We start from the raw sequence: 57,671 nt of genomic DNA on the forward strand, positions 1-57,671 counted from the left end.
CAATCATATTTATAACATCTACAGTAACTTTTATTCAATGGTTTAGAAGAGCCTACTACAACCTGAATATCAGAGCAAAAACAAACCACACAGATGGATGGGCTGCTGGAAGTTGGTTTGTACCTATAATTTCATTGTATCGTCCGTATCAGATAATGAAAGAAATGTGGGACAAAACAACACGTTTAATTAAAGTTGAAGACTCTAACTATTTAGACAGCAATACTACAGTTATCGGAATTTGGTGGACATTATGGATTGTATCTAACTATATAGGTAATTATGTACTTAAGAGTATCTTTAAAGAACAGACTATTGAGACTTTAATGAGTAGTACTATTGCAGACATGGTTATGTCAATATTAGGAATACCGCTAGCTATCGTGACCGTAACTATTATCAAAAACTATTCGTCTAAAGAAGAGAAAATTTCAAGTTTAGAAAAACAAAAATCTATTTTGTAGATAGCATAACTCAACTAAATCATGGATATCATCGCATTAGAAAAGAAAAGACTAGAATGGTCTCTTAGAACATTTACTGAAGCAACCCCAATGGGATCGCTTCAAAAAGCTAAGGAAGAGATAAAAGAAATAGAAGACGATATTACCAATGACATTAAAAATCCAGTTGAATATGCAGATGCCATCATGTGCATATTTGACGTAGCAGCTAGAATGGGAATAAGTGCAGAAGATGTCATGATTGCCTATGAAGAGAAGCTTGCCATTAATATGAAGCGAACTTGGAAGAAGAATTCAAATAATAGCTATTCACATATAAAGTCATAATTTTAAGCTTTCTTATAGGTATACTTTTGGCTAAGAAATCAACTTTATAAACGACTACAGAACTGTAAAAATTTTAATAAAACTCAATCTTCCTTCAGCTCAATGACAACCCTACCCCAACAATTAGAAAACCCTGTCTGGTATTCTTTACGTGAAACACATAAAAAGTTTGCAGTTACTTTTGATGGTGTTCTGTTTTATAATCCCGCGGTATGTACGTTTGGGGCTTTCTTTGATGAGACAAAGACTGCAAGCGCTTCTAGGGAATATATAAATACTAGAAAAGATTTCTTCTTCGTCACAGAAAACCAAACACCCCATATAGATGACACAAAAATTGTTCTAAACAGAAAAATTGATGGTTGCCAGATGGTGTTAAAAAAATTAAGTGACGTTGTAATCAAGGAAGAGATCATATTATTGGACGAGTCTTATATTGATGAGATTTATGAGCTCGTATGGTTAGTAATGCCTGGTTTCTATCAAAAGCGCAGTTTTGAAATGGGCAATTTCTATGGAATTATTAAAAACGGCAAACTAGTTGCCATAGCTGGACAACGCATGCAAACCAATCTGTTTGTAGAAATAAGCTCCGTAGTTACCCATCCAGATTACACCAAGCAAAAGCTAGCTAGTCAGCTCATTGCTTACAATGCCAAAGAGATTTTAAGAGAAAACAAAACACCCATTTTACATACCAATAAAGGAAACCTTGCAATCCCACTGTATGAAAAATTAGGATTTGAGGTTACTAGAGATATGAACTGGTGGTTATATTCTAGAAAAGAGTAAATACTATGAAACAACTTTTTATCTTATCAATCATTTTATGTTTTAGTGCCAGCGACACCTTGTTATATGCTCAAGAAACTAATTTTATAATCGACTATATACAGCGTTTAGAAAACTCCCAAGAATATCTCAATCTCGTTGCAGAAGCTATGCCTATTGAGAATTATGGCTACAGAGTTACACCAGCCTCTAGTAGTTTTGAAGAAAACTTAATGCACATCGCATGGGCGATGGACTGGCACAGTGAATCACTTTTAAATGGTCGTCCAGCAAGGAACTGGGAGACAGATAGCGAACTTAAAGTTGCTTCCAAAACTAAGGAGGAAATGATTGCTGCTGTAAACAAGACTTTTGAACACACTGCCAAATTAATCCAAGAGCTTGATACAACCCAATTAAATGACACAGTAGCTTACGGCAATCTGCAACGCACAAAGCGCCAAGTGTTACTTATCCTCACCGATCACATTACGCACCACAGGGCACAAATGCTAGTTGCATTACGTCTTAATGGCTTAGTACCGCCTAGATATATGTTGTATCAGTAGTATAAGACAGAACATATTTGAAAAGTTATTATCAGAATTCTAAAATGAAAATCAGTACAAATAAATTTCAATAATGAACGATTTAATTAAACTTGGAAAGAAAAGAACATTGCTTATTTCACTAAGTATTCTACTTGTCTCCATACATACTATTTATTTTTACAATGTGAGTGTAATAGAGGTAGAACCTACCAAACTGCTTCAACAATTCATACGCTTTTTATTAACTATTGGGCTACTACTCATGGTTTATAAAGGAAAAAATTGGGCAAGGATTATTGCTATAATTCTATTTGCTTTTGGAATATTAGGAGCCATTTTTGGATTCATTACAACCGATACTTATTTTCTAAACAAAACGCCGTTCTTAGTAATGATTTTCGTCTATGGAATGGCGGTTTATCATTTCAGCTTTTCAAAAAGTTTTAAGGCATTTTTTGAATCTCAAAAAACTAACATTACCCAAGCTCCCGGCTTATACGAGAGACAGATGCAATTAGATAAGTTCTGGCAAATCGTTGAGACTAGTAATATTAAAAGTCATGGTGATTATGAACAGCAGCAAGAGCAATTAAAAAAAGAATTACTACTTCTTAATCCTCCAGAAATTGTTGCTTTTAATAACACCTTTAAGTTTTTAAAAGGAAGCATTTACAATTGGGACTTTTGGGCAGCTGCGTATATAATTAATGGAGGGTGCTCTGATGATTGCTTCTCAGACTTCAGAGGTTGGTTAATAGGCAGAGGAAAACAAATCTTTGACAATGCAGTTCAAGATATTGAAAGCCTAGCTACTCTTGAAGATACTAATGATGGTGATTGGGAAGGCTTAAGCTATGTACCAAGTATTTCCTTTGAAGAGAAGACAGGAATAGATATGCCTATAGGAATTCGACAAAACATGATTATTTCTGGTGATGAATGGGATGAAGAAGGAGATGATTTGAAGAATAAATATCCTAAACTATGGATGACTTTTGAAGAAAATTAAAAAAGCTGTTACACGTTCAGACACTATTAAAAACACCTTGACAAACTAGTTGATGAACTAGTCAGAGGTCGTTCTATGGAAAAAATCTTACGCACACTATAACATTTTCGCTTTAAGCTTGTGACAAAATAATTCATGAGGGAATATTTTTTGATCACCGCCTACTCTTAATAGTGGCGGGCAATTTTGTAACGCAAATTCCTGATGCCCTTATCTTGATATTTAGAGGATAATTATCACCTACTTTGCACATTTTTGGATTTAAATCATTGCAAATAAACTTTTAAAATTACTCGATAAAACATCGATTGCAAATCGACGCTAAAAATACTATTTAGAATTATTATAAATAATTTGGTCATTTAAAAAGACATGGATATGTTTGCATCAAATTTACTATTTATATTAAGTCTAAATAAAAACAATGAAACAATTTTTACCAATCTTAAGTCTCATATTGCTTACTAATGTGGCTATTGCACAACAAGGCTCCATCACCGCTACTGTAGTAGATGCAAATCAATCTAATTTGTATGGTGTTAATGCTACTCTCAAAACATCTAAGCAAGGAGCACAAACAGGAAATGATGGAACTTTTATTATTCAAAATGTGAGTGATGGAACTCATGTTCTTAGAATCTCATATCTAGGTTTTAAAACAAAGGAATTTACAGTTACGGTGGCTAATGACCTACCAACTAACTTAGACACAATCACGCTGTATGAAGGAAATGAAATCCTATCTGAAGTAATTCTAGAAGGTGAACGACGCAATAAATTTTCAAGAAAGAAAACTGCTTACGTTTCCAAACTACCTCTAAAGGACATTGAAAACACGCAAGTCTATAGTACTATCACAAATGAATTATTAAAATCTCAAGTAATTACAAACTTTGACGATGCCCTTAAAAATGCAACAGGTGTTGAACAATTATGGACTTCTACAGGTCGTGGTGGTGATGGTGCAGGATATTTTTCCTTACGAGGTTTTTCTGTGCAACCACAGTTAGTTAATGGATTACCGGGTCTTACAAATGGAACTATAAACCCTGCAAACATAGAGCGCATAGAAGTCTTAAAAGGTCCCTCTGCTACACTTTTTGGTAATGCAGTAAGCTCTTATGGAGGCCTTATAAATGTAGTTACTAAAAAACCATATGCAGGGACTGGTGGAGAATTATCTTTTACTTCTGGAAGCTACGGACTCAATCAGATTGTAGGTGATTTTAATACTCCTCTAAGTAAGGATGACAATCTATACTTTAGACTAAATACAGCATATACTACTGAACAAAGCTTTCAAGATGCAGGTTTTAGAAAATCATTTTTTGTTGCTCCTTCTCTATCATATAAGGTAAATAACAAACTGTCATTTTCATTCTATGGAGAAATCACCCAAGCAGAACAAACAAATCCAACATTTCTATTCTTAAATAGAAGCGCTCCTACCGAGGCATCTAATCTTGATGAATTAGAATACAATAACAAATTATCATTTACGAGTAATGAGCTTACTCTAGAAAACCCAACACAAAACTATAGGGTTGAGATGGACTATAAGTTATCTGAGTCATGGCAATCCCAAACACTTTTATCAAAAAGTGCCACATCTACAAAAGGCTATTACTCATACCTATTTGATTTTGGCATTCTTGGTAATGACACATTCTCTCGATTTATCAATAAACAAAATGCAAACACCCAAACTACAGATATACAACAGAATTTTGTGGGTGATTTTAAAGTAGCATCTCTTAGAAACAGAGTGGTAATAGGTGTTGATTACTTCAATGCAACCGAAACTAACAATAGCTCAGGTTATGCTTTTTATGGTAATGTAACTCCAGATGGCGGAATTAATAATGACAATCCATTTACGGCAGATGTTGAAGACACTCCGTTTCCATTATCTACATCTGCCGTAGATGCGGCTATTGCAACTCAAGGTATAAGTAACATCAAATCAAAATATCACATCTACAGTCTATACGCATCTGATGTACTTAACCTAACGGAATCGCTATCTGCGATGGTGGGATTACGATTAGACCATTTTGATAATGAAGGTGATCTAGCAAATGCAGATGATGATTACAATCAAACTACACTCTCGCCTAAGTTCGGCCTATTATATCAACCTATAAAAGATGTTCTTTCCGTATTTGGGAACTACCAGAATGGTTTTACAAACGTAGCTCCACAACTCGTAGGAAATCCAGAAGATGGACCGCAAACTCTACAAACTTTTGATCCAGAACAAGCTAATCAAGTTGAATTTGGTTTAAAAACAAATCTTTTTAATAATAAGCTTAACGCTACCCTAAGCTACTATGACATTACGGTAAAAGACCGCGTAATTACTGACCCGTCCTCGCCATTCAATAAAGTTCAAGGTGGAGAAGTTACAAGTAGTGGTTTTGAAATTGAAATAAATGCAAATCCGCTAAAAGGATTAAATATTAGAGCCGGATACAGTAATAATGATAGTGAAACCACAGCTTCTGATAACGCCGAAATTCTCAACCGTAGACCACTAGAAGCTGGACCCGAAACACTTTATAACTTCTGGACAAATTATGAATTTCATGAAGGAAGTCTTGATGGTTTTGGTATAGGCCTAGGATTTAATGGAGCTAGTGAGCGACTTGCAATAAACTATGCATCAACGGGAACGTTTACACTTCCAAGTTATGTCATTGCAAATGCCTCAATTTTCTACCAAGCAGATAAATATAGGATAGGTCTAAAGGTTAATAATGCTTTTAATAAAGAATATTATAAAGGCTGGACAACCATCAACCCACAAACGCCAAGAGCAGTAATGGCAAACATTTCATATAATTTTTAATTAGCCCACTAAAGAGGATATGACCACCTGGTCATGTCCTCTTTTTTAAATTTCTGATAATGACTAACAAAAAAATCATATTTCAAATTCATAAAATACTTGGTCTAGCTACAGGCTTAGTTGTTTTTATAGTTGCTATTACAGGGTGTTGCTGGGCTTTTAGAGAAGAGATTGAGCACCTTTATGATGATTATAAAACGGTCACACCTCAAGATATGCCTATTCTTACTCCTACCGAGGCAAAGATGCTTGCACAAGAAGTATTTCCAGAAAACACAGTGCACGGAACCGTATTTAAAAAAGCTGGTAACGCTGTAGAAGTAATATTTTATGATGCCGAACCAGAATTTTATCAAAGTGTATTTCTCAACCCTTATTCTGGTAAGGTTATTCAAGTAGACAATCACCTTACAGGTTTCTTTGCCTTTATACTTAAAGGGCATATGCGCCTATGGCTACCTAAAAATATAGGAGAGCAAGTAGTTGGTGTATCCATACTACTATTTATTGCCATCATTATTTCGGGCTTTATCTTATGGATTCCTAAAAAGCGTAAAAATATAAAACAACGCATGCGTTTCGACTGGAAAAAAACAACGAGATGGAAGCGCAAAAACTTTGATTTACACACAGTCGTAGGTTTTTACATTTGCTCCTTAGCATTAATTTTAGCTTTTACAGGATCAATGATGTCGTACAATTGGCTTAAATATGTAGTCTATAAATCAACAGGTGGAGATAAGGAGGTTCAGTTTATAATTCCAGATAACGTAAATAGTAGTCAAGACTCTCTAGGACTATTACCTATAGACAACCTCATTGTAAAATTACTTAAGGAAAATCCAGAAGCAGAAGCTTTTGAACTACATTACCCTCAAGCCTCACATGAAAGTATTTATGTGGAAGTATCTAACAGTAAGGGTCTCTATTATGATGCAGATTTTAGATTTTTTGATCAACATACTCTTGAAGAGTTAACTACTCCAAGTATTTATGGAACGTATAAAAATACTAGTGTTGCAGATAAAATTCAGAGAATGAATTATGACATACATATAGGTGCCATAGGCGGTATCGCAGGTAAAATAATAGCATTTTTAATAAGTTTACTTACAGCTACTTTACCTATAACTGGAATATTACTATGGTATGGAAGAACTTATAAAAAGAGACCTAACTCATAGTTTAATCAAAATATTACAACGTAAACCCAATCCTAATACCTCCCCATTTATAAGAGCTACCAGTTGCAAATTCCTTTGTGATTACGGAGCGAGTGTATTCAAAATAGAGCGTTTTTGTTTTAAGAATAATTCCGTAATCAAACTGTCCCGTAACTCTTTGCACATCTCCAGACTCAATGGTGTATGGACTATCGCGATTAATCAATCCTCCTTGTAATGTAGCGTCATAACCAATGACACTCACCATAGGAGCGGCATAGGCATATAGTTTGAAACCGCTACGCTCTGATAGTGATGAAAATGAATTATTAATAATTCCCACAGTACTATTTACTCCTAATGATCCATTAGTAAAAAGGGTTCCTACCTTTACATTTGCACTCGCTTGAAGCGAAAATAGATCTTCATATCGCACAAGTTGCTTCTCATATCCTATTTCGTAGTTCAGTACGAGATCATTTTTAATTTGGTTTTTCCACCCCAGCGGGATTTTATTTCCAGTAGCCTCATGAATTCCTCGCTGCATTTCTTTTCCAAACGCTCCCGGACCTATAATTCCAATACTTAAACCACTACTAAATATACTTTTTGCAGAAACATCTACCGCAATCATGGAGCTCTTGAGCATTATTGCTGCAGCAAATGGCCTGTCGCCCACTTGTATTTCTGGGAGCTCATAATGATTAGGTGTAAACCCTATATGCTCGATGGATAATCCATAGCGACGCTCGGTGTTTTCAGGTATATAAAACAGCTTATTAACAGGGTTTTTAGCTAAGAATGGTGCTACCAATTCAAAACTATAACCTTGGGTATAATTTTCATCTGTTGCAGCAAAGTAGTCATTGTCATAGCTAAACCTAAAATAGTGATTCGCGTTTATTGCTCTATAAGAAGTGGTATTATCAATTTTTTGGCTCCAAGAATACTGACTTGAAAGCGATAACATAACTAGTAGACAACACAAATTCTTCATACTAAGTATACGAGAAACTTGTATTCAAGGTTTTCAAAATAAGAGCCAAATTTTATATCATAAAAGATATGATCACCATGCACGCTTTCGCGAAAGCGTAATAAATAATATCTTGTCATAAAACTACTTAGATGACTACTTCACAATTACTAGGCGTTCACCTACAGCAAATCATTACAGGGCCTAATCTGACGGGATCACATCTATCGCAGCACCTAGATGATGTTTCTGTAGATGAAGCCATCACGAGTCTCTATGGACTCAATAGTATAGCGCAGCTAGTATTTCATATTCACTACTACATAAATGCTGTGGGAGACGTACTAGAAGGCAAACCACTTCTTGCTAAGGATTCTTTAAGTTTTAATGCTCCCTTGATCAATACGGAAGCAGCATGGCAATTACAAAAAGAACAACTCTATGCGGCGACACATCGCTGTGCACAACTAGCAAAAGATTTTCCTCAAGAGAAACTAAAGGAAGAATTTGTGTTGAAAAAATATGGCAGTTATGAGCATAACTTAGTAGGCCTACTAGAACACTCACATTATCATTTTGGCCAGATGGTGATTATAAAGAAAATATTGCGAGCCCAATTAAAGTAATCTACCGCTACCATCTAAATCAAAAAAATCTCGATATTGCTATCGAGATTTTTTAAAAATTATTCTTGTTCTTCTGGCTTCATAACAAAGTCTTCCATAAACTTCGTTGTATAATTACCAGCGATATAATCTGGATGATCCATTAACTGTCTGTGAAAAGGAATTGTTGTTTTAATACCTTCTATTACAAACTCATCAAGAGCACGTTTCATTTTATTAATTGCCTCTTCTCTAGTTTGCGCAGTAGTAATCAACTTTGCAATCATAGAGTCATAATTAGGAGGAATCATATAACCACTATAAACGTGAGTATCTATACGTACTCCGTGACCACCTGGTGCATGTAAATTAGTAATGCGCCCTGGTGATGGTCTAAAACCGTTATAAGGATCTTCTGCATTTATACGACACTCGATAGAGTGTAACTGTGGGTAATAATTCTTTCCTGATACTGGTACTCCAGCCGCAACAAGTATTTGCTCACGTATTAAATCGTAATCTACTACTTGCTCTGTAATAGGGTGCTCTACTTGGATACGAGTATTCATTTCCATGAAGTAGAAGTTGCGATGCTTATCTACAAGAAACTCTACCGTACCTGCTCCTTCATACTTAATATATTCGGCAGCTTTTACAGCAGCTTCTCCCATACGCTCACGAAGGTCATCTGTCATAAATGGTGACGGAGTTTCCTCAGTAAGTTTTTGGTGACGTCTTTGTACAGAGCAATCTCTTTCAGAAAGGTGACACGCTTTACCGTTACTGTCTCCTACAATCTGAATCTCGATATGGCGTGGCTCTTCAATAAGCTTTTCCATATACATCCCGTCATTACCAAATGCTGCAGCACTTTCTTGACGAGCACCTTCCCAAGCTTTAAGAAGATCTTCTTTCTTCCATACAGCACGCATACCTTTACCACCACCACCGGCAGTAGCTTTAAGCATTACAGGGTAACCAGTTTCTTCTGCTAGTTTCTGGCACTCTTCAAAGTCTTTTATAATTCCGTCAGATCCAGGTACACACGGTACACCAGCTGCTTTCATTGTTTTCTTTGCAGTTGCCTTATCTCCCATTTTAGAAATCATCTCTGCAGATGCTCCTATAAATTTGATATCGTGCTCCTCACATATTTTTGAAAACTTTGCGTTCTCAGATAAGAAACCATATCCTGGGTGAATTGCATCTGCATTTGTAATCTCTGCAGCAGCAATAACATTAGACATTTTAAGATAAGACTCTGCACTAGGCGCAGGTCCTATACATACGGCCTCATCTGCAAACTTCACGTGTAAACTCTCACGATCTGCAGTAGAGTATACCGCTACGGTTTTGATTCCCATCTCCTTACACGTGCGTATAACACGGAGTGCGATCTCACCACGATTTGCTATAAGTATCTTTTTAAACATAGTGTTTATTTTTTATTGTGGTACGTAAAAATGAGCAGTAAGATTACGCTTTCGCGAAAGCATACTACCACAATACCTCCTCAATGATTAAAATACCCGTAGGGGATTATGACGGATCTACCAAGAATAATGGTTGATCAAACTCTACAGGAGAAGAATCATCTACAAGAATCTTTACGATTGTTCCAGATACTTCACTTTCGATTTCGTTAAAAAGCTTCATCGCTTCAATAACACAAAGTACATCTCCTTCTGAGATTTGTTTTCCTACTTCAACAAACATAGGCTTGTCTGGTGCAGGTTTTCTATAAAAAGTTCCAATAATAGGAGACTTTATAGTGATATATTTTGAATTTTCATCCTCTGCTGGAGCAGCTGGTGCTACAGGAGCCGCTGCTTCAGGAGCAGGAGCTGCTGCTACTGGCGCTTGAGGAGCCATTTGCATTGCAGGCATTTGCTGTAAGAAAGTAGTAGGTGCCTTATCATCTTCGCCAGTCTTGATAGTGATTTTTACGTCATCCATTTCAAGTTTTACTTCGCTCGCGCCAGACTTTGCAACAAATCTGATCAGGTTTTGAATTTCTTTTAAATCCATAAGTGTTTGAATTTAGCTTGTTTAGTTTTAGTTGGAGTCATATGCCCACTTGAAGTAAATAGAACCCCAAGTGAATCCACCACCAAAGGCAGCAAATATAATATTATCTCCTTTTTTTAGTTGGTTTTCGTAATCACTCATCAGCAAAGGTAAGGTAGCTGACGTGGTATTTCCATACCTATGTATATTAATAAGTACTTTATCATCATCAAGACCCATTCGTCTTGAGGTAGCATCTATAATACGCTTGTTTGCTTGATGTGCGATAAGGAAGTCTACGTCGTCACCCGTAAGGTTATTACGCTTCATTATTTTATCACTTACATCTGCCATATTAGACACTGCAAATTTAAAAACAGTCTTCCCATCTTGAAAAACGGTGTGCTGTTTATTATCTATAGTTTCTTGTGAAGGAGGTAATATACTTCCTCCGGCATCAATCTTAAGATACTCTCTACCTATTCCATCAGATCTTAATAGCTCATCTTGCAATCCTAATCCTTCTTGATTAGGTTCAAACAAGACAGCACCAGCACCATCACCAAAGATGATACAGGTTGTTCTATCTGTATAGTCTATAATAGAGGACATTTTATCTGCCCCGATAAGAAGTATTTTTTTATAACGACCAGACTCTATATAGCTCGCTGCTGTAGACATTCCATAAAGAAAGCTAGAACATGCAGCCGAAAGATCAAATGCAAATGCATTTACGGCTCCTATTTGAGTTGCAGTATATACTGCTGTGGATGCAACAGGCATATCTGGTGTCGCAGTCGCAACTATGACCATATCAATTTCTGAGGGGTCTAGTTGTCTTTTTGCAAGAAGGTCTTGGGCTGCCTTTATGGCTAGAAACGAAGTTCCCTTTCCCTTTTCCTTGAGGATTCTACGTTCTTTAATACCAGTGCGAGAGGTTATCCACTCATCATTAGTATCTACCATGCCTGCCAGTATTTCATTGGTCAAGACATAGTCTGGAACGTAAGCGCCTACAGCTGTAATTGCCGCTGAGATTTTACTCATTTGTTTCAGTTAGATTTTTTCGAATATTGACGATTATAGTCAAAAACGAGGGGAAAAATACTAAAAATTGATCAAAACCAGCCTTTAATTAACTTTTTTTGATCAATTGTGAGCATAAAAAAAACTCTCACAACGTGAGAGTTCTATTTTATAAAAGCAAAGCTTACGCCTCTACTTCTTCCGTCTTATCAATAACTACTTGACCTCTATAGTACAACTTCCCTTCAAACCAGTGTGCTCTGTGGTAAAGGTGTGCCTCTCCAGTTGTTGGATCTACAGCTATTTGTGGTATAGCAGCTTTGTAATGCGTTCTTCTTTTATCTCTTCTTGTTTTGGAGATTTTTCTCTTAGGATGTGCCATTACGTACTCTTATTTATCTGTTAATAGTTTTTTTAAAGAATCCCATCTAGGATCTGTATCTTCTTTTTCTTCTTTTACTTTTTGATCTGGAATACTTAATTCTTCCAGCTTATCTAATATATCTGACTGCAATGTTCCGTCCTCAATACCAGGGTGAACCCTTTTATTAGGCAGTGCTAATATAATGAGTTCATAAATATACTGAGCGACATTTACTTCATACTCACCGTAAGGCAAGATTAAAATATCTTCAATATCATTATTAAACTCTTGACCAAACTTCACTACAAGAGTGTAGACATCTTCTACAGGTTGATCATAAGGCTCATTAGTAACATCACAATTTACATTGATGGTACCTGAGATTTTAAAATCAAACTCCATAAAAGTAGACTTCTTTGTTAAGAGAAGTGTAGCCTCAATGTTTGAGTCATTAAAGTCATCATATTCAAAAAGATCAAAGAACGATTTTGTAATCGTGTAATCAAATGTATGCTCTCCTTCTTTTAAACCTACGTATTGTATGGTGTATGGTTTCAATCCTTTCATCACATCAGCCGTTTGGAGCGTGCAAAGATACATAATTTTTTATATCACAAAGCACAAGCTCAATTTTATTTTAATTCTCTACAAATACTAAAATTGCTCTTTAGTATCTTATCTTTTTGCTGGCGGCCTGCCTGATCGCTCTCTACCAGCACGTCTAGGAGAAACCTTAAGTACATCCTTTGTAATCTCCTGATATTCTTTTCTTTTATTATAAATTTTTACCGCAGAAAATACAGACTCTCTAAAAGAGCCCTCATCTGCAGTACCTTTTCCTGCAATCTCATAAGCTGTGCCGTGATCTGGAGAAGTACGAACCTTATCTAATCCCGCAGTATAATTTACACCCTTACCAAAAGACAATGTCTTAAAAGGAATCAAGCCTTGATCATGATAAGCAGCCAGGATAGCATCAAAATTTTTATAATTTCCTGACCCAAAAAAGCTATCTGCAGCATAAGGCCCGTAAACTAACTGACCATTTGCACGCATTTTTTCAAGCGTAGGTATCAATACCTTATCATCATCATCTCCTATAACCCCGTTGTCTCCCACATGTGGATTTATACCCAATAAGGCAATTTTAGGCCTATCTACACCAAAATCTTGCTTCAAGGCATTATATAATGTATTTACCTTCTTAACAATCACCTCTGGCGTTATCTCACTAGCCACATCTTTTACAGGAACATGATCCGTTAGTAAACCTACTTTAAGCGTATCTGTAATCATAAGCATCATCGCATCACCCTCTAGCTCTTGTGCTAGATAATCTGTATGACCCGGGAATGCAAAATCTTCTTTCTGAATATTAGCCTTATTTATAGGAGCGGTTACAAGTACATCAATATCTCCATTTTTCAGCGCCTTAGTAGCTTCCACAAAAGACTTCAAAGCATAATCGCCTGCTGTTTCAGTCGCCTCTCCCCATTTAATTTCTACAGGCTCCTTCCATAAATTATAGACGTTTATTTTGTTATCTAACGCTTTCGCGAAAGCGTCTATCCCATGAAACTCTGCTTGTAAACTCAAAGACTTCTTGATATAAGAAAGTGTCTTTGCCGAAGCAAAAATTATAGGCGTACAAAAATCAAACATCATCACTTCTGAAAATGTCTTTATCACAACCTCTGCCCCTATTCCATTTAAATCTCCAATAGAAATCCCTACACGTACTTTTTGATCTTTATTCATGTGATGCTTCTAGCGTTTTGTATTTTTACAACACAAAAGTAACCAAATAAAATCCATTCATGTTTACAGGTATTATCGAAGATCTTGCTACCATAGTTTCTATTGAAAAAGACCAAGAAAATATACACTATACCGTAAGAAGCGTTATCACTAGCCAACTTAAAATTGACCAAAGTGTTGCTCACAATGGTGTTTGCCTCACAGTAGTTGCCATAAAGGATGACACTTATAGAGTTACTGCCATACAAGAAACACTTGACAAAACAAATCTTAACAGCCTCGCTACTAGCGACACTGTAAATCTAGAGCGCGCTATGCAACTAGGTGCACGTCTTGACGGGCATATTGTACAGGGCCATGTAGATCAAGTAGGAACTTGCACTAACATTGAAGAAGAGGATGGAAGCTGGAGATTTACATTTAAATATGACACCTCACTTGGAAATGTAACTATTGAAAAGGGTTCTATCACTGTAAATGGAACAAGCTTAACCGTTGTAGACTCTACAGAAGGAGGTTTTAGCGTAGCTATTATTCCCTACACATACGAAAACACCGTATTTAAAGACTTTAAAGTAGGAACGGAGGTAAACTTAGAGTTTGACGTGATAGGAAAATACGTAAAACGACTTACGCAGGGCTACTAGACTTAGCTTTGTTATTCTTGTAAGCATAAAAAGCTCCTGCTAGAATACCAAAAACCACTAATACAATAATATTATCGTCTATAGGCATAACAAGACCTGGTAGCGAACTAGTTCGCGTATCAGGTGGTGGCGGTCCATCTTGCGCATAAGCGCATAATCCCATAAATGACAGGAAGATAGTTGCAATGAAAGTTCTGAGATTGGGGCTCATAATAATTCAAAAGTAATACTCTTTGGCTGTAAATTGATTTTATCAGCTTCAAAAGTTTAGGTTGGGTGTATTTGTGTATTTCGACATCAATAATACGCATTTAAACGGAACTACAAGCAAATTACTTGTAATTTTAATTTAATATAAGAACATACCGAAATACCAATTAGATAGGTTATCTAATTAATATATTACAGTAAAACGATAAAGATTGTGAATTTAGTATTCTTACTAAAAAAAGTGGTCCCACTTGGGCTCGAACCAAGGACCCTCTGATTATGAGTCAGATGCTCTAACCAGCTGAGCTATGGGACCGTTGTTTTCTATGTTTCTCAGATGAGGTTGAAAACGGCTGCAAATTTAGTATAAATCTTAACCCAACCAAAGGTTTTTATTACAAATTATCAATTTCTTGACATAATTCTACTAGAACACCTCCAGCAGTCTTAGGATGCACAAAGGCAACCAGCTTATTATCAGCTCCTTTCTTTGGTTTTTCATTTAATAAAATAAAGCCTTCTTTTTTTAATCGCTCCATTTCTTCTACTATATTATCTACTGCAAAGGCTATGTGATGGATACCTTCTCCTTTCTTTTCTAAAAATTTAGCAATAGGCCCATCCTCTGTTGTTGCCTCTAGAAGCTCTATCTTATTAGGCCCAGATTGAAAAAAGGATGTGCGCACTCCTTCTGAGGCTACTTCTTCTATTTTATAATGAGCTACACCCAGTAACTTCTCGTATAAATCATTTCCCGCCTCGAGATCTTTAACTGCGATTCCTATATGCTCTATTTTTTTCATAGTTTATTTAATTTATGATGTGTTGTTTCATACTAATAGTATCGCGTAGGCAAGTTTAGCTTTCGCGAAAGCGTAATTACAACTATTATTACTACTAAAGTTTAATGATAACTTACTTACACAAAAGTAATACAATTCAAAAAACGTATTTTTGCAGTCTATGGAATCAAACAGACAGAAAAAAGTAGCAGGAGTTCTTCAGAAGGATCTTGCAGAAGTTCTTCAGAACGCACTACGTGACAGTGGTAAGGGAGGCATCATTGTGTCCGTTACTAAGGTAAAAGTTCCTACAGATCTTTCTATTGCCAAAGTATATCTAAGCGTTTTCCCTAACGACAAAGCAGCCGATATACTTAAAGAGGTTAACCAAGTAAAACCTATTATAAGACATAATATTTCTCAACGCACGCGCCACCAGCTGCGCCGTATGCCTGAGTTACAATTTTTTATAGACGATACATTAGAGTATCTAGACGGTATTGAACGCTCTCTTAAGCGCGAGGAAAATCCACTTGAAGATCCTAGCCTACTAGCGCGACGTAAAAAGATATAAATGCAATTTCCCTATTATATTGCAAAGAGATATCTTATTTCTAAAAGCGGCACGAATGCCGTAAATATCATCACACTAGTATCTGTGGTGAGCATTATACTAGGAACCTTAGTGCTGTTTATAGTACTTTCGGCTTTTTCTGGACTTAAGGAGTTTAATTTATCTATAACTTCTATTATAGATCCAGATTTGAAAATTGCTCCAGCTTCAGGAAAGACCATCACCCTATCTCCAGATCAAGAACAGCAGCTCAACTCCTTAAAAGGCGTAGCTTCTTATTCTAAAATTATTGAAGAACGTGCATATCTAGAGTATGACGGAAGGACTTCTCTTGCGTTCTTAAAAGGGATAGATGAGCGCTACCTAGATGTTACTCAAATGGACAGCACCATATTTGTAGGCTACTGGCCTAGCCCAGGAGAACCTGAGGTTGCTATGGGACTTCTAGTACGCAAGCGCCTTTCAATAAACGTAGGAGACTATGGAAGCCTTGTCACTATCATGACGCCAAAACCAGGCACAGGACAAATTACAGATCCCACGCAGGCTTTTAACTCCTCTAAAGCGATGGTAAGCGGCGTCTTTCAAGCAGGAGATGCACTAGATAACGATCACGTTTTTGGTAATATTGATTTTGTAGGTTCTCTCCTTGATTATCCAGTAAACCAAATAAGCACCATTGAGTTTAAACTAAAACCAGATGCAGATGAAGATAATCTGCGAGATGAGTTAAGTGCTATTTTTAATAATAATATCATTATCAAGAATAGAATAGAACTCAACGATGCTCTTTATAAAATGCTTAACACAGAGAATCTGGCTTTATACTTTATATGTACGCTCGTACTTATTATCGCTCTTTTTAGCTTCGTAGGAAGTCTGATTATGATTATTGTAGATAAACGCAAGCACATCAAGACACTAAGTGACTTAGGCGCGACACTACCTACTATAAGAAAAATAATATTTACTCAGGGCGCGCTCATGATTGTGATAGGTGGAGCTATTGGTATTCTACTAGGAGCAATACTTATAGTCCTGCAGCAACAATTTGGTTTTATACCAATCACCGCAGAACTTCCTTATCCTGTAAAATTTGAAGTAATTAATATTGTGCTCGTATACGCCACTATATTAATATTAGGTTTTCTAGCAGCCAGACTTGCAGCTACTAGAATAAATAGAAAACTTATAGAAGACTCTTAAACGAACTGGTAGTCACCAAATTCTTTTTCGATAAGATCAAGTGCGCTAAAAACATCTTCACTCTGATCTGATGTCACAAGCTTCATACGATATTCCTTAAAGTGAGGAATCCCTCTAAAGTAATTTGTATAGTGTCTTCGTGTTTCAAAAACACCTAGCACCTCACCTTTCCAATCTATAGACATCTGTAAGTGACGTCTTGCGGCTTCTATACGTTCTTTCATAGTAGGAGGCGCCTTGTGCGTTCCCGTTTCCATGAAATGCTTTACTTCATTAAAAAACCAAGGATATCCTATACTTGCACGACCTATCATCGCGCCATCTAGTCCATACTTATCACGCATTTCTATAGCGCGTTCTGGGGTGTTCACATCACCATTACCAAACACAGGAATTTGCATACGAGGATTATTCTTCACCTCTGCAATTGGACCCCAGTCTGCATCTCCCTTATACATTTGTGCACGTGTACGACCATGAATAGATATGGCAGCACAACCTACGTCTTGCAATCGCTCTGCAACCTCAACGATTTTTATACTATCGTGATCCCAGCCTAGACGCGTCTTTACTGTTACTGGCAGCTTGGTGTGATTTACCATCGCTTTAGTAAGACTCACCATCAAATCAATATCCTTCAAAATTCCAGCTCCAGCTCCCTTAGAAACCACTTTTTTCACTGGACATCCAAAGTTGATATCTATAATATCTGGACCACTTGCTTCTACAATCTCTACACTGCGCAGCATAGACTCCTCTACAGCACCAAATATTTGAATCCCTACAGGGCGTTCTTTTTCGTAAATATCAAGCTTCATGACACTTTTGGCAGCATCTCTTATCAAGCCCTCACTAGAGATAAACTCCGTATACACCACATCTGCACCCTGCTCTTTACACAACGCTCTAAAAGGTGGATCACTCACATCTTCCATAGGCGCCAGTAATAGCGGAAAATCTCCTACATCTATATCTCCTATTTTTGCCATTATTCGGTATTAAAAAGTGTGGTAATAAATGTCACCACTGTTTTATTGTAAACGCATTATGTTTTTTAGTACGCTTTCGCGAAAGCGTAACAACCGCAAAGGTACTTTCTTTTTCTAAGTGAATAAAACGAAGCGCTCAAGAAGTAATTGCAAAACGGATTTGTCTCTAAACAACAAAACCACTTCATTGAAGTGGTTTTGTAATAGTACTATCGATGAATACTTGTTTTAATTGTTAATTCTATCTCGCTCTGCCTTATCTAAATCGCGATTATTATCTTTCAACTTATAGTTGCCAAAATTATATTTGAACCCAATTCTAAGAAACTGAGTCTCCAATTCAGGAAAATATTGATTATCGAGTCCTTCATACTTTGCGCTCACGTTAGCATTTGCTCTATTCAGAATATCACCTACCGATAAGCTCAAAGAAGCCCTCTTATTCCATAAAGACTTACGAAGACCTAAATCTAATTGAATAGTTTCATCTTGCGTGTATGAACCTACTATAAAACTGGACAAGTACTCAAACGTTACAAAACCCGTTAACGTCTTTTGCTTATCTAGCGTGAGATAGTTTCCTATGTAGGCATAAAATCCATTTACATCATTTTTAAAGCTAGTGTTTGTAGATCTGTTTATAAGGAATGAATCCTCCTCATGAAAAGCACTTAGATACACGCTTGTATAAAGCCAGCTATTTACAGAGCGACCATGGCTAAAATCTAGCCCCCAAGATTTACTCCCCAAAGCATTCTGGCTGTCTGACCTTAACACTTGATTCTGGTTATCTTGCGTGGCTACCGTTACAATGTTCTCTCCATTATCTCTGTAGTAAACATCAAAAAAGTATTCATCTTTCAATGAATAGTTCACATTGAATTGATGGCTAAAAGATGGTTGCAACCCAGAGTTCCCTATAATAAAGTTATTCTCATTTATAAAATATGCAAAAGGGTTAAGATCTTGATAACGTGGTCTTTCTAACCTACGAGAATAATCTATCGCAAAGCTGTGATTTTCAAAAGGACTATATTGAACATAAGCACTAGGGAATAGTTCGAAATAATCTAACTCCGCCTTCGTATTTAAAACAATAGAATTCCCTACGCTATTTGTTTGCTCAGCCCTCAAACCACCTTTAATAGACCATTTTTCCCAATCTTTATTAAACGAAACATAAGCAGCGTATACATTTTCATCATACAAGAAGTTATCGCTTTGGGCCTGCTCAAGTCCGGTATTTTCTACATTGTTTAAATCAAAAAAATCAATTTTGGATTGAGAATCAATAATTGCAACTTTGGCACCTGATTCAAAAAGCACCTCGCCAAAACTTGTATTGTAATCTACTTGTCCAGTAAAAATCTCAATATCTTGAGTAGCATCTGTTGCAAATCTTATGTTACTGAGCACATCATCACTTTCATTTGTATAGACTGACCCTAGTCGCTGTAATTTATTGCGATTAAAGCTAGTAAAGTGTGCGCTTGTACTAAGTTCTCCTTTCTCCAAGGCATATGTATGCTTTAAATCAAAAGCTATATTATTACGATCGCTATCTATAGAACTCTGTGTTCTTATAAAAAATGGATCTTGCGAGAGAGACACAACATCTGTCGTTGCTCTTGTAAATTCAAAAACATCTGGAGAAAATAAACCTATTACAGACAAGCTAAGCTGCGACTTCTCCGTTAGCTCGTAATCGACTACAAGATTAGCATTATGTGCCTTAGACCACGTTTTGCGCTCAAAATCTTGATCCCAAATTGTACTAATACCTTGATCTAAATAATTAATTGAGTTATCACTCTGCTTTGTAGCTTTAAGCGGATTATAACTATAATTAAAAAACAAGCTTACCTTATCATTTTTAAAAAAATGGCTGGTGCCAAAAGTATGTTTTGGGTAAATCGCATAAGTACCTGTAGCACTTACATTTCCTTTGTAACCAGCTGCAACAGCCTTAGAAGTATTGATATTTAAAATAGCTCCTCCCTCTGCATCATATTTGGCTGGAGGATTTGTAATCACCTCAACAGACTTTATATTATTTCCATCTAGGCTTTCTAGTAGGCTTCTTATCTCTTCAACACTAAGTTGCACTTTTCTATCATTGAGATATACAGTGACTGGCTGGTTCCTTACATTGATCCCTCCTTGAGTTACCACCACAGCTGGCGTGCGCCTTAAAATATCAAGGGTACTTCCAGTAGAAAGAATACTATTTTCTACATTAAACACAAGTCTATCAGCCTTACGAACAACAGTAGGTGTCTTGGCAGTAATTGTGACTTCATCTAAGCTTTCTTGACTAGCTTGTAAAATAATTGGAGGAAGCGTTTTATTTCCCGAAAGGGAAAACACACTAGTTGTAGCATCTTCAAACCCTACAAAACTCACTTTAATATAATACTCATCAGCTCCTTTTAGTGAAGAAATTACAAAAGACCCATTGTCTTCTGTAATAGTACCTTGTACAATTTCCTTTTCTGCATCTAGCAACACTACGTTTGCAAATGGAATAGGTTGTGCATTAACATCTTGCACTTTACCACTAATGTTAAAGTCTTGAGAATAAGCGGAAAACGCTGTTAACACTATGAATATGAGAATGAGGGAGTTCTTAATTTCTGTCATAAGTTGATAAAAATAGGTAGAAACCTAATAATGAGCGCAATGTATTTAACATTTTTTTATAATAATTATTCTAATCTTTAATACACTTACAATATGGCCTCATATCTCGTATATTTGCAATCTATTTGAGAGACTATGAAGAACATCCGAAATTTTTGCATAATTGCCCATATTGATCACGGTAAAAGTACACTTGCAGATCGTCTACTAGATGAGACTGCAACAGTTACAAAACGTGAGTCTCAAGCACAACTGCTAGACAGTATGGACTTAGAGCGTGAGCGTGGAATCACGATCAAATCTCATGCTATACAAATGGAATATGTATATGAGGGAGAAAATTATATTCTCAACCTCATAGACACTCCTGGACACGTGGATTTCTCTTATGAAGTATCTCGAAGTATCGCTGCTTGTGAAGGAGCTTTACTAGTTGTTGATGCTGCTCAAAGTATACAAGCACAAACAATTTCAAATCTTTACCTAGCATTAGAAAATGATCTTGAAATCATACCTGTTCTTAATAAAATAGATCTTCCAAGTGCAAATCCAGAGGAGGTAACAGATGATATTGTTGATCTCTTGGGATGTGATCCTTCTGAGATTATTCCTGCTTCTGCAAAAACTGGAATTGGCATTAAGGAGATTCTTGCTGCGGTAATAAATCGTATTCCTGCACCAAAAGGAAATCCAGACGAGCCACTTCAAGCACTTATTTTTGACAGTGTTTACAACCCCTTCCGTGGTGTGGAGACTTACTTCCGTGTTATTAATGGAAGTATCAAGAAAAACCAACAAATTAAGTTTGTTGCAACAGGAAACACATACGGCGCAGATGAGGTAGGTACATTAAAACTTACGCAAGCCCCAAAACAAGAAGTAAAAACTGGTGATGTAGGCTACCTAATCACTGGAATAAAAGATGCCCGCGAAGTGAAAGTGGGTGATACAATTACAGATGCTAAAAACCCAACACAAAATGCTGTTGCAGGTTTTGAAGATGTAAAACCAATGGTTTTTGCCGGTATCTACCCAGTAGATACGGAGGACTACGAAGAGCTTCGTAACTCTATGGAAAAACTACAACTTAATGATGCTTCTCTAGTTTTTGAACCAGAAAGCTCTGCAGCACTAGGTTTTGGTTTCCGTTGTGGATTCCTTGGAATGCTACACCTGGAAATCATACAAGAACGTCTTGAGCGTGAATTTGACATGACGGTTATCACTACGGTACCTAACGTGTCTTACCATGCCTTTACTCATAAAAACCCTGAGGAGATTATTTTAGTAAATAACCCTTCAGATCTTCCAGAACCTTCTTCATTAAACAGAGTAGAAGAGCCTTTTATTAAAGCAACAATTATTACAAAATCTGATTTTGTGGGACCTGTCATGTCTTTATGTATTGAAAAAAGAGGGCAGATTGTAAGTCAGACATACCTTACTACAGAAAGAGTAGAGCTCAATTTTGACATGCCACTTGCAGAGATTGTTTTTGACTTTTATGATCGTTTAAAAACTGTATCAAAAGGATATGCTTCTTTTGATTATTCTCCTATAGGTTTACGCGCATCAAAACTTGTGAAGGTAGATGTACTTCTTAACGGGCAAGCGGTAGATGCTCTGTCTGCATTATTACACCAAGACAATGCTTACGATATAGGTAAACGTATGTGTGAAAAACTAAGAGAGTTAATACCACGCCAGCAGTTTGATATTCCAATACAAGCAGCTATTGGAGCTAAAATCATCTCTCGTGAGACGGTTAAAGCACTTCGTAAGGATGTAACTGCTAAATGTTATGGTGGAGATATCTCTCGTAAGCGTAAACTACTAGAAAAACAAAAGAAAGGTAAGAAGCGTATGCGCGCCGTGGGTAATGTAGAAATCCCACAAGAAGCGTTTATGGCGGTTCTAAAGTTGAATGATTAATCATCAACTTCGATAATATCAAAGGGTGCAGTTTACAAACTGCACCCTTTTTTTATAGCCTATTTAAAAGTGCTTTTATTTTGGAAACATCAGAGGTTTGAAGTAAGTTATTTTCATGACCTGCTAGCGAGTGCATTTTTATAGCATGATTATACCCAACCGTGCTACTACTTAAACTACCATGAACTTCGCTAAAACCAGCATTCTTAAATTTCATAATATTATCAATAGAGATTCCTCCACCAGGTAAAATATCTATACGATTTCTAGCCGCTGCTAGTAATTCCCGCAAGGTTTCATAACCTTCATTCACATTAACATTCATTCCAGAAGTTAGAACCCTACTAGCTCCTATATTTATTAGCAGCTCTAAGGCAGCAAGAACATCCGGCGTCCAATCAAAAGCGCGATGAAAGGTAAAAGGCAGCTCGCCACATTCAGCTATTAAGCGTTCAGTTCGTACCGCGTCTATCGTAAAGTCTCTATTTAATATCCCAGAAACTATTCCTTGAGCACCTTGCGCTTTCGCGAAAGCGATATCTCGCAACATCACATCAAAATCGGCTTCCGAGTACATAAAATCTCCAGACCTTGGCCTTATCAATACAAACACAGGAATCTCAAGCTCTTGCGTCACTTTCTCTATCAAACCATGACTAGGAGTAATCCCTCCAAGTGACAGCTCTTGACAAAGTTCAATACGGTGCGCTCCTGCATCTTGAGCAGCCAGCGCACTTTCAAACGAGTTTGCACAGATTTCTACTTTCATACCTTAAAGATACTAAACCATATGTGCCCTTTCTTTTAATGTAAAAGTCGGCTCAAAGAATTACTGCTTTTCTGTATCTTAGACACAAACCTACCATATCAATGCGCTACCTACTCTCTCTTTTTCTTCTCCTACTTACAGTCACTAGTTGCGAGCATATTACGGAGGTTACTCCTGCTCAAAAAGATCAAGACCTCATAAGCTATGTGAATCCTTTTATAGGCACCGGTGGTCACGGTCATACCTACCCTGGGGCGACCATGCCTTTTGGTATGATGCAGCTTAGTCCAGACACACGATTAGATGGCTGGGACGGTTGTTCTGGGTATCACTATGACGACGACTTTATCTACGGCTTTAGCCACACACACTTAAGCGGCACTGGAGTTTCAGATTATGGAGACATCCTCTTGATGCCTTCTACTTCCATAATGTTTAATAATGGTGCAGATGGAAAACCTGGTTATCGGGATCATTTTACGCATGATAATGAAGTAGCACAACCAGGATATTATAGCGTACATCTAGACAACTCAAATATAGACGTAGCTCTTACTGTTGCTGCTCGTAGCGGCGTGCATAAGTACGCTTTCGCGAAAGCGGACTCTTTAAAAAACTTTGTGATTTTAGATCTTGAGCACCGTGATGAAGTACTGAACACCAAAATAGATACACTCTCTAGCACAGAACTCTCGGGATATAGACACTCCAAGGCTTGGGCTAGCAACCAAAAGCTGTTTTATTACATTAAAACATCACACAGTTTCAAATATCTAAAACAACCAAAAGGGACGAAGAATGGCGCGACATCACATAAAGCTGCGTTGCAATTTAACAATCCCAAGAATGAAGAAATCATCATTAAAATAGGAATATCTGCCGTAGATGAAGCTGGGGCGCGAAAGAACCTAGAAACCGAAATAGGAAACAAAACCTTTGACCAAGTAAAGCAAGAAGCACAAAGTACTTGGGAAAGTCAGCTAGAAAAAATTGTTGTAGAAAGTGAAAACTCAGATTACAAAACTAATTTTTATACTTCGCTATATCATACCATGCTAGCCCCTAACCTTTATCAAGATGTAGATGGTCGCTACCGAGGGATGGATCTAGAAATTCATCAAACAGACGCATTTGATTACTACACTGTTTTCTCACTGTGGGACACGTATCGCGCAGCCCACCCTTTATACACCATTATAGAGGAAGAGCGTACCAACGATTTTATAAACACCTTTCTTGCTAAATATGAGGAAGGTGGCATTATGCCCATTTGGGATCTAGCTGGCAATTATACTGGCTGTATGATAGGTTATCATGCAGTACCCGTAATCGCAGATGCATATCTAAAAGGAATACGTGATTACGATACAGATAAAGCTTTTAAAGCGATGCTTCATAGCGCCTCGCAAGACAAACTTGGTCTTGACTCTTACAAGAAATACGGTTTTATACCTGCAAATGACGAAGCAGAGTCTGTATCAAAGACACTAGAATATGCTTATGACGACTGGACTATTGCTCAAATGGCGCAAGAAATGGGTAACGAAGAAATCTACCAAGAATTTACAAAGCGCGCGCAGTCTTACAAAAATGTATATGATCCTTCTTCTGGTTTTATGCGAGGTCGCATGCGCAACACATGGTTCTCTCCTTTTGATCCCTTTGAAGTAAATTTTAATTATACCGAAGCAAATGCCTGGCAATATAGTCTCTATGCGCCTCAAGACATAAGTGGACTTATTCATCTTACCGGTGGAAACAAGGCTTTTGAAAGAAAACTAGACACACTATTTACGGTCGAGACTGCAACTTCTGGTCGTCACCAGCAAGATATCACAGGATTAATAGGACAATATGCACATGGCAATGAACCTAGCCACCATATGGCATATTTATATAATTATATACAGAAGCCATGGAAAACACAAGAGCGTGTACACGAGATCCTTACTACATTATATACCAATTCTCCAGATGGAATTTCTGGCAATGAAGATTGTGGGCAAATGAGCGCGTGGTACGTACTAAGCTCTTTAGGCTTCTACCCTGTAACCCCAGGAAGTAATGAGTATGTTATTGGCTCGCCATTATTTGATAAGGCTACCATACATTTAGAAAATGGCAATAGTTTTACCATTGTTGCACAAAATCTTTCTGAAGAAAATATACACATAGAAAGTGCGTATATGGATGATAAGGCTTACCCATACTCATACTTGAAACATGAAGATATTATGGATGGCGGTGAACTCATATTTAATATGGCAGCTACTCATTCCCGATGGGCAAAACACCCCGCGCATAGTCCTAAAACAAGTATTGAGGATAATAAATTTACAGCAGCGCCTTTTATAGCAAAAGGAGAAGCCAACTTTAAAAAAGACACAGAAATCACACTCGCCACCACAGATAAAAATGTGGATGTTTTTTATGCACTAGAAGAAGATGGTAGTAACTTCAAAAAATACAGACTACCCATTAAAATTAAAGATCATAATACCTTACGCACCTATGCGATGGGACGTCATGGACAAAGTGCTACCATAGAAACTCCATTGTTTAAACTAAATGAAAACTACAGTCTCACACTAGATGCAACATACGCAAATGCATATAATGCTGGTGGAGATAATGCGTTGATAGATGGAGTAAGAGGAGTAAAAGAATTTCGTTCAGGGACATGGCAGGGTTATGATGCTCAAGATGTAGTAGCAACGCTAGACTTAGGTAAAGCACAAACCATCACTAGTATTGAAACTACTTTTTTACAAGATCAACGCAGTTGGATTTTCTACCCAACAGAAGTAACATTCCTAACATCTATTGACGGTGAAAATTTTGAAATCTATCACCAAGAGGAAATTGATGCTGCTTCACGTGATGAGGACATTGCTATTAAAAGTATTAAAGGGGTACAACAGGGTACACAAGCGCAATACATACAACTTATAGCAAAGACATTAGGAGATCTTCCAGAGTGGCACTTAGGTTTTCCATATCAAGGAAAAAGTTGGGTATTTGTAGACGAGATTGTAGTGCAGTAACAAAATAATTATGGTAGATCAATTAGTTTCAGTGCAGTGGCTTAATAAACATCTTAGTGATGACAATATTGTATTACTAGATGCAAGCGCTCATTTTAATACTGCTTCAAACATCAGTGGAGCGCAACACTTTGATATTAAAAACACTTTCAGCGATACAAAAAGTGCTTTTCCTAACACATTTCCTCAGCCTGCACATTTTGAAAAAGAATGCCAAACCCTCGGCATAGATAGTGACAGTCATATTATCGTATATGATGACAAAGGGATTTTTACCAGTCCGCGCGTGTGGTGGATGTTTAAAACAATGGGGCATCACAATGTATCTGTATTAGACGGTGGCCTTCCAGAATGGATAGCAAATAATTTTCCGGTTACAACGATTGTTAAAGTAAAAAGATCTCCAGGCAACTTTAAAGCTCACCTTGATGAGTCTGCTATTAAGAGCTACGCACAAGTAGTTCAAAATATCACCACCTCAAACTGCCAACTCATTGATGCCCGATCTAGCGGTAGGTTTAATGGAACTGATCCAGAACCTAGGACACATATACAAAGCGGCCACATTAAAAACTCCTTAAACTTACCATATACAGAAGTTTTAGATAATGGAAAGTTTAAGTCTAAGAAAGAATTAAAACTCACTTTCGACAATCTTAATCTTGCAGACACGCCTATTATTTTTAGCTGCGGTTCTGGAATTACAGCCTGCATCATTTTATTTGCTTTGGCCTTAATTTCAGATAGAGAGCGCAGTGTTTATGATGGCTCATGGACAGAATGGGCAGAAAAGCAAGAACTATTTGTTTAATATCACTGTAGTACATATTGCATTATGAACAGAAGAAAATTTATAAATAAATCTGCAGTTGCGGGAGCTGGGATTGCCACAGGCGCAAGTTTGATGGCATGCAATGACCTAGGCACAAGCACTGGTGATGTGGATAATACCGCTTTCGCGAAAGCGCAAAAAGAAAATATCAAAAAACCATCTCCTATTGCCATTTGCACATGGGGCTTTTCTGGAGCTACAGCAAAAGCTGGCGAACTTCTAGACAATGGCGCTAATGCTCTAGATGCTATCATAGCAGGCGTTGCTGTGGAAGAAGAAAATATAGAAAATACTACAGTAGGGATAGGAGCCACACCAGACAGAGAGGGTAATGTCACGCTAGATGCCTGCGTAATGAATTCTGATGGAGGCTGTGGAGCTGTGCTTGCAGTTGAAAATATTGTCAATGTCGCTGCCTTAGCCCGCAAGGTTATGGAAGAAACGCCACACGTCATCATAGCAGGAAAAGGCGCCGAAGAATTTGCCTATGAACAAGGGTTCGCCAGACAAAAACTACTCACAGAAGAACGCAAAGAAGCTTGGAAAGAGTGGCTAAAAACAAGTGATTACAAACCGGAAATTAACATAGAGAATCACGATACCATCGGGATGCTAGCAATAGATAGCAATGGGGATATTGCAGGTGCCTGCACTACGTCTGGATTGGGTTATAAAATGAAAGGACGCGTAGGAGATTCTCCCATCATAGGATCCGGCCTTTTTATAGATAATGAAGTAGGCGGCGCCGTAGCGACTGGAATGGGAGAAGAAGTACTCAAAACAGTGGGGAGTTTTTTAATAGTAGAGTTAATGCGCTCTGGAATGTCACCACAGGCTGCCTGCGAGGAGGCAATTCATAGAATCACAAAGAAAGGCCCTCGTTATAAAGATTTTCAAATTGCATATATCGCTATGAATAAATCTGGCGAAACTGGCAGTCATTGTATTCACGAAGGATTTACCATGATGAGATATCAAAATAAAATAAATGAAAATATTTTATCTTCATTTTACGACACAAAAAATAGCTAGTTCATCACGCACATATGTTACCCAAAATAGACACGATACCTATTTACATCGCCAAAATACACAAAAGAGACTGTTTTACTAAGGTTAAGTTAATTACAAAAACTTAAAAACGTTTTTTTAAAGACTGAATTTCAACCAATTAAACAACAAGATCATCGCAGAATTAAATAATACACAATATTCTATTTAAAGATTTGTTATATATTTGCGCAAGCCTATAAGGCAAAAAATATTTAAGACTGTTGTAATTGACTTTAAATAATCAATTATGATTTGGGGTGAAAGCCAAGCATTCTTGCTTGGCTTTCTTTATGCCCAAAAGTCAAGGATTGGCTTTCACAACAAATCATAACGGGGTCGCGAGTAGACAAGCTCTAATGCTAGCACTATTTTAAAACGAGCGGTTTCATGTATTTCTCAATCTTGCTTGGCTTTTACTGTGATTAAGGTTAAGTTCTAATACCCGATACGTTCATTTTTTTCATTGACAAAAAAACGAACCAAAAAAGTCTAGACTTAATCGAACTTTACTAAAAATTTCTTTCGTTGCGGCGCAAACTAAAAGCCATTGATGATTTTGTCTTATTGCTGACTTCGAAATATGACTAGCAAATAATAATTGTGAGGCTATCGCTAGTTTGCTTTACCCTCCACTTACTTCATTTTTTACGTAAAATTCGCTTAGGTCATTAAGTTTGGTACTACTATTTATCAACACCGCTGCTATATCTAAGCACATCTTCTTACATTTGAGTTTTAGCCGTAATACGCTTTCGCGAAAGCGTAATTCAAAACAACTTCACGTGACCAATACCACCGAGAATACCCAAAAGAGATTATTTCTACTAGATGCATATGCTCTCATTTTTAGAGGATATTATGCGCTTATAAAAAATCCACGTATCACAAGCTCCGGAATGGATGTAAGTGCGATCATGGGATTTACTAATAGTCTCTTTGATGTTATAAAAAGAGAACGTCCAGATCACCTCGCAGTGGCCTTTGACAAAGGTGGAAGCTCTGCTCGTGTTGAGGCTTTTGAAGATTACAAAGCAAACCGTGATGAGACTCCAGAGGCGATACGCATTGCGATTCCTCATATCCAAGAGATTCTTAAGGCTATGCATATACCTATCATTGAGCGTCAGGGTGTGGAAGCAGATGACCTTATAGGAACCCTATCTAAGCAAGCCGAAAAGGAAGGTTTTAAGGTGTATATGGTCACACCAGATAAGGATTATGCACAGCTAGTATCTGAAAATATCTTTATGTACAAGCCTGCCCGAATGGGTAACGGTATAGAAATCTGGGGTATTCCAGAGGTGCAAAAGCGTTTTGAAGTAGAAAACCCGCTACAGGTAATTGATTACCTAGGTATGATGGGTGACGCGTCTGACAATATACCTGGACTGCCAGGTGTAGGTGATAAGACGGCAAAGAAATTTATAGCTACATACGGATCTATGGAAGGCTTACTGGCAAATACAGATAAGCTCAAGGGTAAGATGAAGGAGAAAGTTATAGAAAATGCCGAATTAGGCTTACTTTCTAAAAAACTAGCGACCATTATGCTGGATTGCGATGTGACATTTAACGCAAAAGACTACGAACTTTCTGAACCAGATGCCGAGGCAGTGGGGAAAAAGTTTGAAGAGCTTGAGTTCCGCCGAATGAAGGATCAGTTTATCAAAATATTTTCTGGAGAAGCAGATCAAGGTACCCAAGTTTCTTCTACGCCTTCGGCAAAGAAAGCAGCTGCTTCTAGTGCTGGAGCTGGTCAGTTTTCATTATTTGGTGGTGATAGCGGAGCGACTGCAGCCGCAGTTTCTGATGCGTCAACTCGAAAGACAATAAAAGACACGCAACATTTTTATCAGAAAGTTGATAGTCCGCTTGCGCGAAAATTATTCATACAAAACCTGAACAATCAGTCTTCTGTTTGTTTTGACACAGGAACTACAGGTCTCGATCCGCTTGTTGCAGAACTAGTAGGGATTGCTTTTTCATGGGAAGCAGGAAAAGGATACTACATTCCTTTTCCAGAAAGTAAAGAAGAAGCGCAAACACTTATAGAAGAGTTGAGACCTTTCTTTGAAAATACCAAAATTGAAAAGATAGGACAGAATTTAAAATATGATATTAAGGTTCTTGCTAAGTATAATGTAAAGGTAAAAGGAAAACTCTTTGATACCATGCTAGCACATTATCTCATCAATCCAGATATGCGTCATAATATGGACGTGCTAGCGGAGACCTATCTTAACTACACACCTGTTTCTATCACAGAACTTATAGGGAAGAAAGGAAAGAACCAGAAATCGATGCGTGATATTTCTGTAGATGATCAAACAGAATATGCGGTAGAAGATGCAGATATCACGTTACAACTTAAACATCATTTTGAAAAAGAGCTAGACGAGGCTGGTACTCGCAAGCTATTTGATGATATTGAAATTCCGTTATTACGTGTGCTAGCGGCTATGGAAGTGGAAGGAATCAATCTTGATGTATCTTTCTTACAAAGCCTTTCCGGTGATCTCAATGCAGATATAGAGCGTCTTACATCAGAAATTTTCGCGGAAGCGGGAGAAGAATTTAATATAGGATCTCCTAAGCAATTGGGTGAGATATTATTTGACAAAATGAAACTTGTCGACAAGCCTAAAAAAACCAAAACCGGGCAATACTCAACGGCTGAAGATGTGCTATCGTACCTCGCAAAAGATCACGACATCATCCAGAAAGTATTAGACTATCGCGGCTTGTCAAAATTAAAATCTACCTATGTAGATGCACTTCCAGAGCAAGTAGCTCAAGATGGACGCGTGCATACAGATTATATGCAAACGGTTGCTGCTACGGGACGTTTGAGCTCAAACAATCCTAACTTACAGAATATTCCAATTCGCACAGAGCGCGGTCGTCAAGTACGTAAGGCTTTTGTGCCAAGAGATGAAAATCACACCCTACTTGCTGCCGATTATTCTCAAATAGAACTGCGTATTATTGCCGCGTTAAGTGAGGAGGAGAACATGATCCAAGCATTTACAGACGGAGAAGACATTCACGCTAGTACGGCTGCCAAAGTTTTTAATGTGCCACTAGAAGAAGTTACTCGCGAGCAACGTAGTAATGCGAAGACGGTAAACTTTGGGATTATATACGGAGTGTCTGCCTTTGGACTTTCTAACCAGACCGATTTATCTCGTGGTGAGGCAAAAGAACTTATAGATAACTATTACAAGTCATATCCAAAACTACGCAACTACATGAGCGAGCTTGTTGAGTTTGCGAGGGAAAATGGTTATGTAAAAACAGTATTAGACCGTCGCCGTTACCTTAATGGTATTAACTCCAGCAACGGAGTTGTGCGAGGCGCAGCCGAGCGAAATGCGGTGAATGCCCCTATACAAGGAAGCGCAGCAGATATTATTAAAATCGCGATGATTAATATTTTTGAAAAGCTAGAAAACAGCGACTACAAAACTAAGATGTTACTACAAGTGCATGATGAACTAGTTTTTGATGTTCCCAATGAAGAACTAGATGTCATTAAAGAGCTCATCAAGACAGAAATGGAAAGTGCTTTTAAGATGGCCGTGCCGCTTGATGTTGAGGTTGGATTAGGACAGAATTGGTTAGAGGCGCATTAAGAATAGCCAAGATAAATTAACATCTGTAAATCAGTAATTAAACATTTATTAACAATAAAATACAAGTGAATTATTGAGTTAAAGTATAGATTTGGCGCTTATTAAAATCTAACAAATCAATACCAATGAAAACACTCAAAAACATCAGTTTATTAGCCCTCTTTTTATTTGCTGTAGGAGCAAGTAACGTGAATGCTCAGAAGCTAAAAGCATTTGGAAGTTCTATTGAAAAGAAAATAGGACCCGTAACAAAAAGAGTTCCTTACTTAGACGTAGTAAGCTATTTAGGTCACGCTGCTCCTGGTACAGAAAATGAAATCAAAGATGGAAAGAAATTCTATTACATCTACTTATGGGTTCCTGCTGTAGCTCCAGAACTAGGATTGAGAATGATGTCTCCTGCTGGAAAGGTAAAAACCAAAAACCCAATTGTAGGTGCAGGTTATGAAGAGAACAAAGACTCAAAAGATTATTTTGACACTTACATCACTTTAGAGAGATCAAGCGTTTTTACAAAAGATGGAATTGCAGGTTCTGCAAATGCAACTTGGACTACTCTTGAGAGAAACGATGATAGTGGAGAAATGCCAAAGCAACCAAGCGGAAGCAGCTACAACTCTCTTTTACGTTACGAAAGCCAAGCAAGCAACCCTTTAAAAGCATTAACTAAAGGACTATACAGAATAGGATTTACGACTTACAAAACAGGTGAGGTAAATGGAACATTCTTAGCTCAAGTAGGTTCTCCAGTAAAATTACCTGGAGTTGTAATGTCTAATACACTAGAAGGTTTACTAGAGCAAATGGACTAATTAGTATTAATTACTAAACTGTCTTTAATTACGCTTTTAAAAAGCTATTTAAAAGTAAAGCCCAAACATCTTACGATGTTTGGGCTTTCTTATGTTTGCTATTTTACATTCTATAAGTTACTCTCTCACATATGTAGAGATTGCAATTTCATTATCAAAACCTCCCGAAGGTGCATTATTTAATAAATCTCTAGTAAGTGTTTCTTCAAACCTTAATGTATCCCTATCCTCAGAAAGTAAACCTACCATACTATTATCAATAGTAACTGTTCTCTCGTGCTGAACATATGATGGAGGGCTCACGTAGTTTACTACTACTAAGCATATAAATTCATTTAAATGACCATTACCATCATCATCTACACACGTGGTAATGGGATAAGGTGGTATTACCGTGTTGTCCAATCCAAAAGTAATCTGTTGCGGACTCAGAACTGCTCCGTTTTCTTCCAATAAGTTGGTAGAAAAAATACCATCATTATTTAAATCTAATGGTATTGTAAGATCATAAGATATTTGTCTGTACACGCCTCCCTTAATACTGTCTTTCTTATTCACATCATCATTACCACAGCTAGAGAAGCTAAAAGATACAAGGCAAAAAATAATAATTCTTTTCATAACAAAATTTACGCTATCAAATATAGAGCGTTCTATCATTACATTATTGAGTAAACATGAATAATTTTAACATTTTACTCAAATCTGTTAGTATACCTTATGGCCGTCACAAAGAAAAGCCAGGTATCCATTACTTGAATACCTGGCTTTAAATTATAAACAATAGCTTAATACTATTGCTTCTGATAGGTTACCAACGCTACCTCTTGTTCTGAAGTGGTTGTTCCATCATTGTTATTTCTAAATTTATAAAATACTTCTTTAAATACTATCGTTTCAAAATCCTCAGAAACTTCACCTTCCATGCTGTTTTCGATAATAACAGCATTTTTATTTTGCGTGTAAGTAGGAAGAGGATCGTAATCTGCGATTACCCCACAATAATTTATTACGTCACCATCTTCTGTTGCATCAATACATACAATTAATGGATTAGGTGGATATACTTTGTTGTCTTCCCTAAAAGACACACCTTGCCCTAACATGCTGCGATCTAACTCATCAAATAATTCGATGGAAGCAATTCCATCACCATTAATATCTATGGCGTTTTCAACTTTATAGGATACCGCAAGATACGTTTCTCCCTTTACAGATAACTCATTTTGGTTGTCGTCACTAGAACAACTCAAAGTCAGAATAAATAATACTAATGCTATATACTTCATTTATAAGTGTTTTGATGTGACCAAAGTAATAATTATTAAGCTTTCGCGAAAGCATAACTAGAAAAAACCCCAAATTCTTAATGACAAGAATTTGGGGTTTTGTTTTAAAATAAATATTCAAATGTCCACTTATCGATATGCTTTATAAAGTACAACAATCTGATTAGTTCTATCAATTGTTTCTCCTGTTGGTCCACTGAGAAAACGATCTACATTAAGTGTAAATCCATCTGTATTAAAACTATCGAGAGAAGCCCTTATAAAGCCTTCTTGGCTAGTACCGCTCGACCCACCACTTGTACCATTATCAGAAAGTGGCGATCCATTATTATTAACAAAATAAGCTGCTATACAATAGTCTTCTGAAGCGTAAGTACCTATGTTATTAATACTTGAACCACTAAAAGCATTAGAAATCACTTGTTGATCTATAATACCAGAGGCTCCATTGATTGCATAACCAGTAGTCATTCCTCCAGCCATTCTTATATCGTTTGAATTATTGGTGCCAGATCTAGCTGTCCCTTCATCAAAACCTTGCACCCTATTTACAGCTGTAAACTCGATAGAACTAGGCTCAAAACCTACTCCCGTCACACTAATTGTCCCTGAGGCATTTATAAGAATCTTACCAAAAAACACCGAACTTTGATTTGCTCGTGCTACTTGATTCCACTGACTATCTTGCCAAAAATAAAACCCTTTTGAAGTTAAAGCACCACCACCTGTATTGTACACCATAGTGCCCTCTACAAGATTTGGTCCGTTAGGATTTATTACCGTCGTTACATCGGATATGGAATTTAAATCTACACGTGGGATTAGAAGACCACTATTACTACTTGTTATATCAAGCGCTGCATAAGGTGATACTGTCCCTACACCTACTTGAGCATAGCTAACTGTTTTAAATAAAACGAATACTAGAATTAAAATTAGTCCCTGTCTCACTCCTACCATTTATAAAAAAATTTAAAATGTTAATCGTATAGTTTATACATAATTACAAATAATTAAAGCAAAAACAATAGGAAAAACACACACTATATAAATTTATAAGAATTACGCATTTATAACACAACTCTATAGGTCCATTTTACTAAAAACGTATTTCTAAGTTGCTGTCCTAGCACCTGACTATCAAAAGCTTCCGTTAGATTTTCTCTAGAAGACGCTCCTCCTTCTATTCCTTGTGACCAAACTAAAAATACTTCTGAGCCGGGGATGTATTCCCACCTTGCCACAAGGTTAGAACGAAACTGCACATAATTGAAATCTGGATTACCAAAACTATAGTCTGCAGTACCATCTACATCTTCATCTATGGCATAGCCTCCGTCTATCTCACTTATTTGATTCTGATTAAATAGTGTAACTCGCTCGTTTAGATTTTCATTATCACTATCTGCTACAAAATTGAAATTAGTATAAGTTCCTTTAGCAATAAATGGCTGCGCATAATACTGTATCGTAAAGTTAGGATTGATATTGTAATTAATACGTAATGTTGCACTTAGCGTTTCTTGCTCAATCTCTCCAGTTATGTATCTCGTCCCAAAAGTAGCAGGCGCATAAGCTTGTTGTGATACGTATTGTGTTTTATTGGGGTTCATCTCATATTCTGTAGAAAGTGATAAACTCAACGCATCAAGTGGCTGGTAGTTGAGACGCAACTCATATCTATTTAAGGAGAAGTTATCTTGTTTTGCCTGAGAATTTACATATATCGCGATAGCACTTAATTTCTTACGTTGATCTGTACCTACCGCAGCAAAGTAAAAGTTCTCTTCATTAAATCTCCAGCGTGGTCCACCACGTAAGAAGGAGTTAATAAATATGCGAGGCTTGTGAGCACCTCCTACTTCTGTAAACCAGTTGTTTTTCCAGTTAATCTCTGCTCTACCTTCGTATTGAATACGGTTAAAGTTTCCATCAAAGTCATATTGCGTAGTTTGCTCTACGCCCACATTTGCCTGTCTGTACCAAGAAGTAGAATTGTTCCAAAAACGTCTTACACTAGCAAACTGTACAATTCTATCTGCACGACGCAAGAAACCTATGTCGTTGAGCTCTAACCCTGGAGATCTCCAGTTTCCCCCTAGTTCATATCTCCACTTACCACTCCCTCTACCTATAGCAAGATTACCACCAGTTCCCGAAAGACTTGTTGCATCTGTATCTACTTCTAGATGATTTGCATCTACTCGCTGGTATAAATGTGTAAGCGACGTCTGCGTATTTAAAATAGCTTGAGAATCTCCATTTACTCTGCTTATAATACCACGCCCTTCTATATAATATTTACGGTCTTTCCAGTTATGTCTAAAATCAATTCCTCCTGTATAAGCTTGCGTGTGGAGAAAATCTAGACTGCGTTCCATATCTCTGTGAGTTGTGGTAAATATTCCACCTACAAAAGAGTTACGGTCATTAAAATCTTTTTGAACGCGACCTACGAAATAATTAGTGAGTGGCTCTACCAGCTCTTTACGCTTCTCCCCTAGAAGTCCATCTAGATCGAGAGGCGATGTAATCTCTTCCCGATCATCTAGTTCAATCTCGGCAAATTCTTTTCCTGTCACACTTTCTAGCACGCCTATAGTCCAGCCATCCTTTGTTTTACCACTAAACTTTGCTGCTCCTAATATGGTAGTATTGGTAGGGAAATCTTCGTACTCTCCTTTTGAAGCATCAAATGTGGTTCCTCCTTGTGGAGTGCGCCCTATACGTCTTGGAAAAAATACATTATCTGCTCCACCGCCTACTCTAAAGTCAAAGACACTCTTATTTTCTACAAAGAAAGGACGACGCTCTTCAAAAAATATTTCAAAACCATCTAGTGCGATTGCACCTGGGTCTGCATCTACTTGTCCAAAATCTGGATTAACCGTAAGGTCAAGAGTAAGATCATTAGTAATTCCAATTTTTGCATCAAGCCCTACATTTCCGCCAAAATCGTCTCCATCTCTAAAGGGATTACCCGCCTCTTCCTCAAATGTATCGTACTGACCTAATACAAATGGCTGTATTTCTAATTGTTTCTGCGGCTTGATTCCTTTAATTCCTCGCAGTTCTCCAAACTCACTTACCCATCCCGGAGGATTAGCAGGTAGCGGTTGCCAGGTAGAACGCTCTTCATTTGCAAAGTAACGTCTTGTAGATTGTATGCCCCAAGTCTGAACGTCTTCTGCACTAAAGCGCAGCTGACTCAGAGGTATACGCATTTCTGCCGTCCAGCCCTGTTCATCTTCTCCCGTGGCTAAATACCAAATAGGATTCCAGCTGCTATCAAAGTTGCCATTGTTTGACACAAACTCATCGCCTTTTACTCCAGAAGCAGAGGCAGTAAAAGAAAATGCCGTGCGATCGTCATTATAACTATCTATATTAATCTCTACCCAATCACCCGGAAAATCGTCTCGACGTCCTAGCCTTCTCTCTATTCTAGACTTATCACTTTCAAGACAATGAAAAGCCACATAAAGATTTTTATCATCATAAGTGATTTTCATTTTAGTCTGCTTAGTAGGAGGTGTACCCACATCTGGCTCAAACTGTAAGTAATCTGTAGACCACTCCACATTATTCCATGCAGCATCAGAGAAGTCTCCATCTATATCTGGAGCCTCACCATTAATGGCAATTGTGTTATACACCTTCCTAGGTATGGCAGTTTCAGTTGCTTCTGTTTGGGCAACTACATTAAGGGAACTTAGAAAAAGGAGCGCGATTACTGCTCTGAGTTGATTGATTTTAGGTAACATTGGTTTGGTTTTGATTGATTTACTAGAAAGACTTCAATCATCTCAGAATGTGACAACAACTTTCTTGTTTTAAGGTTTTATTAACATAATGTTTGGAGTTACGCTTTCGCGAAAGCGTGAAAATCACAATTAATAGTACTCGTTTACACCTTTATAATAGGACATATAAGGCTCATAAAAAGATCAATATAAAATATAGTCAGACAGACGTTTGTGTGATAAATAAATTTATGTACTTTTGCAAACCCGTTTTTAGGCGGGAAATGGAATGTTTAATTAAAATTAATTAGTGTGGACGCATTAAGTTACAAAACAGTATCTGCAAACAAAGCTACCGTAAACAAGGAGTGGGTTTTGATAGATGCAGACGGACAAACGCTAGGTCGTATGTCTTCTATCGTAGCTAAGTTTTTACGCGGTAAGTACAAGCCAAGTTTTACACCTCACGTAGATTGTGGAGATAACGTTGTTATCATAAACGCTGCAAAGGTGCAATTATCAGGAAACAAGTGGACGGAAAAATCATATATCCGTCACACAGGTTATCCAGGTGGGCAACGTAGTCTTACAGCGAGAGAGCTTTACGATAAAGATCCTACACGTGTAGTAGAAGCTGCCGTGAAAGGGATGTTACCAAAAAACAAATTGGGGAGTGCTATCTTCCGTAACCTTAAAGTGTATGCAGGTGCAGAACACGATCAGGAAGCGCAGAAGCCTCGTGCCATTAACCTAAACGAAATTAAGTAAATGGAGACTTTACACAAAATCGGTCGTCGTAAGACCGCAGTAGCTCGTGTTTACCTTTCTGATGGAACAGGAAACATCACTATTAACAAAAAAGAACTGAACAACTACTTCCCTACAGGAACACTTCAGTACAAAGTAAACCAACCACTTGTTATGACTAACAATGAAGGTAACTTTGATATTAAAGTAAACGTTTACGGTGGTGGTATTACTGGTCAAGCTGAGGCTATCAGACTTGCTCTTTCTAGAGCAATGTGTGAACTAGACGCGGAAAATCGTCTTATCCTTAAGCCAGAAGGACTTCTTACTCGTGACCCAAGAATGGTGGAACGTAAGAAATTTGGTCAGAAGAAAGCACGTAAGAAATTCCAATTCTCTAAGCGTTAATATATCGCTATACTCGCAATGCCTTTTGGCTTTTTACGAGTATGAATTGAAACTGATTACTATCAAAATTTAAAAATTAATTGAAATGTTGTCGTTGCTTATTATGTTTTTGCGCAAGCAAAATCTTAGTAAGGTTAGTTTAGCATCTAAACTTCGTGAACTCGAAGTTGCTAATTTTAATGTCCAACGGAACGTAAACTATTACAAAAATGGCAAACAACATCGAAATAAAAGAATTGCTTGATGCAGGTGTACACTTTGGACACCTCACAAGAAGATGGGATCCTAACATGGCACCGTATATCTATATGGAGCGCAATGGGATACACATCATCAATCTTTACAAAACTGCAGCAAAGATAGAAGAGACTTGCGAGGCTCTTCAAAAGATTGCTGCTTCTGGTAGAAAAATACTTTTTGTAGCTACCAAAAAACAAGCTAAAGATATCGTAGCTGAAAAAGCTCGTAACGCAAACATGCCTTACATCACAGAAAGATGGCCTGGTGGAATGCTTACGAACTTTGTTACAATCCGTAAAGCGATTAAGAAAATGCAAACGATCGACCAGATGAAAAAAGATGGTCGTTTTGATACACTTTCAAAGAAAGAAAAATTACAAACAGACCGTTTACGTGCAAAACTTGATAAGAACTTAGGTTCTATTGCAGATATGACACGTCTTCCAGGAGCACTATTTGTAGTAGATATCAAGCGTGAGCATATCGCGATTAAAGAAGCTCAAAAATTAAACATTCCAATTTTTGCAATGGTGGATACTAACTCTGACCCACGTCAAGTTGATTATCTTATACCTGCAAATGATGATGCTTCTAAATCTATCGATAAAATCGTAGGTTTTGTTTCTGAAGCTGTTAGTGCTGGACTTGCAGATCGCAAAGCTGGTAAAGACGCAGAAAAAGAAGGTGATGATTCTCCAAAGGCTGAAAAGAAGGCTAAAAAAGCAGACGCTCCAAAGGCAGAAGCAAAAGCTCCTAAAGCTGAGGCTGCAAAAGCACCTGTAGCGGCTAGCGAAGAAGAAGAATAATAACTATTTGATAATACTTAAAAGTCGTCTACTTCTTTTCTTTGTTGAAAACGAATAGACGACTTTTTTCAATTTTAAAACCTTATATATCATGGCAAACATTACCGCCGCAGACGTAAAGAAATTAAGAGAAGCTACTGGAGCTGGAATGATGGACTGTAAAAAGGCCCTTGTTGAAGCAGAAGGTAACTTTGACGATGCAATCACTGTACTACGCAAAAAAGGACAGAAAGTTGCAGAAAAGAGAGCAGATAGAGATTCTTCTGAAGGTGTAGTTATTGCAAAAATTAATGCAGATAACACACGCGGAGTTGTTGTATCACTTAACTGTGAGACTGACTTTGTAACAAAGAATGATTCTTTTATTGAGCTAGCAAACAAAATGGGAGATATCGCATTAAGCGTAAACTCTAAAGAAGAAATGCTTGCTGCAGATTTTGACGGAATGACGGTTACAGAAAAGCTTATTGAGCAAACTGGTGTCATAGGTGAGAAAATCGAAATAGGAGGTTATGAGACATTAGAAGCTCCTTTTGTAGGTTCTTATGTACATGGCAACAAAATAGGTGCCCTAGTAGGTCTTAGCACTGTTACAGATAATGCTGAGGAGGTTGCAAAGAGTGTATCTATGCAAGTAGCATCTATGGGAGCAAATACGCTTTCTTACAAAGATTTTGACGCTGCATTTGTAGCATCAGAAACTGAGGCACGTATTGCTGCTATCGAAAAGGACAATATTGAACTAGGTCGTCTTGGGAAGACTCTTAAGAATGTTCCTTCTTATATCTCTATGTCACAACTTACTGAAGAAGTAATGGCACAAGCAGAGGCAGATATTAAAGAACAATTGAAAGCAGAAGGTAAGCCAGAAAAAATCTGGGATAACATTGTACCTGGTAAAGTAGCTCGTTTTGTTGCAGACAACACGACTCTTGATCACGAGCAAGCGTTACTTGACCAACGTTTCATTATGGATGAAAGCCAGAACGTAGCAGAATTTGTTGCTTCAAAAGGTGATGCATCTGTAGTAGCTTTTAAAAGAGTTTCTCTAGCATAATCGCTTTACAAACTTTATTGATAGTTAAAACGCCTCCATCTGGAGGCGTTTTTTTTTGTTGTGCTTAAAAGCTAATTACAGCTTTGAACATGCAGATGGAGGCACATGAATTTCACCGCAAATTCGTAATTAAATTTTGCAACAAAAATTTTACTTTAAATCAATTATCTAAATGAAGTTATCTTAGTAATATTTAGACTAAAATAATCTCAATTCCTGCTATATATTATATTATTGATATTTGAATTATACCTACGAATAATTTTAATTTGAAAATCATCTATGTTCCAAATTACAAGCAATGGATTCTGATCAAGAGTACCATGTACAAGATCAAAAGTACTCTTCGTAAGTTTTTGAGAGAAATCATGACTTAAATTTTCATTAAGCACAGTTTTCGTCTTATTGATAATATCTTGATTTGGTTTAATTAAAATACTATCAGGATTACCATATTCTTCGATTAATTTACCGTAATATATTTCTTCAAAAACATAATTAAATCTAATAGAAATAGATTTTACTAAATTATTCTCATCCGTAAAAAGGGCAATAGAGCTATATTTTTTGCCTAAAAGATCTCCACAAATAACCTTAGTGTTGATATAAAAGCTTTTGGTTATATCTAAATCCAAATTACAGTTTAAAAGCTGACTTGATTCGCTAATACTTGAATTTAATAGATTTTCTATCTTGATTTGATTTATCATTTGACAACTTTTACAACTAATGAATAAGTATCATAAAATTTAAATAAACTGCTTAATCACAATGCTTCAGACTATCTAAGTAAAGAATTTCATCTGAGTTTTTAAAAAAACTAATCACATCACAAACCTAATACAAGTTTATAGTCTATAAAAAAGGGAAACCTTAAGATAGATGTATTTTTCTCATAAAAGCCCGCTTTCGCGAAAGCGTGAAAAACCATTGCCACACATTTTTAAATCATTCTGTTTAAATAGTATATTTGCATAACTACACAGACTATGAAATATAAAAGAATATTACTTAAACTTTCTGGCGAGGCCTTAATGGGAGATCGCCAGTACGGAATAGATCCTAACCGTCTTGCAGAATATGCAGAAGACATTAAAGCAGTAACAGAAAAAGGTGTCGAAGTTGCTATTGTTATAGGTGGCGGAAATATCTTTAGAGGTGTAGCGGGAGCTAGTAAAGGAATGGATCGCGTACAAAGTGATCACATGGGAATGCTGGCAACTGTAATAAATGGTCTTGCATTACAAGACGCACTAGAACAAGCAAACGTAAAAACGAGATTACAAACAGCTATCAAAATTAATGAAGTAGCGGAGCCTTTTATACGCCGTAAAGCAATGGCACACCTTAATAAAGGACGTGTTGTTATCTTTGGTGGAGGAACGGGTAACCCTTACTTCACTACAGACTCTGCTGCAGTACTAAGAGCAATCGAGATAGAAGCAGATGTAATTTTAAAAGGTACGAGAGTAGATGGTATTTACAACTCTGACCCTGAGAAAAATACAGATGCTATTAAGTATGATCATATCTCTTTTGACGATGTGCTACGCAAAGGATTAAAAGTAATGGATACTACCGCTTTTACATTAAGTCAAGAAAATGAGTTACCTATTATTGTTTTTGATATGAATACTCGTGGCAACTTGATGAAAGTGGTCTCAGGTGACGCTATAGGTACTACCGTAAATTAGGAAAAGAGAATTGGCTCAATTTTTGTAAACTTGCTATCATAATTATATTACCATGAACGAAGATTTAAAATTTATAATAGATTCTGCTAAGGAATCAATGGATGATGCTATTAATCACTTAGCAAAGAGATTAGTTACTATACGCGCTGGAAAAGCGAGCCCAGCAATGCTACAAGGGTTAATGGTAAACTACTATGGCAACCCTACTCCTTTGAGCCAAGTGGCAAATGTGAATACTCCAGATGGTCGTACTATTACTGTACAACCATGGGAGAAAAGTCTTATGCAAGAGATTGAAAAAGCTATTATAAATGCAAACCTAGGTTTTAACCCAATGAATAATGGGGAAAATATCATCATCAACGTGCCGCCACTTACTGAGGAACGTCGTAAAGACCTTGTAAAGCAAGCTCGTGGAGAAGCAGAAGATGCAAAAATAGGAGTACGTAATGATCGTAAGAATGCCAATAATGACATCAAGAAAGCAGAGGATGCTTCTGAAGATGAAAAGGCAAATGCAGAGGTAGATATCCAGAAACTTACTGACATTCACATCAAGAAAATAGAAGAGGTTCTTAGCAAGAAAGAAGCTGAGATCATGACTGTATAATACTACAGACGTTAAACAATTATAAAAAAGCGACCTCATGGTCGCTTTTTTGATACATTTACCCTTCAACCTACTCTATGCGTCAGTTCATAATTGCCTATCTCTTATTCATAAGTTTTACTGCGGTAGCTCAGAATGAGCCAGACGTGCAGGGCATTATTAATCAAGCAATTGACAATAAGGCAAAGAACGACCCACGAGAGGTACTCGCTTCATACACATATGACGTTTACGAGAAAACGGTTATTACAGACAGCCTTAATGGAAGTACGCACAACTTCTTTTCTGAGAAAGTAAGCCAACTACAATTTACAGAGCATCACCAGTTTTCGGAGAATATTATTGGATATCAGCTTGCTGGTTTTAAAAATCCGCGATACGAGGTGTTTGCTGTAAATGTGCAATCACGCTCATTTTATGATGATGATTTTGTGATTTTTAATAATCGCTATGCGGGAATTTTATCTAAAAGAGGAATGCGTAATTATAATTACAGTGTTACTTCTAGCGCTGTAAATGGTGATTACCAAGTAAGTTTTAGCCCTAAAAAACCTAAGAAAATTCCTGGGCTTACTGGGACAATGACCTTAGATAAAAACACACTCGCTATAAAAGGCGTGCAAGTGCGCATTACAGATAAACTTAACATTATTCTTAATCAAGAGTACACCTACATAGCAGACGCAAACATTTATTTACCGCAGCAGCGAGAATTATTTCTAGATAAAGGAAGTGAAGATCGCAAGCTTTCTTTCTTTAAAGGGCGTATCTCTATAGGTACTATAGAAAACGAAGTGCTGGAAGATATGGTTACTCGTAAGTTTCTTGTAGCTACTACAAGAATGAGTAATTACAATGTGAACAAGGAGGTTACCATTCCAGATTCTAAGTATGCGATTACTTTTAAGGAAGGTGCAAGCGAGCAACCAGAATCATTCTGGCAAAACTATCGCACGACACCATTATCTAGTAAAGATGAACGCAGTTTCTCAGAACTAGAGCGCATTGTAAATGCCGAAAACATAGAACGTAGACTAGGGACTACTAATAATTTTAGTATTGGTTATTTTAGCTTTGACGCCTTTGATTTTGACCTTACATACCCTGTAAAATTCAATAATTATGAGGGTTTGAGACTTGGCCTTGGCGGAGTGACTAATGAGTCTTTCTCTAAGCGTTTCCGCATAGAAGGCTATGCTGCTTATGGATTTAAAGACCAAGATATCAAGTATGGTATAGGAGCTGGTTATCTTCTAGATCCAGACAAGGGAGCATGGATTTCTGGAACGTACAACAGTGACCTAGAAGAAGTAGGTAATTATGCATACTTAACAGATCGCCGTGTATATTCCCTCTTTGAGCCACGCCTTGTAAACATCACCCAGTTTTATAAACACCGCACTACCCGTTTAAATCTAGAATACAGATTAACACCACAATTACTTTCTGAGTTGCAAATTGCTCATAGAAGACTAGATCAGACAACACCTTATCGCTATAATAACGATGGGAACATCATACGTAATTATGATATTTCTGAAGCAACAGCCTCTTTCCGCTGGAGTCCATCTAATAAATATTTAAAAACAGAGAATGATATTGTCCCTGTTTATGAGGGCTACCCTATAATTTCTGGTCAGGTATCTCAAGCTATTGATGGTCTAGGAGGAGACCTTGCATTTACAAAACTTGCCGCTAAGGTATTTTACAGAGTAGACAGACTCAACAAATCTGCTACGGAGTTTCTGGTAGAAGGAAATGTTGGTTTTGGAGATTTACCTATCACCCACCTATTCCACGCATTTCCTAATGCACCTACTAAGGAGACTATACTTCAGCGTTTTTCGGTGGCTGGGGTTAATAGTTTTGAAACTATGTTTTTTGGTGAATTCTTTTCAGACAAGCTGCTTACTGCTCAGGTAAAACATAGACTGGCGCCATTTAATATCTCTAAGAGCTTTAAACCAGAATTGGTTTTTATAAGCCGATTTGCCATAGGAGATATAAGTAACCCAGAAGATCATCTCGACATTGGAGAATTTGGCTCGCTTAGTAAAGGATATACAGAAACTGGTTTTGAACTTAACAAGCTGCTTTTTGGTTTTGGAACGAGTCTCACCTACCGTTACGGAGCTTACCATTTACCTAACTGGGGAGATAACATTGCGTTTAAGTTTACATTCAATCTCAAACTGTAGTAAACCCATCGTAACCTCATTCAGTTTACTGAACCTAGGTTAATTTTTTACGCTTTCGCGAAAGCGTAACCCCTACCACCTACAAGCCTTTTTCAATTTGCCCGCATATCTGCATCCAAAAGAATATCTTTGCGGTGCTAAAACAAGTCAATGGCAAAATTTCTGAGTAAAGGTTTTTGGGAGTCTGTAGCGAGTTTAATACTACGCAATCGTCCTTTGATTCTCATTCTTATTGTGGGTTTCACCATTTTCTTAGGTTTTCAATGGCGCAATATGCGCTTTACCTATACAGAGGCAAACTTACTTCCTGACGACCATGAAGTAAATCTAGAATACCAGAATTTTAAAGATAAGTTTGGAGAAGAGGGGAACCTCATCGTGTTAGGAATACAAGATGAACGTCTCTTTACACCTGAAGTGCTCACCGCTTGGAATGACTTATCTGCCAAGATTGCAAAGGCAGATGCTGTTGCTCTATCCCTTTCTCTTAAAGATCTCAAGATATTAGATAAACAAGAAAATCCGCAGCGATTTGATCTTGTTCCCTTCATGACAGATAGTACGCTCACTGCCGAAAGTGCTGCTAGTTATAGAAAATTACTCTTTGACGATTTACCATTTTATGAAAATCTGATTTACAATAAAGAGACAGGTACCGTGCGTTCTGCGGTATATCTTAAGAAAGATTTAATCAACACTCCAGCGCGTTTAGATTTTGTAGTAAATGATCTTATGCCCGCTATCGCGAGTTTTGAAAAAGACTACGATATCGATGTACGCACCAGTGGGATGCCATACATACGAACGCTCAATGCTCAAAATATTATTGATGAGATTGGCATTTTTGTAGGCGCTGCATTACTAGTTACTTCTTTTATATTCTTCTTTTTCTTTAGATCATACAGAGCAACCTTTATCTCCATGATTACGGTAATCATAGGTGTGATGTGGGCTTTTGGGTTCTTAGGATTACTAGGATATGAGATCACAGTACTTACAGCTATTATCCCGCCGCTCATTATTGTGATTGGGATTCCTAATTGTATTTTCCTGATTAATAAATACCAGCAAGAATATAAAAATCACGGTAACCAAGTAAAAGCATTACAGCGTGTTATTACCAAAGTAGGTAATGCGACCTTGATGACTAACATTACCACAGCTTCTGGGTTTGCAACTTTTATTCTTACTGAGAGTTCGCTACTAAGCGAGTTTGGTGTTGTCGCAAGTATCAATATCATCGCTATATTTTTACTTAGCTTACTTATCATTCCTATCATTTACAGTTATATGTCTCCTCCTAAGGAAAAGCACCTTAAACACCTAGGTAAAACTTGGATAGAAGGGTTTGTAAACTGGATGGAGCGCATGGTACGTACTAGACGTACTGCAATTTATGGATCAAGTGTATTACTACTTGCACTGAGTATTGTAGGTATATATCAAATACGTATTTCTGGTTCACTCATAGAAGACATGCCTAAAAAAGCCGACTTCTATAAAGACATAAAGTTTTTTGAGGAAGAATTTGATGGTATAATGCCACTTGAGATTCTGATTGACACTAAGAAAAAACAAGGAGTCATGAAGCTTGCCACGCTTAAACGCATGGAGGAGCTAAGCGCTACCATAGAGGAGCAACCAGAACTCTCTGCTCCTATATCTATTGTAAATCTTGTAAAGTATGCAAAGCAAGCTTACTTTAATGGAAATCCTAAATACTACCAACTACCTACTAGCAACGAGCGTAATTTTATACTGCCGTATGCAAAGAGTTTTGACAATGACCAAAACCTCATGGGAGCCTACGTAGATAGTACGGGTCAATATGCCAGAATCACTACCTTCATGAAAGATGTAGGTACTGACAAGATGGAACGTGCCGAGGAAAACATTCAATTAAAAATAGACAAGCTCTTCCCTGAAGAACGATATGAGGTTACCATGACAGGTACTGCACTCGTTTTTCAAAAAGGAACAGATTACCTTGTAATGAATCTTGTGATAAGTTTATCACTTGCCATCTTACTCATCGCATTATTTATGGCGTGGATGTTTAAGTCGCTACGTATGATTATAGTGTCTCTCATTCCCAACTTATTACCACTGCTAGTTACGGCGGGTATGATGGGCTTTATAGGCATCCCTATCAAGCCATCTACAATACTTGTATTTAGTATTGCCTTTGGTATTTCTGTAGATGATACGATTCACTTTCTAGCCAAATACCGTCAAGAGCTAAAAGCTAATAAATGGAAGATTAAAAAGTCTGTTTACGGTTCGCTACGTGAGACAGGTGTAAGTATGTTTTACACCTCAATTGTATTATTCTTTGGCTTCTCTGTATTCATGATTAGTAGCTTTGGAGGAACTGTAGCACTAGGTGGTCTTGTAAGCGCAACCTTACTATTTGCAATGCTAGCTAACCTTTTACTATTACCGTCACTGTTGTTATCCCTAGAAAAAGAGATTGCAAATAAAGACACCTTTAAAGAACCTGCACTGCAAATTGTGGAACGTGAGGGTGATGAAGAAACTGCTGATAAAGAGCTTGAGTAACTAGATATTCCCTTTGTATCTTTATACAAAAAGGTATGACAGATCAGTATTTTAAGGAAACACAAGACGAGTTACAGCTTGGCGTCAACAAAAAGGGACACCCGTTTAGGTACACCACTATGGGAACGGTAGATGCTTCTGGAGTTCCTGCGCTTAGAACTGTTGTACTAAGACAAGTTACAGACGATTTTAAACTGAGAATTTATACTGACAGTAGATCCAATAAAGTAGCTCAGTTACTCCAAAATGATGTTACTAGCTTACTCTTCTACCATCCTAAAAAGTTGCTGCAGATTAAAGTTACAGGAAACGCGTCTATCATTACAGATCCCGCAGAGTTGCAACGCTACTACAGCGGCGTGCAGCCTTCATCAAAAAAAGATTACACTACTACTGATGCTCCTGGCGCAGAGATTTCAAACCCAGATGCAGTAGACTACCTTGAAAACACCCACTACTTTACCATTATTGAGATTGCACCTACACATTTAGAGTTTCTTCAGCTTAAGAGACCTAACCACATTAGAGCGAGTTTTACACTCGTTGATGAAACATGGAATGGGCAGTTTTTAAACCCTTAAGGGTACGCTTTCGCGAAAGCGTGAAAACCTTTTTTACACCTCATCTTGAGCACTGCTGCAAATCTCAATAAAGAGTAATGCGCCTTAGCGTATATTTCAGTCCAATTACCCCTTACCCTACCACAAAAATCTTTTATATTTGCCCTCTATCTAGAGAATTCATTTAAATAAGATACAATGACACATACGCCTATTATAGCGCTACTCGAAAGTGACAAAATTCATCAAGAATTTACTGTAAAAGGATGGGTAAGATCCTTCCGCGGAAACCAGTTTATCGCACTTAATGATGGTTCTACTATTAATAACCTTCAGTGTGTAGTCGATTTTGAAAATACAGACGAAGCACTTTTAAAGCGTATCACGACAGGTGCTGCCGTTGCCATCAAAGGAACCTTAGAAGAAAGTCAAGGTGGAGGGCAACGTATAGAAATAAAAGTAAAAGATATCCAGATTGAGGGCGATGCAGATCCTCAAGAATTAAAAAACACGATACTCTCTCCTAAGCGTCACACACTAGAAAAACTACGTGAGCAGGCACACTTAAGAGTTCGCACTAACACCTTTGGCGCTGTAATGCGTTTACGCTCAAAGTTATCGTTTGCCATACACGAGTATTTTAATAAAAACGGGTACTTCCATGCACATACGCCTATCATTACCGGTAGTGATGCAGAGGGAGCTGGTGAGATGTTTCGCGTAAGCGCACTGGATCCAGAAAATCCGCCACGCACAGAAGATGGAAAGATTGATTACAGCAAAGACTTCTTTGGTAAAGAGACTAACCTTACGGTTTCTGGACAGCTAGAAGGAGAGACATATGCATTAGGACTTGGGAAGATTTATACCTTTGGACCAACCTTTAGAGCAGAAAACAGTAACACTTCTCGTCACCTTGCAGAGTTCTGGATGGTAGAACCAGAGATGGCTTTTTGTGATCTAGATGGCAACATGGATCTTGCCGAGGATTTTATCAAGTACGTAATTAACTACGCACTAGAAAACTGTCAAGATGATCTTGAGTTTCTAGAAAACAGATTAATTCAAGAAGATAAAAGTAAGCCAGAAGCAGATCGTGCGCCTATGCCACTGCGCGAGAAACTTAACTTTATAGTAGACAACAACTTTAAGCGTGTAAGCTATACGGAGGCAATTGACATCTTGCGTAATAGTAAGCCTAACAAGAAGAAAAAGTTCAAATACCCAATTAATGAATGGGGAGCAGATTTACAGTCTGAGCATGAGCGTTACCTTGTAGAAAAGCACTTTAACTGCCCAGTAATCTTATTTGATTACCCAGCAAACATCAAGGCGTTTTACATGCGTCTTAACGAAGATGGTAAAACCGTACGCGCGATGGATGTACTTTTTCCTGGAATAGGTGAGATGGTAGGAGGATCGCAACGTGAGGAGCGTCTAGATGTTCTCAAGGAGAAAATGGCTGCCTTAGATATCTCTGAGGAGGAGCTTTCTTGGTACCTAGATACTCGCAAGTTTGGAACGTGTACGCACAGTGGTTTTGGTCTTGGTTTTGAGCGCCTGGTGCTATTTGTAACGGGAATGACAAACATACGTGACGTAATACCTTACCCACGTTTCCCTGGTCACGCGGAGTTTTAATCCTCCCTAGCCCTCCAAAGGAGGGAACTCATGCGCTAGTGTTAAATACTTGTTTTCGCTTTCGCGAAAATTTTAATATATAAACTATTATAAATCCAATGTACTTAGGTATGTTGGATTTTTTTTGTGGAACATCCTCAATTATGTGTGCTTACTCTTGCGCGCTTACTCGGGTGTGCTTACTCGCACGAAACATCCTCCCTAGCCCTCCTTCGAAGGAGGGGACTTAAATTCGATTTCAGATTCAATTTCGACTTCAAGTTCTAGGTCTCAAATCCAACTGTTCTTACTCCTACGTACTTACTCGTGCGCAACATCCTCCCTAGCCCTCCTTCGAAGGAGGGAACTTAAATTCAATTTCAGCTTCAGCTTTCGTCATCTTGACCTTAGGAGAGATCTCATTATCTAGCTCAGAGAAGTTGCTAACTAGCAGTTATTACTTGAGTGTGCTCAGCATTATGTGATTTCTCCACAGGGTCGAAATGACGAGGGTTTCGATTTCAGGTTCAGGTTCGACTTCAAGTTCTAGGTCTCAAATCCAACTGTTCTTACTCCTACGTACTTACTCCTGTGAAACATCCTCCCTAGCCCTCCTTCGAAGGAGGGGACTTAAATTCAATTTCAGCTTCAGCTTTCGTCATCTTGACCTTAGGAGAGATCTCGTTATCTAGCTCAGAGAAGTTGCTAACTAGCAATTATTATTTGAGTGTACTCAGCGTTATGTGATTTCTCCACAAGGTCGAAATGACGAGGGTTTGTTCAAGTTTAAGTTCAAATTCGATTTCAGATTCAAGTTCTCAAATCCAACTGTTCTCACTCGTGTGTGCTTACTCGTGCGCAACATCCTCCCTAGCCCTCCTTCGAAGGAGGGGACTTGGGTTCAAGTTCAACTATTGTCATCTCGACGTTAGGAGAGATCTCATTATCTAGCTTTGGGAAGTTGCTATGTTGGGGTTCTTACTCGGGTGTGCTTACTCATATGATATTTATCCGTGGGTCGAAATGACGAGGGTTTTAAGTTCAGCGTCAGGTTCAAGTTCGTGTTCAAGTTCAGGTTCAAATTCAATTTTTCTTACTCAAACCTGCTTACTCGTATGTGATTTCTCCACAAGGTCGAAATGACAACGGATTGTTCAAATTCATCTCCATATATTTCATATTGTATCAATTACAATCATAAGTTGTATTTTGGTAGTGAAATAACAATCCAAACTATTTCTAGAATCAAATTATTAACGCGTGTTCTCTCTTTTTAAATATTGTTTCACATTAGATTCTGATAAATAAACTTAAGACTGTTAGGAAAGAATGCACCAACCAAATTAAACAATGGAAGACGTACCGGATAACATTATCTCTATTGAAAAGGCAGATAGCCTTTACAGGACTTATGGTCAAAACAGAGCACCTTTTATAGAGGGTGGAGTAAATAAACTATATGAGGATCTTGACAAGCCTTATGAAGCGACAAGATTTGTCACTGCAGATTATTAAAAGATGAAAGCATATATGGCTTTTATTGAGAAAGAATCCAAAGAAGCCGGGGTAACTCCAAAAGGGCTTCGTATTTATTTTGGTGCTACAAAACCTACAAAAGGGAAACCTGGCAGAGAAACTGTTTTTCTAAATCCAGTCGTTGCATTTAAAGGAATTGATGGAGATATTTCTTATGCAATTCATACAGATGTAGACGGCAATAAAGAAGCAATCACGGTAGGAGATGTGATAGATGGTAAAATACCAAAGCCTTCTGATAGCAAGTTAAGTAATGGAGTCATACAGAGTTTAGCAGGTGATGATGTTATATGGCCACCACCACCAATTCAAAACGATCCTAACGATTACCACTAGAAATAAGAGGCCAGAATAATGAAAACAATAATTTATGCAGTACATATTGCAGAACTGCTTGCCGCTATTTTGGCCTCTATTTATTATTTTAAATACAAAAAGACACCTATAAAGTTTTTCTACATTTATTTATGGTATGTCCTTATTAATGAAGCTTTAGCAAGTATTCTTATACCAAAAGGTATCGTTAGTTATCACCTCACAAATATTTACGGATTAATCACATCACTTTATGTAACCTGGATTTGTCTGAGATATGTGAGAACATTATATCTCAATAGAATTATTAAATTTCTGATGCTCATAATCGGCATCACCCATATAGCTGAGTTTGTCATAAAAGGCTTTGATGAGCCTTGGGCTATTTCAAAAACGATAGGCCCACTTTTAGGAGTAGTAGCTCTTTTTATTTATTTAATTAATTTGTTCAAAAGCGCCTCTGTCATAAATCCGTTTAAAGAAACTGTTACTTATTTTTTAATAGGTTTTGCACTGTTTTTCGTTGCCTCACCAGTAATCCTTATGGCTCGTATCTATTACTTAAACAATCTCACGATGAGTTACAACCTCTCATATATTATGGCAGCAATTGCAATTCTTATGTACACCATCTTCTCCTTTGGGTTTATCTATTCTAAAAAAGCATCTGGCTTAGAAGAGAACTAGATTGCTTCCTTTATTTATGCAACAACATGCTCTACCAATAATAGCGTTAGCACTGATTTCCCATAAAGGGACATTTACCCCTACCTCATGAGTAGTATGGATAGTATACTTGTATTTCCCTAGCTTGGTTAACGTTTTATTTACATTAATACTAACCAAAATTCTAATACACATGAAAACATGTAAATTTCTAACCTTCCTTTTATTGGGCGGATTCTTAATGCTAAGCTGCGGCGGTGAAACCAAGGGTACGCCTCACACAGATGACCACGATGAAGAACCTCTGGCTGTACCTAGTTCTATAATTACTGTTCAAGAAGCCGAAACTCTTTTTAAAAATTATAGAGAAAATCGTATTTCTCTTATTGAAAAGGCTCAAAATATTAGTAAAAATGGAGAGTCACTTGATACTATTGATGCTAACTATGTTAGAGCAACCACATCTCTATCTATTAAATATGATGATTTAAAAAAATATATTGAATTTATTGAAGAGCAGGCAGAAAAAGCTGACACACCAATAACTGGACTGCGTATTTACTTAGGCCAATATGGACCAAAAGAAGGTAAAAATGCAAATACAGAGACTATCTTCCTTAATCCTTTAATGAAGTATTCAGGTAGCAATGGTGATATCACAAATGACGTTGCTTTCGCCGTAAAAGATATAAATGGAACAGCTACTGCAGTACCCGTGGGCGATATAATAAAGGAAGAATCTCGCTCAAGAGGAAAGTCTAATCTTGAAATGAGTATTCAAAGTAGCATCCAAAGTCTTGCTGGTAATACTTGGCCTAGAAGACCACCACCACCAAAACCAAATGACCCAGATTATCAATAAAAAATTAAGAAAAGTAAATTTTTCAAATGCAGTATCTAATATATATAATTCTTTTCACCGAATTCTTAGCTGCTCTATTTGCAACGATTTACTTTTCTAAATATAAAAACACTTCTCTCAAATGGATATTAATACTTTTATGGTACATACCGGTAAATGAATTTTTTTGTCAATTTATTTTAGAAGTAGGTGACGAATATATTTTCTATAATTTCTACAGGCTAATTACTTGTTTTGGACTATTGTGGATAACAAAAAATGAATTAGTATCAACAAGACGAAAGAAATATATAAACATTTTGATAGTCTTATGCGCTTTAGCATTTATTATTAATTTCTCTTTCGTAAATCCATTTAATCAATATGTAGAAGTAGCCTTTACTTTAAGCACCCTATTGATTGTTTTAGGATTATTATTATACCTAGTTGAATTATTAAGTAGTGATCAAGTAATTGAAGTAAGTCGAGATCTATTCTTATGGATTAGTTGTGGTTTTTTGATATTTCATATATCATATCCTATTTTAAGTCTCGCAAGGAGATTTTTAGTAAATGGAAGTATTAGAGTTGATAATTCAATGTTATATATACAATTTATAGCAATTGTTTTGTGCTACATAGTTATAGCATTTGGCTTTTTTCGTGGTAACAAAAGGTCTAAAAATATCAATCACTAAAATCAACAAAGACTTATTAGTTAATAGTAAAAGAATAGCTATGTTGCTATTCCTCTTTTAACTATGGTAAACATATTTTAAAAACTAACATTTAAAAAAACACACTGTACACCCTGTGGACTACCTAATATACATAGTGCTATTATTTGAGTTTGCTGCCGCAATCTCTGCCACTGTATATTATAAAAAGTACAAGTCGACACCCTTAAAGTGGATGCTACCGTTTTTATGGTATATCGCCATTAATGAGTTTGCTTGTCACATACTACTAGCACCCTATAGGTTTGAGATACTTTATAATTTTTATGAGGTTATTGTTTGTTTGGGATTATTAATCATTACCCGATTGCATTTATCACATCATATACGCATCGCTATAGCAAATGTCTTAATCGTAATAAGCGCTATCGCATTAACTATTACTGCGATTACTCAAGACCCTTTTAAAGACTGGCCTGTGTTCTCATTTACGTTATCTACCATTTTAATCATTATAGCACTCACACTATACCTAGTAGAGCAATTAAGAAGTAATAAAATTGCAGCATATAGCAGAGATATCTTTTTGTGGGTGAGTATTGGTTTTTTAATATTCCATATCTCATATCCCGTTATAATGTTTTCGAGATACTTCCTTGTTACGGATAGTGTTTTTCTATATGAGGCGATTTTTCTTATTCAATTCATTGCAGTAATTGCGTGTTATGGCACGATTGCATTTGGTTTTTATAGAGGAGTACATTCAGCAACTTTAATAAGGCGCATCTTATGATTAAGGAGGAAATTCTTGTCATATGGCTGGTCTGCGTGACCATTTTGTTTCTACTGTTTTTAGTAGCGACTTTGTTTTGCGCCATTGCGCTGTATTATCGTTTTGATAATAAGCCGCGATTGCCGTAAATACAGTTTTTCTTATTTTGATATGAAATTTTAATGTTGAGTACGTTTTCGCGAAAGCGTAATACAGCGCTCCACGAGTAAAAATCTTACAAAATCCATCTTTATAATTTATTACCTTTCAGCACTAACTTAAAGAAACCCCTACTTGAGTACTCTAATGTATATCTCAGAAATTATAGTGGCACTTGTGGCAACTATCTTCTTTTCTAAGTACAAACACCTCCCTATAAAAACCATACTGTATATTCTCTGGATAGCGGTCATCACAGAAAGTATGGCTAAAATATACTCACACTACTACCATAATAATCACTGGGCATATAACCTTTATGCATTCTTATTCTACATTTTGTTTTATAAGATGGTGTATTATCATATAGAAAATACGACTAGAAAACGTATTGTAACATGGTTATCTACAGCGATGATCATAGCCATTATTATTAGAGCCTTTACAGTGCCTGTGGTCACGCACTATATGAGTATTATCTATAATATTGCCATGATTTTATTGGTCGTTTTACTTATGTATTATGCCATAGACCGTCTTAAGAGCGATGCGCCGCTTAGACTTAAAAACCAACTCGAACTTTTTGTTTTTTCTGGTTATCTTCTATTTGGAGTCACCTTTATTCCGCTATCTCCATTTATGGTAGGACAGATGGATTTTCAATATTCAAGAGAATTATTGAACACCCTACGAGCAATCCAGACATTTTCTCTCGTAGTAACTAATATCATTCTAGTCTTTGGGTTTATATGGACAGATCCTAAGAAAGTACCTGCTTACTAAATGTAGTTGTTTAGAGTACGCTTTCGCGAAAGCGTATTTCTAAAACCATCACACATTGACTTTGGGGTAAATGCCCTATGGGTAATCAATATCAAAATAAGTACCTTCAACATTCATTATAATTACTCCAATCCAAACTATGCTTCTTATCCAAAATCAAGATAATGGCACCCTGTTTATAGTCTTAGTGGCTATTACCATATTACTATTGCTACTAGTTGTTGTAGTGGTGCTCTTCTCTGTGTTTATGAAACGTAAGAACACCTTACTCTTAGAACAGGAGCACACAAAGAAAAAGTTTGAAAAAGAAATTGCAGAGACGCAGATAGAAATACGTGAAGAGACACTACGCAATATAAGCTGGGAGCTCCATGATAACATAGGCCAGTTACTTACTCTTGCCAAAATACAAACCCAAAATTGTGGGGGCAGTCAGCAAGATCTTGACGAGGCAGCAGCCACTATAGGCAAAGGACTTACAGAAATAAGAGCGCTCTCTAAGCTCATAAATCCAGAGGCACTCAAAAATATGTCACTACCGGAAGCATTAAACTTAGAGTTAGAACGCTTTAACAGAATGGCGTATCTAAAACCATCTCTCAAAATTACAGGAACCCCTATTACTATAGATAAAAAGATTGAGACCATCATCTTTAGAATCTTACAAGAGTTTTTTACAAACACCATCAAGCACTCTAAAGCAACTAACCTTGACGTTAACCTACTCTATAAATCTGATACACTACATGTCACTGTAAAAGATAATGGCGTAGGCTTTGACTACCATCAAGCAAGAGCAAAAAACGGCATAGGACTCACTAATATTGAGACCCGTACAAAGCTTATAGGAGCTACAGTAGACTACAAATCAAACGTAGGCGAGGGCACAACGCTATCGCTTACTTACAAACCACAACCACTATGAAAACTATCGTTATTGTAGATGACCATACCTTATTAAGCCAAGCTATAAGCGGCCTAGTAAATTCTTTCGACAATTTTGAAGTCCTTTACACTTGTAAAAATGGGCAAGAACTTCTGGACAATCTTCGTTTTGAAAATAAGCGCCCAGACATCATCTTGATGGATGTAAACATGCCTATTATGGATGGTATAGAAGCTACCGCACAGGTAAAAGAGCTCTACCCTACTATTCTCATACTCGCACTCTCTGTAGAAGAGGATGACCACACTATCTTACAAATGATACGCGCAGGTGCAAAAGGATATTTACTTAAGGATACAGAAAAAAAGACACTTGAAAATGCCCTCAACGAACTTGCTTTAAATGGTTATTATCATACAAATACGGTAAGTCAGCTACTTGTAAAAAGCCTAAATGGCAACAACAAAGATGCATTGCGAGATCGAGAGATCGAATTTATAAAACATGCCTGTAC

Annotated in this window: 52 protein-coding genes, 1 tRNA gene and 1 pseudogene (2 of these 54 only partly in view); 36 read left to right on the forward strand and 18 right to left on the reverse strand. The window is 37.2% G+C overall.

The annotated features are described in order from the left end of the window. The 8 genes and pseudogenes from ACJJVU_RS14935 to ACJJVU_RS14970 all read left to right on the forward strand — a co-directional run. A protein-coding gene (locus ACJJVU_RS14935) for a DUF4328 domain-containing protein (RefSeq protein WP_405227062.1) crosses the window boundary here: on the forward strand, positions 1–464 show its 3' portion. 139 nt of this gene lie to the left of the window's left edge; 464 of the gene's 603 nt are visible here — the last part of the coding sequence; its start codon lies beyond the left edge, outside the window; its stop codon occupies positions 462–464. Between the two features lie 21 nt (positions 465–485). Further along, complete coding sequence (locus tag ACJJVU_RS14940; RefSeq protein WP_405227065.1) at positions 486–791, forward strand: dATP/dGTP pyrophosphohydrolase domain-containing protein; 306 nt, start codon at positions 486–488, stop codon at positions 789–791. Between the two features lie 102 nt (positions 792–893). Next, positions 894–1,583 (forward strand): GNAT family N-acetyltransferase, encoded by a 690-nt coding sequence (locus ACJJVU_RS14945; RefSeq protein ID WP_405227068.1) that lies wholly within the window; start codon positions 894–896, stop codon positions 1,581–1,583. A gap of 5 nt (positions 1,584–1,588) precedes the next feature. After that, positions 1,589–2,131 (forward strand): DinB family protein, encoded by a 543-nt coding sequence (locus ACJJVU_RS14950; protein WP_405227071.1) that lies wholly within the window; start codon positions 1,589–1,591, stop codon positions 2,129–2,131. A 73-nt stretch (positions 2,132–2,204) separates the two neighbouring features. After that, complete coding sequence (locus ACJJVU_RS14955) at positions 2,205–3,122, forward strand: DUF4240 domain-containing protein (RefSeq protein ID WP_405227074.1); 918 nt, start codon at positions 2,205–2,207, stop codon at positions 3,120–3,122. Positions 3,123–3,158: 36 nt separating this feature from the next. Continuing rightward, a pseudogene (locus ACJJVU_RS14960) lies at positions 3,159–3,224 on the forward strand (DUF2200 family protein); the annotation flags it as partial. 322 nt (positions 3,225–3,546) lie between these two features. After that, positions 3,547–5,970 carry a TonB-dependent siderophore receptor gene (locus tag ACJJVU_RS14965; RefSeq protein ID WP_405227077.1) on the forward strand — a complete coding sequence of 808 codons (2,424 nt, stop codon included), beginning with the start codon at positions 3,547–3,549 and terminating at the stop codon, positions 5,968–5,970. Between the two features lie 59 nt (positions 5,971–6,029). Further along, positions 6,030–7,154, forward strand: coding sequence for a PepSY-associated TM helix domain-containing protein (locus ACJJVU_RS14970; RefSeq protein WP_405227080.1), 1,125 nt, complete (start codon positions 6,030–6,032; stop codon positions 7,152–7,154). A 13-nt stretch (positions 7,155–7,167) separates the two neighbouring features. Here the strand turns inward: ACJJVU_RS14970 and ACJJVU_RS14975 are convergent, their stop codons facing one another. Continuing rightward, positions 7,168–8,103 (reverse strand): lipid A deacylase LpxR family protein, encoded by a 936-nt coding sequence (locus tag ACJJVU_RS14975; RefSeq protein ID WP_405227083.1) that lies wholly within the window; start codon positions 8,101–8,103, stop codon positions 7,168–7,170. A 158-nt stretch (positions 8,104–8,261) separates the two neighbouring features. Here ACJJVU_RS14975 and ACJJVU_RS14980 point away from each other — a divergent pair, with 158 nt between their 5' ends. Beyond that, a complete protein-coding gene (locus ACJJVU_RS14980) occupies positions 8,262–8,735 on the forward strand; it encodes a DUF1572 domain-containing protein (RefSeq protein WP_405227086.1) in 474 nt (157 codons plus the stop codon). Positions 8,736–8,794: 59 nt separating this feature from the next. Here ACJJVU_RS14980 and accC read toward each other — a convergent pair whose 3' ends face one another. The 6 genes from accC to pdxA all read right to left on the reverse strand — a co-directional run bounded on the left by accC (position 8,795) and on the right by pdxA (position 13,869). Next, on the reverse strand, positions 8,795–10,147 hold the full coding sequence (gene accC, locus ACJJVU_RS14985; protein WP_405227089.1) for an acetyl-CoA carboxylase biotin carboxylase subunit: 1,353 nt from the start codon (positions 10,145–10,147) through the stop codon (positions 8,795–8,797). Positions 10,148–10,253: 106 nt separating this feature from the next. Further along, on the reverse strand, positions 10,254–10,742 hold the full coding sequence (gene accB, locus ACJJVU_RS14990) for an acetyl-CoA carboxylase biotin carboxyl carrier protein (RefSeq protein ID WP_339849668.1): 489 nt from the start codon (positions 10,740–10,742) through the stop codon (positions 10,254–10,256). A gap of 27 nt (positions 10,743–10,769) precedes the next feature. Then, positions 10,770–11,768, reverse strand: coding sequence for a beta-ketoacyl-ACP synthase III (locus tag ACJJVU_RS14995; RefSeq protein WP_013750155.1), 999 nt, complete (start codon positions 11,766–11,768; stop codon positions 10,770–10,772). A gap of 163 nt (positions 11,769–11,931) precedes the next feature. Next, positions 11,932–12,129 carry a 50S ribosomal protein L32 gene (gene rpmF, locus ACJJVU_RS15000; protein ID WP_013750156.1) on the reverse strand — a complete coding sequence of 66 codons (198 nt, stop codon included), beginning with the start codon at positions 12,127–12,129 and terminating at the stop codon, positions 11,932–11,934. A gap of 9 nt (positions 12,130–12,138) precedes the next feature. Further along, complete coding sequence (locus tag ACJJVU_RS15005; protein WP_298330036.1) at positions 12,139–12,678, reverse strand: DUF177 domain-containing protein; 540 nt, start codon at positions 12,676–12,678, stop codon at positions 12,139–12,141. Between the two features lie 108 nt (positions 12,679–12,786). Then, the gene (gene pdxA / locus ACJJVU_RS15010; RefSeq protein WP_405227094.1) at positions 12,787–13,869 is read right to left on the reverse strand and encodes a 4-hydroxythreonine-4-phosphate dehydrogenase PdxA; all 1,083 of its coding nucleotides are present in this window, start codon (positions 13,867–13,869) and stop codon (positions 12,787–12,789) included. Between the two features lie 59 nt (positions 13,870–13,928). On the opposite strand from pdxA, the gene ACJJVU_RS15015 reads away from it, so the two are divergent. Further along, a complete protein-coding gene (locus ACJJVU_RS15015; protein WP_405227097.1) occupies positions 13,929–14,516 on the forward strand; it encodes a riboflavin synthase in 588 nt (195 codons plus the stop codon). Here ACJJVU_RS15015 and ACJJVU_RS15020 read toward each other — a convergent pair. The 3 genes from ACJJVU_RS15020 to mce form a co-directional block, all read right to left on the reverse strand. Further along, complete coding sequence (locus ACJJVU_RS15020; protein ID WP_405227100.1) at positions 14,500–14,727, reverse strand: hypothetical protein; 228 nt, start codon at positions 14,725–14,727, stop codon at positions 14,500–14,502. The genes ACJJVU_RS15015 and ACJJVU_RS15020 overlap by 17 nt on opposite strands. A 241-nt stretch (positions 14,728–14,968) precedes the next feature. Then, positions 14,969–15,042: transfer RNA gene (locus tag ACJJVU_RS15025), tRNA-Ile, on the reverse strand. 79 nt (positions 15,043–15,121) lie between these two features. Next, positions 15,122–15,529 carry a methylmalonyl-CoA epimerase gene (gene mce, locus ACJJVU_RS15030; protein ID WP_013750161.1) on the reverse strand — a complete coding sequence of 136 codons (408 nt, stop codon included), beginning with the start codon at positions 15,527–15,529 and terminating at the stop codon, positions 15,122–15,124. 160 nt (positions 15,530–15,689) lie between these two features. Here mce and rbfA point away from each other — a divergent pair, with 160 nt between their 5' ends. Next, on the forward strand, positions 15,690–16,082 hold the full coding sequence (rbfA, locus tag ACJJVU_RS15035) for a 30S ribosome-binding factor RbfA (protein ID WP_013750162.1): 393 nt from the start codon (positions 15,690–15,692) through the stop codon (positions 16,080–16,082). After that, positions 16,083–17,288: an ABC transporter permease gene (locus tag ACJJVU_RS15040; protein ID WP_405227104.1), complete on the forward strand. Its 1,206-nt coding sequence runs from the start codon at positions 16,083–16,085 to the stop codon at positions 17,286–17,288. Here ACJJVU_RS15040 and dusB read toward each other — a convergent pair. Next, positions 17,285–18,277, reverse strand: coding sequence for a tRNA dihydrouridine synthase DusB (gene dusB / locus ACJJVU_RS15045; RefSeq protein WP_405227107.1), 993 nt, complete (start codon positions 18,275–18,277; stop codon positions 17,285–17,287). The genes ACJJVU_RS15040 and dusB overlap by 4 nt on opposite strands. A 228-nt stretch (positions 18,278–18,505) precedes the next feature. After that, entirely contained in the window at positions 18,506–20,917 is a 2,412-nt protein-coding gene (locus tag ACJJVU_RS15050) for an outer membrane beta-barrel protein (protein ID WP_405227110.1), read from the reverse strand. Positions 20,918–21,052: 135 nt separating this feature from the next. On the opposite strand from ACJJVU_RS15050, the gene lepA reads away from it, so the two are divergent. Further along, entirely contained in the window at positions 21,053–22,849 is a 1,797-nt protein-coding gene (lepA, locus tag ACJJVU_RS15055; RefSeq protein WP_405227113.1) for a translation elongation factor 4, read from the forward strand. Positions 22,850–22,901: 52 nt separating this feature from the next. Here lepA and ACJJVU_RS15060 read toward each other — a convergent pair whose 3' ends face one another. Then, entirely contained in the window at positions 22,902–23,618 is a 717-nt protein-coding gene (locus tag ACJJVU_RS15060; RefSeq protein WP_405227116.1) for a copper homeostasis protein CutC, read from the reverse strand. A gap of 101 nt (positions 23,619–23,719) precedes the next feature. Here ACJJVU_RS15060 and ACJJVU_RS15065 point away from each other — a divergent pair, with 101 nt between their 5' ends. From ACJJVU_RS15065 to ACJJVU_RS15085, 5 genes are all read left to right on the forward strand, one after another. Then, positions 23,720–26,662 (forward strand): GH92 family glycosyl hydrolase, encoded by a 2,943-nt coding sequence (locus ACJJVU_RS15065; protein WP_405227118.1) that lies wholly within the window; start codon positions 23,720–23,722, stop codon positions 26,660–26,662. Between the two features lie 10 nt (positions 26,663–26,672). Further along, complete coding sequence (locus tag ACJJVU_RS15070; RefSeq protein ID WP_405227121.1) at positions 26,673–27,473, forward strand: sulfurtransferase; 801 nt, start codon at positions 26,673–26,675, stop codon at positions 27,471–27,473. A gap of 24 nt (positions 27,474–27,497) precedes the next feature. Then, positions 27,498–28,526, forward strand: coding sequence for an isoaspartyl peptidase/L-asparaginase family protein (locus ACJJVU_RS15075; protein WP_405227124.1), 1,029 nt, complete (start codon positions 27,498–27,500; stop codon positions 28,524–28,526). Positions 28,527–29,329: 803 nt separating this feature from the next. Then, positions 29,330–32,179 carry a DNA polymerase I gene (gene polA / locus ACJJVU_RS15080; protein WP_405227533.1) on the forward strand — a complete coding sequence of 950 codons (2,850 nt, stop codon included), beginning with the start codon at positions 29,330–29,332 and terminating at the stop codon, positions 32,177–32,179. A gap of 125 nt (positions 32,180–32,304) precedes the next feature. After that, positions 32,305–32,991 carry a LipL32 family surface lipoprotein gene (locus ACJJVU_RS15085; protein WP_405227127.1) on the forward strand — a complete coding sequence of 229 codons (687 nt, stop codon included), beginning with the start codon at positions 32,305–32,307 and terminating at the stop codon, positions 32,989–32,991. Positions 32,992–33,108: 117 nt separating this feature from the next. Here ACJJVU_RS15085 and ACJJVU_RS15090 read toward each other — a convergent pair whose 3' ends face one another. From ACJJVU_RS15090 to ACJJVU_RS15105, 4 genes are all read right to left on the reverse strand, one after another. Continuing rightward, positions 33,109–33,612, reverse strand: coding sequence for a hypothetical protein (locus ACJJVU_RS15090; RefSeq protein ID WP_405227130.1), 504 nt, complete (start codon positions 33,610–33,612; stop codon positions 33,109–33,111). 173 nt (positions 33,613–33,785) lie between these two features. Then, positions 33,786–34,280: a hypothetical protein gene (locus ACJJVU_RS15095; RefSeq protein ID WP_405227133.1), complete on the reverse strand. Its 495-nt coding sequence runs from the start codon at positions 34,278–34,280 to the stop codon at positions 33,786–33,788. 129 nt (positions 34,281–34,409) lie between these two features. Continuing rightward, positions 34,410–35,231 (reverse strand): hypothetical protein, encoded by an 822-nt coding sequence (locus tag ACJJVU_RS15100; RefSeq protein WP_405227136.1) that lies wholly within the window; start codon positions 35,229–35,231, stop codon positions 34,410–34,412. A gap of 119 nt (positions 35,232–35,350) precedes the next feature. Then, positions 35,351–38,044 carry a DUF5916 domain-containing protein gene (locus ACJJVU_RS15105; RefSeq protein ID WP_405227139.1) on the reverse strand — a complete coding sequence of 898 codons (2,694 nt, stop codon included), beginning with the start codon at positions 38,042–38,044 and terminating at the stop codon, positions 35,351–35,353. 291 nt (positions 38,045–38,335) lie between these two features. Here ACJJVU_RS15105 and rplM point away from each other — a divergent pair, with 291 nt between their 5' ends. The 4 genes from rplM (at position 38,336) to tsf (ending at position 41,281) form a co-directional block, all read left to right on the forward strand. Then, positions 38,336–38,791: a 50S ribosomal protein L13 gene (gene rplM / locus ACJJVU_RS15110; protein ID WP_013750176.1), complete on the forward strand. Its 456-nt coding sequence runs from the start codon at positions 38,336–38,338 to the stop codon at positions 38,789–38,791. Further along, positions 38,792–39,178, forward strand: a complete 387-nt coding sequence (gene rpsI / locus ACJJVU_RS15115; protein WP_298330084.1) for a 30S ribosomal protein S9 — start codon at positions 38,792–38,794, stop codon at positions 39,176–39,178. It abuts the gene before it with no gap. A 209-nt stretch (positions 39,179–39,387) separates the two neighbouring features. After that, entirely contained in the window at positions 39,388–40,224 is an 837-nt protein-coding gene (gene rpsB / locus ACJJVU_RS15120) for a 30S ribosomal protein S2 (protein WP_298330086.1), read from the forward strand. Between the two features lie 91 nt (positions 40,225–40,315). After that, positions 40,316–41,281 carry a translation elongation factor Ts gene (tsf, locus tag ACJJVU_RS15125; RefSeq protein ID WP_405227145.1) on the forward strand — a complete coding sequence of 322 codons (966 nt, stop codon included), beginning with the start codon at positions 40,316–40,318 and terminating at the stop codon, positions 41,279–41,281. 209 nt (positions 41,282–41,490) lie between these two features. Here tsf and ACJJVU_RS15130 read toward each other — a convergent pair whose 3' ends face one another. Beyond that, positions 41,491–41,991: a hypothetical protein gene (locus ACJJVU_RS15130; protein ID WP_405227148.1), complete on the reverse strand. Its 501-nt coding sequence runs from the start codon at positions 41,989–41,991 to the stop codon at positions 41,491–41,493. 279 nt (positions 41,992–42,270) lie between these two features. On the opposite strand from ACJJVU_RS15130, the gene pyrH reads away from it, so the two are divergent. The 14 genes from pyrH to ACJJVU_RS15200 all read left to right on the forward strand — a co-directional run. Further along, complete coding sequence (gene pyrH, locus ACJJVU_RS15135; RefSeq protein ID WP_013750184.1) at positions 42,271–42,975, forward strand: UMP kinase; 705 nt, start codon at positions 42,271–42,273, stop codon at positions 42,973–42,975. A 52-nt stretch (positions 42,976–43,027) separates the two neighbouring features. Continuing rightward, entirely contained in the window at positions 43,028–43,585 is a 558-nt protein-coding gene (gene frr / locus ACJJVU_RS15140) for a ribosome recycling factor (protein ID WP_298330092.1), read from the forward strand. A 77-nt stretch (positions 43,586–43,662) separates the two neighbouring features. After that, a complete protein-coding gene (locus ACJJVU_RS15145; RefSeq protein ID WP_405227152.1) occupies positions 43,663–45,783 on the forward strand; it encodes a DUF5686 family protein in 2,121 nt (706 codons plus the stop codon). A 150-nt stretch (positions 45,784–45,933) separates the two neighbouring features. Further along, complete coding sequence (locus tag ACJJVU_RS15150) at positions 45,934–48,342, forward strand: RND family transporter (RefSeq protein ID WP_405227155.1); 2,409 nt, start codon at positions 45,934–45,936, stop codon at positions 48,340–48,342. Between the two features lie 35 nt (positions 48,343–48,377). Then, positions 48,378–48,923 carry a pyridoxamine 5'-phosphate oxidase family protein gene (locus tag ACJJVU_RS15155; RefSeq protein ID WP_405227158.1) on the forward strand — a complete coding sequence of 182 codons (546 nt, stop codon included), beginning with the start codon at positions 48,378–48,380 and terminating at the stop codon, positions 48,921–48,923. Between the two features lie 177 nt (positions 48,924–49,100). Continuing rightward, on the forward strand, positions 49,101–50,543 hold the full coding sequence (asnS, locus tag ACJJVU_RS15160; RefSeq protein ID WP_013750189.1) for an asparagine--tRNA ligase: 1,443 nt from the start codon (positions 49,101–49,103) through the stop codon (positions 50,541–50,543). A gap of 1,329 nt (positions 50,544–51,872) precedes the next feature. Then, the gene (locus tag ACJJVU_RS15165; RefSeq protein ID WP_405227161.1) at positions 51,873–52,037 is read left to right on the forward strand and encodes a hypothetical protein; all 165 of its coding nucleotides are present in this window, start codon (positions 51,873–51,875) and stop codon (positions 52,035–52,037) included. Positions 52,038–52,040: 3 nt separating this feature from the next. Next, complete coding sequence (locus tag ACJJVU_RS15170; RefSeq protein WP_405227164.1) at positions 52,041–52,394, forward strand: hypothetical protein; 354 nt, start codon at positions 52,041–52,043, stop codon at positions 52,392–52,394. Positions 52,395–52,412: 18 nt separating this feature from the next. Then, the gene (locus ACJJVU_RS15175) at positions 52,413–53,060 is read left to right on the forward strand and encodes a hypothetical protein (protein WP_405227166.1); all 648 of its coding nucleotides are present in this window, start codon (positions 52,413–52,415) and stop codon (positions 53,058–53,060) included. A 172-nt stretch (positions 53,061–53,232) separates the two neighbouring features. Beyond that, positions 53,233–53,901, forward strand: coding sequence for a hypothetical protein (locus ACJJVU_RS15180; protein ID WP_405227169.1), 669 nt, complete (start codon positions 53,233–53,235; stop codon positions 53,899–53,901). 792 nt (positions 53,902–54,693) lie between these two features. Next, on the forward strand, positions 54,694–55,350 hold the full coding sequence (locus tag ACJJVU_RS15185) for a hypothetical protein (RefSeq protein WP_405227171.1): 657 nt from the start codon (positions 54,694–54,696) through the stop codon (positions 55,348–55,350). 273 nt (positions 55,351–55,623) lie between these two features. After that, positions 55,624–56,271, forward strand: a complete 648-nt coding sequence (locus ACJJVU_RS15190) for a hypothetical protein (protein ID WP_405227174.1) — start codon at positions 55,624–55,626, stop codon at positions 56,269–56,271. Positions 56,272–56,410: 139 nt separating this feature from the next. Beyond that, complete coding sequence (locus ACJJVU_RS15195; protein WP_339849321.1) at positions 56,411–57,196, forward strand: ATP-binding protein; 786 nt, start codon at positions 56,411–56,413, stop codon at positions 57,194–57,196. Beyond that, on the forward strand, positions 57,193–57,671 hold the 5' portion of the coding sequence (locus ACJJVU_RS15200; protein ID WP_013750197.1) for a response regulator transcription factor. 151 nt of this gene lie beyond the right edge of the window; only the first 479 of its 630 coding nucleotides appear in the window; it begins with the start codon at positions 57,193–57,195; its stop codon lies beyond the right edge, outside the window. Before ACJJVU_RS15195 ends, ACJJVU_RS15200 begins: the two co-directional genes overlap by 4 nt.

It is taken from the genome of Dokdonia sp. Asnod1-B02, from assembly GCF_045063955.1.
Lineage (GTDB): Bacteria > Bacteroidota > Bacteroidia > Flavobacteriales > Flavobacteriaceae > Dokdonia.

Coding starts and splice junctions, on each gene's coding strand:
- ACJJVU_RS14940 (WP_405227065.1), top strand. CDS start 486: ATGGATATCATCGCATTAGAAAAGAAAAGACTAGAATGGTCTCTTAGA.
- ACJJVU_RS14945 (WP_405227068.1), top strand. CDS start 894: ATGACAACCCTACCCCAACAATTAGAAAACCCTGTCTGGTATTCTTTA.
- ACJJVU_RS14950 (WP_405227071.1), top strand. CDS start 1,589: ATGAAACAACTTTTTATCTTATCAATCATTTTATGTTTTAGTGCCAGC.
- ACJJVU_RS14955 (WP_405227074.1), top strand. CDS start 2,205: ATGAACGATTTAATTAAACTTGGAAAGAAAAGAACATTGCTTATTTCA.
- ACJJVU_RS14965 (WP_405227077.1), top strand. CDS start 3,547: ATGAAACAATTTTTACCAATCTTAAGTCTCATATTGCTTACTAATGTG.
- ACJJVU_RS14970 (WP_405227080.1), top strand. CDS start 6,030: ATGACTAACAAAAAAATCATATTTCAAATTCATAAAATACTTGGTCTA.
- ACJJVU_RS14975 (WP_405227083.1), bottom strand. CDS start 8,103: ATGTTATCGCTTTCAAGTCAGTATTCTTGGAGCCAAAAAATTGATAAT.
- ACJJVU_RS14980 (WP_405227086.1), top strand. CDS start 8,262: ATGACTACTTCACAATTACTAGGCGTTCACCTACAGCAAATCATTACA.
- accC (WP_405227089.1), bottom strand. CDS start 10,147: ATGTTTAAAAAGATACTTATAGCAAATCGTGGTGAGATCGCACTCCGT.
- accB (WP_339849668.1), bottom strand. CDS start 10,742: ATGGATTTAAAAGAAATTCAAAACCTGATCAGATTTGTTGCAAAGTCT.
- ACJJVU_RS14995 (WP_013750155.1), bottom strand. CDS start 11,768: ATGAGTAAAATCTCAGCGGCAATTACAGCTGTAGGCGCTTACGTTCCA.
- rpmF (WP_013750156.1), bottom strand. CDS start 12,129: ATGGCACATCCTAAGAGAAAAATCTCCAAAACAAGAAGAGATAAAAGA.
- ACJJVU_RS15005 (WP_298330036.1), bottom strand. CDS start 12,678: ATGAAAGGATTGAAACCATACACCATACAATACGTAGGTTTAAAAGAA.
- pdxA (WP_405227094.1), bottom strand. CDS start 13,869: ATGAATAAAGATCAAAAAGTACGTGTAGGGATTTCTATTGGAGATTTA.
- ACJJVU_RS15015 (WP_405227097.1), top strand. CDS start 13,929: ATGTTTACAGGTATTATCGAAGATCTTGCTACCATAGTTTCTATTGAA.
- ACJJVU_RS15020 (WP_405227100.1), bottom strand. CDS start 14,727: ATGAGCCCCAATCTCAGAACTTTCATTGCAACTATCTTCCTGTCATTT.
- mce (WP_013750161.1), bottom strand. CDS start 15,529: ATGAAAAAAATAGAGCATATAGGAATCGCAGTTAAAGATCTCGAGGCG.
- rbfA (WP_013750162.1), top strand. CDS start 15,690: ATGGAATCAAACAGACAGAAAAAAGTAGCAGGAGTTCTTCAGAAGGAT.
- ACJJVU_RS15040 (WP_405227104.1), top strand. CDS start 16,083: ATGCAATTTCCCTATTATATTGCAAAGAGATATCTTATTTCTAAAAGC.
- dusB (WP_405227107.1), bottom strand. CDS start 18,277: ATGGCAAAAATAGGAGATATAGATGTAGGAGATTTTCCGCTATTACTG.
- ACJJVU_RS15050 (WP_405227110.1), bottom strand. CDS start 20,917: ATGACAGAAATTAAGAACTCCCTCATTCTCATATTCATAGTGTTAACA.
- lepA (WP_405227113.1), top strand. CDS start 21,053: ATGAAGAACATCCGAAATTTTTGCATAATTGCCCATATTGATCACGGT.
- ACJJVU_RS15060 (WP_405227116.1), bottom strand. CDS start 23,618: ATGAAAGTAGAAATCTGTGCAAACTCGTTTGAAAGTGCGCTGGCTGCT.
- ACJJVU_RS15065 (WP_405227118.1), top strand. CDS start 23,720: ATGCGCTACCTACTCTCTCTTTTTCTTCTCCTACTTACAGTCACTAGT.
- ACJJVU_RS15070 (WP_405227121.1), top strand. CDS start 26,673: ATGGTAGATCAATTAGTTTCAGTGCAGTGGCTTAATAAACATCTTAGT.
- ACJJVU_RS15075 (WP_405227124.1), top strand. CDS start 27,498: ATGAACAGAAGAAAATTTATAAATAAATCTGCAGTTGCGGGAGCTGGG.
- ACJJVU_RS15085 (WP_405227127.1), top strand. CDS start 32,305: ATGAAAACACTCAAAAACATCAGTTTATTAGCCCTCTTTTTATTTGCT.
- ACJJVU_RS15090 (WP_405227130.1), bottom strand. CDS start 33,612: ATGAAAAGAATTATTATTTTTTGCCTTGTATCTTTTAGCTTCTCTAGC.
- ACJJVU_RS15095 (WP_405227133.1), bottom strand. CDS start 34,280: ATGAAGTATATAGCATTAGTATTATTTATTCTGACTTTGAGTTGTTCT.
- ACJJVU_RS15105 (WP_405227139.1), bottom strand. CDS start 38,044: ATGTTACCTAAAATCAATCAACTCAGAGCAGTAATCGCGCTCCTTTTT.
- rpsI (WP_298330084.1), top strand. CDS start 38,792: ATGGAGACTTTACACAAAATCGGTCGTCGTAAGACCGCAGTAGCTCGT.
- rpsB (WP_298330086.1), top strand. CDS start 39,388: ATGGCAAACAACATCGAAATAAAAGAATTGCTTGATGCAGGTGTACAC.
- tsf (WP_405227145.1), top strand. CDS start 40,316: ATGGCAAACATTACCGCCGCAGACGTAAAGAAATTAAGAGAAGCTACT.
- ACJJVU_RS15130 (WP_405227148.1), bottom strand. CDS start 41,991: ATGATAAATCAAATCAAGATAGAAAATCTATTAAATTCAAGTATTAGC.
- pyrH (WP_013750184.1), top strand. CDS start 42,271: ATGAAATATAAAAGAATATTACTTAAACTTTCTGGCGAGGCCTTAATG.
- frr (WP_298330092.1), top strand. CDS start 43,028: ATGAACGAAGATTTAAAATTTATAATAGATTCTGCTAAGGAATCAATG.
- ACJJVU_RS15145 (WP_405227152.1), top strand. CDS start 43,663: ATGCGTCAGTTCATAATTGCCTATCTCTTATTCATAAGTTTTACTGCG.
- ACJJVU_RS15150 (WP_405227155.1), top strand. CDS start 45,934: ATGGCAAAATTTCTGAGTAAAGGTTTTTGGGAGTCTGTAGCGAGTTTA.
- ACJJVU_RS15155 (WP_405227158.1), top strand. CDS start 48,378: ATGACAGATCAGTATTTTAAGGAAACACAAGACGAGTTACAGCTTGGC.
- asnS (WP_013750189.1), top strand. CDS start 49,101: ATGACACATACGCCTATTATAGCGCTACTCGAAAGTGACAAAATTCAT.
- ACJJVU_RS15165 (WP_405227161.1), top strand. CDS start 51,873: ATGGAAGACGTACCGGATAACATTATCTCTATTGAAAAGGCAGATAGC.
- ACJJVU_RS15170 (WP_405227164.1), top strand. CDS start 52,041: ATGAAAGCATATATGGCTTTTATTGAGAAAGAATCCAAAGAAGCCGGG.
- ACJJVU_RS15175 (WP_405227166.1), top strand. CDS start 52,413: ATGAAAACAATAATTTATGCAGTACATATTGCAGAACTGCTTGCCGCT.
- ACJJVU_RS15180 (WP_405227169.1), top strand. CDS start 53,233: ATGAAAACATGTAAATTTCTAACCTTCCTTTTATTGGGCGGATTCTTA.
- ACJJVU_RS15195 (WP_339849321.1), top strand. CDS start 56,411: ATGCTTCTTATCCAAAATCAAGATAATGGCACCCTGTTTATAGTCTTA.